Below are 57,671 nucleotides of genomic sequence, written 5' to 3'. Positions count from 1 at the left end.
GCCTAAGGAGTATAGATCGCTTTGCTCGGTGTAGTGGACATCCTGTTTATAAGACCATTGAATCAAGTTCTCAGGGGCAATGTAAAAAGGCGTTCCCTTGATTTTATTGGCTGCCTCACCTTTATTTTGGGAAAGATCGTAATCGACTAGACGTACTTCAAATTTTCCGCCATCAAAAAGCATATTATCAGGTTTAATATCGACGTGAATAATACCCGTCTTATGGAGCTGCTCTAAGGAATCGAGTGAACTGAGCATTAGCTTGGTTTTAATTTCAGGTGTGAGCGGTGTACCATCCGGCATCTCTAATTTATCAACGAGTGTATCATACATCGCCCCGTCGAACTTCTTCTGAGTGAATTTAACATGGTTAGTCGCCGTTCCGTCTTTCTTCATTTTGATTTGTAAATCTGTTGCTTTAGAGATTAGGATTTTCTTTTTAACTTTTCCTTCTCCTTCTTCAGCCATTTTTTTCAGCCCGCTCATCATTTTTCTTTCTGCAGACATTTGCTCTTTGACTGTAGGGCCTTTGACATAAGCTCCTGCATTCAATCTCCCTGTATCATAATGAAGGGTCTTAAAAACTTTCTTAGCAGCTCCTCTTGCAATAAAGTCCATTTGGATATCCACACGGCCTAATTTCTCTTCTTTATCCCTTCCTTTAGGATAGATTTCTATGCTTACCGGGAAAGTCATACCTTCAAGGGTAACTTCTTTCTTAATCCAAAAGCCGCTTTTGTCCGCTTCCTCCATCCACTTGTCTTTATTTAATTCGATTTCAGTGGCCAACTCGCGCATTTGGTCTTCATTCAAGGGGATATTAATACGTTTTTTATCAACTCCTTCACTAGTGACATAATTGATATGTATAGGGGTCTTGATTTCTACCTTTTTAAACAGCTCCACTTTTTCGTTGATCGTTTTTTGCTGTTCTTGGAGTTTTTGTGCTATTGCTGCTCTAGGAGAAGCTCGATGTGGATGGGAAACCGCTTTTTCTTCGTGTACTGCTTTTATTTCTTCTAGGGGTTCTTTATTTTTACGCGGTGCCTCCATTTCTAGGTTTCTATAGAATTGGGCTTGCAGCTGCTCTAGTTGCACTTCGTTAGCAAGCTTAAACAGGGCATCCTGTGCTTTTTTATTTTTCAGTGATCCTTGCGCTCCCGGTAGTCCGTGTATTGCAATCGTATCGACTTTTACATAGACCTGCTTAGCTCTCTGTGTTAGGGGGTCTACTATAGTGAGTTTTCTTAAAGGTTTAAAAATATCTTTAAAGCCTTTCTTCTCTTTAACTTCCCCTGTAAACAAGATATTATTCTCGGCATCCACTACTGTTAATATCTTCTTATTATTGCTATTTTTATTAATGTGACCTTCGAGCTTTACATCCTTATTAGGCGATTTAGAAGGACCTAAAGGACCTATATGATGTGAAGAATGTGAGTCATGGCCTGGGTCTAAAACAGTCATAACATATCTCCTTGATTTCCAAGGTATTTATTGCAATTACTATGCCAATTAATTACAAATTTAATTATATAGATTAAATTATCTAAACTAATATAAATTTAAATTAGTAGAGTAAATAATAATAAAAGGTATTACTATGACACCTTTAAGTTATTCACGTCAGGATTTAGTCACTGCATTTAATGTAGGGACTGTAAACTCTAAAAACTTTAATGAATTAATTAAAGATGAGAAGTTTTGCAGCCACGAGGAATTGTATTCTGTTGCAAAAGAAATTATTCAGGATGGAAGCAACTTAAATTCAATGGTACGAGCTTATGCCGTCCTAACTTCTAAAAATATCACGAGTTTGCCCAGTTTATTTCACTTAAGAGAACAGTACTCTCTATACAGCGCCATAAGCAAATGTGAAAATGTATTCAGCATGCAGTTTGAAGAATTCTATCCTCTGCATAAAGCAATTTCGCCGAATAATGATGTCGAAGTAAAAGAAGACGAACCTGTTTTTCTAACACAATACCACTCAATAGAAAAAAAAATCGGTGAACTGCCTGAAAATGAAAAATCACAATTACTAAGCGACTTTGATCAGGTAAAAAAACACCTCATGCATGATGATGTTCCATCCGCAAAGGCGGCATGGGATAAAGTCTTAAGTGATTGCCTGTATTATGATCAGACCGGAAATTTGAAATCCCCCCAAGATGCAGAAACCTTCCTTTTAACGGGATACTATCCAAAGGTGGCTCCCCTTAATGAGAATGATTTTGAGGAACTTATTGTTGAAGAACCTCCTGTGCGCTCATCCGCAGCAATTGAACCAGTTGATATCCCCGTCGAAAGTAGTTCCCTTGTTATAGCTGCGACAGGCGTCGTCAACCTCAAGCAAATCAACACCACATTACAACAAAATGCAGAGAGTGTGGAAACAATCTATGGTGCTGCCTTAAGAACTGATAGTCAAGAACTTCAAGAATTTAGTGCTAATATTGTAAAATGCCCTCAACTTAAGAAAATCATCTTAGAATTTAAGACCCTTAACGAAGAGCAAGCGGAAATTCTGAGTTCTTCATTCAAATCTCTGCAAAATCTAAACACCTTATCTTTAACGGAAGTTAAAGATGAAAAGGCCTTAAAGGTAATTATTGAGCATTTAAAAGAGATCCCAAATCTAAAAGAACTTTCTCTTAACGACTGTAATATAGACAATATAACTGCGGAGACTCTGAGTTCTTCATTCAAATCTCTACACAATCTAAATACCTTATCTTTAGCAGGAGTTAAAGATGTAAAGGTCTTAAGGGTAATTGTTGAACATGTTGAGGAGCTGCCCAATCTTAAACAGTTTTCTCTACAGGATTGTAATATAGATACGGATTTACAATCGTTATTGAAGCTGAAGAAATTTATGATGTTTATGGGCCTAAAGAACACGGACTTAGAATGAAGGAAAATTAGAGCACCTTCGAAATGTCACCTAATTCAATTTAGGGAGTAGAGTTTTTAAAAAATCGAGGTCTTTTCGATCTTTTAAAGGCGCAAAGCAGTCTTCTCGCGGATATAGCAATACGCGCGTCTTTTCTGAAAAAGGCAGGACATCAAAAATAAAATATTCAGATTTATAGCCTAATTCATCATTCGCTTGAGGAATGGATTTTCTTGCTTGGTGCAAAGGCATTAGACTTAAGGCTTTCATGTCATATAGCTTTTGAATGAAATCTAATCGGAAGCAATACATCCCCAAGTTGGCGCAGGCATGTAAAAGTTTGCCGTGAGCATTCAAGGCTATCCGTTCCTCATCATCCATTTCCATATATTCGACAATGCCTGGACGGCCATTCAATTCGACAATGACTCCTACTTTCTCTGCGGTATCTCCCCTTAATCCGGCCTTTAGGGTCACATCTTGCCCCCCTTGAGATTGATAGGCGAGTAGGAGGGGATCAAAGGGATCGGAAAGTAGATTATCTACCTGTACGAACGTAACCTGTTCTACACCAAGGCTTTTCCATTTTTTCGCTAACCCTTGCGCTGCAAAGGCATTTAAACTCACTCCATTGCCTGCTGGTGCTTCAATTGTGTTGCCTTCCGCATCCAGCATCGCAGTGCCTTCCAAACTTAAAACGGGCAGCTCATCTTGGATAAAAAAGTCTATTTGATCGGGATCCAACTCGAAATATTGGTGTGACTTGAAATAATCTACTGTCTCTTGATGATTTCCCTGGGAGGTCATGATCGCGACGGGTAATTTCCGTCCGGATTGAAAGGAGGAACGATGAATTTTTTTGGAAAGCATAGAAAAGAGGGTGACTCCCGAAGAAATCTCAAAGCACCCTTTCGGTCCGTTATAGCCCAAACGCGTTCCCTGCCCCCCGGCAACAATCAAACACCCGGCCTTTCCTTGCTTTAGAAGTTCTGCACCCTCTTGAGCCAGGGAAAGGTTTTGGACGTAGTCATATTGCTTTAAAGGTTTGATATCCGCTTTTTCCATCTCAGCACTTATGTTGGCGCACACTTAATATTGCATCATACACTTCGTCTGTTTCTATACGCTTCATACACCTAAAGTCAATAGGACAAACTCGCTTATAACAAGGAGAACACTCCACTCTTTTATGGATGACAACTTTCGGCCCATCGCCATAAGGTCCTGTCTTCACATCGCTAGTCGAACCAAAAAGTGCGACCAATGGTGTGCCCAAAGCAGCAGCAATGTGCATAGGCCCGCTATCATTTGTCAGGAACGCCTCACATAATGCGATCAAAGCCAGCAGCTCGCGTAGAGTTGTCTTACCGGCGAGATTCAGTACTCTTTCAGGGAAGCCTTCGCAAATACTTTCCACTAAAGGGGAGCCCGATGCGTCTCCAAAAAAGACAACAAACATCCTAGGATCACTTAAAAGCTTCTCTGTCAAAGCTTTAAACCTATCTGGGAGCCAGCACTTCGCCGTTCCGTACGCAGCCCCGGGATTAATGCCTACTAAGCAATGTTTCTGAGGATTCCAGCCGCAACGAACCAATAAGTCTCTTGCGTGGGATCTTTCCTCTTCATTGACATAAAGATGCGGCGCAGTCGTAGAATGGGGAATTCCCAATGGCTGGAGCAAATCTTTATATGTATCCACAAGATGTTGTGTTTCAACATTCTTTGGAAATGGGATCGCTTTTGATAATAGGTAAGACCTGAAATTTCCCTCAAACCCGATACGTTGTTTGACCTTGCCGCGTAAAAACCACCAAGCGGATGAAAATGAGTTAGTTAGCAATATCCCTAAGTCATATTTCTCTAAGCGGATAGGCTCAATAATATCATTATGCTGCTTGCGATGAATCCACCCATTAGGTTTTTTAAAACTGAAGATCGCATCTATATTAGGGTCCTGTAATAAAAGACCCCCAATAGAATTTTGACACATCGCAGTGATTTTAGCGTGTGGAAATCGAGTGCGCAAATCCTGCAATATAGGAGTAGCCATGACGCAATCCCCTAGCCAATTTGGCATCCGTACTATAATTCTTTGAATTGATTGAAACTCTGACATCCTTATCCCTCTAGAAATCCCAAAAGTATCAGTATACGCCACCTAAGACAGAAAATCAATGGCTGGTTTTTGTTGCACATCTAATGCAACAAACACTATGATCCCTAAAAAAAACAAGCTTTCGGCATACGATCATGGAAAAAAGAGATCACCCAGAGAACATCCCGTCGACACAATACGATGAGCAAACCGCCATCGGTACTCTTGATGCGGACAAACTTAAAAAGATCATTCTTGTACTTAAAAAGAAACAGGAAGCCGCTCTGGAATCCTTGGATGAGTTCCGCCAGGAAAATACCATCCTTAAAGGACAGCAAAACCTCCTCAAACAATTATTAGAACAAGCCCACCGCGATCACGAGAAAACACGCTCCGAATTCGACAAAGTCCGTGTCTCTCTCACCGATCCACAGCATGATCCCGAAGCCACTTTAAAGCTTGAACAAAGCCTCATAGATCTACGCAGCGCACAAAATGCGCTAAGAACGACACAACGCGATCTCGATGCGGCGAAAGAGATGATCGATGCAGAACGCGCCAGCGCTGAAATGCAAAAAAGCCGCCTCGAAAAACTCGCTCTAGCCATCAAAGAACGCGACAAACGCATTGCGGAACTTCAGCAATTTGAAAATAGTTACCGCCGCGCACTAGACCATAAGCAGCTGCTCGACAGTGCTTTGGAAGAAGAAGTGTACGCCAAGAATACCATTGCCGAAGAAAATGAACGCCTCCTTAGCGAAATAAATGAAGGCCGCCAACACTCCGAACAACTCCAAAGAGTAATCCAGCACCTGCGCGAAAGACAAGAAGAAGCCACTCTCGAAAGCAAGCAGCTCGAAGAAGAATACCTACGCGCGCAGGAGATGGTCAAATCGCTTGAGAATCAGCTCGAAGTAGCTCATGTCGCCTTAAAGCAATCCCAGCAAGAAAACGAAGATTCCAAACAACGCAAACAGCAAGCAGAACATGAACTCCATCAGCTTCAAGAACAATTCAAACAGCTGAAAACCCGCACTATCATCGTTCAGCAAGAACTACAAAAGAAAGATTCTTCCCTCCTCTCCTCCAATCAAATTATCGATCAATTCAAATTCGACAAGCAGAACCTGCAAAAAGAACTCGGTGAATTGCGCCAAAAGGCAGAAACTCTCAGCACTGACCTGCAGGCAACCCAATCGTCACTTTCTGCTATCCAACGCCTAGCAGAAGACCAGCACCAGACTATCCACTACCTGAACGAGCAAAACGACGCCCAGCTACGCCACAATACCTCGCTGGAGCAAGCTCTCACCGAAACACGCGAAACGATAGAGCTCCATCAAAAGAGCTTGCAAGATGCCCACGAATGGCGCCAGCTAGCGGAAACGAAAATCGAAGCTTACGAAACCGAATCCACGCACTATGCCGCAACCCACCAACAGCTAAGCCTGCGCACACAAGAATACGAAGCACAATTAGAAACACTGCAATCGCAAGTGGGCGTCTTGAGCGAAGAACTGGCCCTCATGCAAGCGCAACTGTCCCACCTCAAAGAGACAGAAGAACAATTTTATTCCCTCGACGAAAGATACGTAGCCCTCACTGAACAATTCCTTACGGCCCTCTCCAGCATCAAACATCTGGAAAAAAGAGAAGAACAATACCAAGAGGCCATTCTTTCCCGAGAACATAAACTCACCGTCCTGCACCAAGATAACGAAATCTCTAAATCCCGCTTCTCACAACTGGAAGAATCCCTCCGCCAAAGCGAAAATGTGCATGTCGAAAAGGAAAACGCTCTTAAGCTTTCGCACCATCACCTCGCTAAAAAGGTCAAGGAATGCACTCTCCTGGCCGAGAAAAATAAGGAACTCGACAAAGCACTCCACGACCTGCAGCACACCCTCTCTAAAACATGCTCCCAAGTCGACGACCTAAACATTAAGCTGGAAGAACATCGCCTTGCCGCGCGCCGACAAGAAGATCAATACCTGGAGTCACGCCGCCAAGCCGAAGAATACTCCCGCAATTGGGAAAAAAAATATTTCGATATGTTCGAACAATCTCAAAATGGTGAACGCAAACTACAAAACATGCACAACCGCCTCCAAGAGACCGAACGCCAGCTGGAGAAATATTACCAACTGGAAGCCCTCCTAAAAAATCTTGGTATCGGATCCCCCCTCACAACATCCCCATCTTTCAATGACCCTGCCCCACAAAAAAGCTATACAGCCGATCCTGTAGAAGCCCCAGCGCCTCGCTTCGATACTCCCGCAGAAACACCTGCCGTCAATCCGCTCCCACTGAAACAGGAATCTATCTTTGAAAACCCAAACAATAACTATAAACGAAAAGAACACCTCTTCGATTAAGAAAAAAAGGATTTGCGGTATCGACCCGGGTACCGCTATCACGGGTTACGGAATCATTGACTGCGAAGGGCGCTCTCCCCTTGCCGTTGATTACGGCTGTATTCGCATCCCTGCCACCATACCCCTGCCAGATCGTTACCTGGCATTATTCGTCAACCTCGGTGAACTTCTAGATTCCTTCATGCCGGATGAAGTCGCTCTTGAAACACAGTATGTCAGCAAAGTGAATCCCCAAAGCGCCCTGAAAGTAGGAATGGCCCGCGGTGTTGCCATCATCGCAGCACGTACCCGCAATATCCCCATCTTCGAATATGCACCTACTGTCGCTAAACGAGCCGTCACCGGACACGGCAATGCCAGCAAAATGCAAGTCCAAGGAATGGTGCAAAGACTTTTACGCCTTGCAAAACTCCCTACTCCGTTTGACGCTGCCGACGCTCTTTCTATAGCCCTATGCCATAATAACCAAACCAAATTAAGACTATGATCGCCTATATCCACGGTATCCTTACCCTCGCTACCCCCTATCAAGTTATCATCGAAGCCGCCGGCGTCGGATATAAAATCTTCATCACCCCCTTAACATACGGAAGCCTCCCTCATATCAAAAATGAATGCACCCTTCATACCGTACATGTTATCAGGGAGCAATCCAACTCGCTCTACGGCTTCTTACAGCCCCACACCTGCGAACTTTTTGAAACGCTTCTTAGCGTCACAGGCATAGGACCTAAACTCGCACTAGGTATCCTCGGTCATATGTCCGACAACGAACTCTCTCAAGCCATAGCAAATGAAGATATCTCAGCGCTCAGCAAAATTCCGGGCATCGGCAAGAAAACAGCTCAAAGACTCCTCATAGAAATAAGAGACAAACTCCCTGCCCATAACTCATCTGTTACACCTTCTTCTGTCCTGCCTCCTACATCAAAACATGCGGTCTCTGCCCTGATGAACCTTGGCTACTCACAGCCTAATGCCCTCAAAGCTGTTCAAAAAACGCTACAATCCCTCCCTGATGACCCTGATCTCTCCCTGCTTATTGCACATTCCCTTAAAAACATCTAAACACAGACTCAAAGAAAATAGTTGAAAGTATAAAAAATTATAGCTAGTTTCACTCTCTAAATCTTAAAGAGATTGTCATGAGATTTAATTGGCTATTTTTATCCCTACTTCTATTTATCTCTGCCGCTTGTGAGAAAAAAAAGGAAGCCGCTCCTCCACAGAGAGCGGTACCCGTCTCCACTATTAAGCTCGAGACAAAAACCATTCCGGCCGACTTCGAATATGTGGGTGTCGCCCAAAGCTCCCATCTTGTAGAGGTTAGGGCACGTGTGGAAGGCTACCTTGACGAAATTGCCTACAAGGAAGGCCACCTTGTCAATAAAGATGACCTCCTCTTCCAACTAGACCCCCGGCCCTTCCAAGCTTCCCTAGATACTGCCCGTGCCGAACTCGAAAGAACGAAAGCCGTCCTATGGGATGCCTCACGCTCTGTCGAACGCCTTAAACCTCTCTATGAGAAAAACGCTGCCAGCCAAAGAGACCTCGACAATGCAGTCTCGCAAGAACTCTCCGCTAAAGCTGATGTAGAATCCAACAAAGCTAAAGTGGTCCAAGCTGAATTGAACCTGAGCTTTACCACTATACGTTCCCCCATCGTCGGCCTCTCCAACAGATCCATCTACCGCGAAGGTACTCTTATCACACCCGGAACTACTGGTTTAATGACCACAATTGCGGTGGTAGACCCAATATGGGTGAATTTCAACGTCTCCAGCGGCGACATCCTAAAAAACCGTGATGAAATAAAAAAAGGTCTCCTCGAATATCCTAAAGATCTTAATTTCACAGTCGAAGCTATCCTCGCAGACGGACAAAAATTCCCTTATATCGGTACGGTAGACTTTGCAGATCCTGTCCTGCAGCAAAGTACCGGAACAATGCTTGTTAGAGCTATTTTTAAGAATCCCGACGCACTCCTCCGTCCAGGACAATTCGTCCGGGCTAGAGCAATGGGCGCTATCCGTCCCAATGCCTTACTCGTCCCGCAACAAGCTGTACAGCAAGGAAAGAAAGGGATGTATGTCTATGTCGTCAATAAGGAAAGCAAAGCCGACCTCCGCCCTATCGTAGCCGGCGGCTGGTACCAAAACGACTGGATTGTTAACTCAGGACTTAAAGTAGGGGAAGAAATCGTCGTGGACGGCGTCAATAAAATCCTGCCGGGTGCACTTGTCCAAGTGAATAATCAACCGAAAAAAAAGGCTGAAACCTCTAAGGCTGAAGCTCCTAAAACTGAACCGATCAAAACGGAGCCTCCTAAGAAAACTCGTCCTGCAGCTCCTCCTGAGAAATTGAATAAAGGCAAATGACCCTATGATTTCGAGATTCTTTATTGATAGACCGATCTTTGCCGCGGTTATCTCCATTGTCATCGTTCTAGTAGGCTTAGTAGCCCTCTATTTTCTGCCTATCGAGCAATATCCGAATATTACCCCACCCCAAATCCAGGTCACTGCAAGCTATAACGGTGCTGATGCATCTACAGTAGCAGACCTCGTAGCCGCCCCTCTTGAAGAGCAGATTAACGGGGTGGAAGACATGATATACATGTACTCAGAAAACTCTTCCAACGGTCTAATGTCTTTAAACGTATACTTCAACATCGGTGCAAACGCCGATATGGCCCAAGTTAACGTTCAAAACAGAGTCAGCCAAGCCCTACCCCAGCTCCCGGCAGAGGTCCAAAAATCGGGCGTCATTGTCCAAAAAACCACGCCCAACATTTTGCTCATCGTAGCTGTAGACTCCCCTGATGATATCTATGACGATATTTTCATCAGCAACTACGCCACTATTAACGTCATGGACGACCTAATGCGTGTCAAAGGGGTCAGCAATGCCAGCAACATCGGCGCCCGTGATTACTCTATGCGTATTTGGCTCCGTCCCGACAAATTGGCAGAACTTAGCCTAACTGCCAGCGATGTCGTCAGAGCTGTCCAGGAACAAAATGCCCAGTTCGGCGTCGGACAAATCGGACAAGCCCCTAACGCTAACCCTGTCATCATGAATATCCCTATCTCGACTAAAGGCCGTCTGAAGGAGCCTGCAGAATTCGAGAATATCATCCTTAGAGCCTATGAAGATGGCTCAATGGTTCAGATCAAAGATGTAGGCAGAGTCGAGCTTGGCGCCCAAGACTATAGCGTCGACGGTAGACTGAACAATAAAACCACAACGCTTATCGCTGTCTACCAAGAATATGGCGCCAACGCTATCGACGTAGCTGATGCTATTCGCAAAAAAATGGATGAGCTATCCCAGCGTTTTCCCGAAGGCCTTAGATATACTATCCCTTACGACACCACAGAATTCATCAAAATGTCGATTAAGGAAGTCTCCCAAACAGTTTTTGAAGCCGCTTTCTTAGTCGTTCTGGTCGTACTGATCTTCCTGCAAAAACTGCGCGCCACACTTATCCCCGTCCTTGCAATGGCCGTCTCCCTGATCGGCACTTTCGCCGGGATGTATGCCTTCGGCTTCTCCCTCAATACCCTTACCCTTTTCGGCCTGGTCCTTGCCGTCGGTATCGTCGTCGATGATGCAATCGTCGTGATCGAAAACGTAGAAAGGAACATGCGCGAATATAAACTTAAACCTAAAGAAGCCGCCCGCCGTGCCATGGACGAAGTGACAGGTCCCATCATCGCTATCGTATTCGTCCTTTGCGCCGTGTTCATTCCTGTAGCATTCCTTGGCGGGATCGCCGGCCAGCTATACCGCCAGTTCGCAGTAACAATTGCCATCTCGGTAGTATTCTCCGGTATCGTCGCGCTGACATTAAGCCCCTCTGTCGCAGCTTTGATCCTTAAAGAAGAACACAAAGACACATGGTTCAGCCGTAAATTCAATTCCGGATTCCAAAAATTCACCGACTTCTACATGCTCGGTTCTGCATGGTTTGTACGTAATGCTGTGGCCGGTATCGTCTTCTTCTGCCTCCTTTTAGCTCTGACGGGATACCTTTTCCAAACTATCCCTACCAGCTTCGTCCCGCAAGAAGACCAAGGCTACCTTATGGTCGTTTCGATGATGCCTGACGGATCAAGTCTGGACCGCACCAAGGAAGTAGATGACACCATTACCCAAATGAGCCTTAAAGAAGCGGGCGTCGACTACGTCGTTTCTTTCTCAGGTTTCAGTTTAATCGAAGGTCTAAATAGAACCACTATCGGCTCAAATTTCGTTGTGTTAAAAGACTGGAGCCAACGCACAACCCCTGATCTCTATGCCAGCGGTATTCTCAAAACTCTGCAAGCAAAGTTTGCTCAAATCAAGGAATCGATCGTCCTCGTCTTCAACCCGCCTGCTATCCAAGGGCTGGGCACTGTCGGCGGCTTCGAATTCTGGATAGAAAACCGCGGCGACGGCGACATCAGCCATTTAGAACAAGTCACACGGGAATTCATCGCCAAAGCTAACGAAAGGCCGGAACTGCAAGGCCTCAATACTTCCCTCCAAGCAGACAATATGCAGCTATACATCAATTTAGACCGCTACAAAACGCGCTCTATGGGTGTCGCTATCTCCGAGGTCTTCCAGACGCTGCAAGTTCTCCTAGGCTCCCTATACATCAATAACTTCAATAAGTTCGGCCGCACTTTCCAAGTTGTTGCTCAAGCAGAGCCTAAATATCGCGCTAAATTATCCGACATCGGCGAAGTCTATGTCAAAACAGATAAAGGCGACATGGTTCCTTTAAATTCTCTGGTCGAAGTGGAATACCGCACCGGACCTACCCTCGTCAGCCGTTTCAACGGATTCAATGCTGCGCGTATTTTAGGGAATTCAGCCCCAGGATACACTTCGGGACAAGCCATGCTTGCAATGGAAGAGATGGCAAAAGAATTTCTACCTCTAGATATGTCCTACTCTTGGGCCGGTGAATCATACCAGGAAAAGGCGACTTCAGGAAGCTCCACTACAGTTCTCCTCGGCGGCATGGTCATGGTATTCCTCATTCTATCCGCTCTATATGAACGATGGGCCCTTCCTGTCGCCATTATCTTAGCAATTCCTCTCGGCATCTTAGGCGCCCTTATCGCCATCTGGATCCGCGGCCTATCCAACGACGTCTATTTCCAAGTCGGCCTCGTCACTCTGATAGCTCTTACTGCAAAGAATGCTATCCTTATCGTAGAATTTGCCGTCAGCAGACAAGAGGAAGGGGGCCTTACATCTGCAGAAGCAGCTGTAGACGCTGCGCGACTCCGCTTCCGCGCTATCCTTATGACCTCGCTGACCTTTATCTTCGGCGTCCTCCCCCTCGTCATCAGCAAAGGCGCCGGCGCCGCCAGCCGACACTCTGTCGGTACAGGTGTTATGGGCGGTATGATCTCCGCTACTATCTTCGTCGTCCTTCTTGTTCCCCTTTTCTACAGCCTAGTCAACTGGCGACACAAGAAGGTTGAAAAGAAAGAGGAACCCACCGTTACACCTCAAGTCAGCGAGGGCGTATGATGTTGCCTAGGTTTATCCTCACCTTCCTCCTCATCTTCGCCATGCAGTCTTGCACATTGCACCACTCCTACCAACGCCCCGCAATCGATATCCCCTGCGCCTGGCGCATCGTCGATAATGAACTCACCACAGAAATCAACCTCCGCTGGTGGGAAGAATTCAACGATCCAGTTTTAAACTGCTACATCTACGAAGCGCTCTATTACAACTGGGACCTTAAAACAGCTATCGCTAGGGTACGCGAATACTACGACCAACTTCGTATCGTCAGCTCAGAACTTTTTCCGCAAATCACCGGCTCAGGACAAATCTACCGCAACGAACTCTCCGTCGCCGCAGGACAAGTCTTTCCCGGCTCCGGATTGTCCCGCATCAATAACTTCTACGCCCTCGCTTTCAACGCTTCCTACGAACTGGATGTCTGGGGTCGTGTCCGCAGCGCCACCGAAGCTGCTCTCGCCGACTATTTCGCACAAATCGAAAACCGCCGCACCGTTGTCCTCACTCTCGTTACATCTGTCGCATCCGCCTACTTCCTTCTCAGCCAATACGACAAACAACTCGCCATCGCTATGCAAACGCTGGAATCGAGAATTAAATCGTATGAACTGGCCGTCGTCCGCTTCGAAGAAGGCCTAACCTCTGAACTGGAAGTGAAACAAGCTGCTTCTGAAGTGGAAACCGCCCGTACTCAAGTCAAACAGCTTGAAATTTCTGTACCACAGCAGGAAAACCTTCTCAGTATCCTCATCGGACGTAATCCCCAACCTCTTGAACGCGGGCTGAAACTAGATGAATTTAAGATGCCGCCACAAGTTCCTGAAGGTCTTCCATCGGATATTCTTGACCAAAGACCCGACATACGGAAAGCCGAGCAAAATATGGTGGCCGCCAACGCCCGCACCGGCGAAGCTCGTGCCCTCCTATTTCCTCAAATTAGCCTGACAGGGAACTACGGAAACGAAAGCATTACCCTAAAAGATCTCTTCACCGGGCCCGCACGCACCTGGCAATACGGCGCATCTTTCATGCAAACTCTCTTCGATGCCGGCAAAACCTTAGCCCGTATCGACCAAACAAAAACTCTCCTCTACGAGGTTTACACTCAATACCACTTAGCGATCCAAAATGCCTTCCGCGAAGTCGACGATGCACTCATTGCCCACAAGAAAACTATCGAACTCGTCGAAGTGCAAAAACAACGTGTTAAAGTCCTACGTGAATACTTAGAACTCGCCACACTCCAATACCAGAACGGACAAACCGACTACCTCAATGTGCTCGACGCCGAACGCAACCTCTTCAACGCCCAGCTTGACTTCGCTCAAGCCCAAAGCGACTCGTTCATCTCCGTCGTCAACCTCTACAAAGCTCTCGGCGGCGGATGGGTTCTAGATGCTGACGACACTGCGCTCACGCCACAGACAAACCCTCCGTGCGAAACACAAGCAGAAGCCGCCAGGGGACTCTGTCCCCTGGACCCCTGACAAAGGATTGCATCCTTTGTAATCCGCGACCATAAGATAGCAATACCTTATCCTAGTATAGGAACGCTGTGACTTGTCCTTACTGTAAGGACTTGTCGCTGCTTTCATAGCCCTCGACAGTCGAGGGCTATGTATATTGCCTATACTAGGAAACGTTTCTATTGAAAAGATCGAATAATAGATTAAACTCTATTTCGTAGGATGAAGGATAGTAAGATTATCCAGATAAGGCTGAAGTGGCTTCGGTATATTGATGGAACCATCTTCATTCTGATTATTCTCGAGAATAGCTACCATAAGGCGCGATGTCGCAAGGCCCGATCCGTTGAGCGTATGTACAAAATCCAGTTTGCCATCGCTTTTTCTATAGCGTGTTTGTGAACGGCGTGCTTGATAGTCCGTACAGTTGGAAATAGATGATACTTCGTAATAACGATTCTGCCCGGGCAGCCATACCTCGATATCTACTGTTTTAGCAGCTCCAAAGGACATATCTCCTGTCACAAGCAGTGTACTGCGATAGTGGATATTTAAGTTTTCTAGGATCTTCTCTGCATGACGCATCATCTCGTCAAAGGTCTTATTGCTGTCTTCAGGTTTTGTAAAGCAAAACATTTCTACTTTATTGAACTGATGCATACGGATAAGCCCACGCTCTTGTGAGCCTGCAGCGCCCGCTTCACGGCGGAAACAGGGAGTATAGGCAGTATATTTTAAAGGCAGCTCGCTCTCGTTGATGATCTCGTCCAAATGGATCCCATTCAAAGGAACTTCTGAAGTTGGAATAAGATAAAGGTTATAGTCTGGATCATTGATTTTGAACTGCTGCATCTCGAATTTGGGAAGTTGCCCTGCACCGTATTCGATTTCAGGCTTTACCAAAAGCGGTGGCATCCACATCATGAAGCCATTGGCAATTTGCTGGCTTAACATATAGTTGATAAGCGCCCACTCCAATCTTGCACCCCAATTGCGGTAAACAGGCCATCCAGAACCGGCTAGCTTAGCCCCTGCCTTAAAATCGAACAAGTGGAGTTTCTCATTAAGTTCGACATGGTTTTTAAAGGGAAAGGTAAACTCAGGCTTTTCCCCATAAGTTTTTATCACCACGTTATCAGCAGGTGACTGTGACACCTTAACGTCATCCATCGGAATGTTCGGCAAAGATGCGAGTTCGTTATTATAAGCTTTTTCTAACTCGTCGATTTTGGGTTCTAAAACGCTAATCTCAGTGCCTAAAGAGGATACTTCATTCATTAATGGGGTTGTATCTTCCCCTTTGCGTTTCATAAGTCCAATCTTTTTGGATTGCTCATTAAGGCTTGCTTTGAGTGCTTCAATCTTTGTTTTAAGGGTTCTTAATTCCTCATCCAAAGTAAGAAGGCTACCTAGCGAGATGGAGGGATCTTTGGTCTTTAGTTTTTGTTCTATTGCAGCGTGATCTTTTCGTAACAAACGTATATCTAGCATAATTAGCCCATAGATTTTAGAAGATTAATAACAAAGATATCCCTCAATCAGTTAATTATCAATGACAACAATCGAGACAAGCAAAACTTTCAGCTTTCGCTTTCAAGCGTGGATGCGTATCAATCCAGTGCTTCATCGTTGTGTCTTTATCTAGCTGATCCTCAAGATAATGGCTGACTGTCTCGTGCAGGTATTCCGGCCCTTTTATAGCGGCTTTATTAGCCAATAATTCGTTGTTGATCCACTGGGAAGCATCCGATAAATCTTGTGCTATGTAGTCGCAAAGGTTGTAAATAAAAGGATGCATATAGTCTTCTACAAACTGTCCCAATATATGCACATCTTTACGGTGGTAATATGTTTCATTAGGTACCCACGCCACGACAGGGACACGGTTCATTTTGGCAAACATCATTTCCGCCCCTACTCCCAGACCTCTTTTACCACGCCCATCGACAAGCACAAGTTGGCTGGAATAGACTTGAAACAGGTCTCTACCAAAGACTGATTTTTGCAGTCCAAGGTTGTCAAGCCTATCTGCAGGATTAAGAAATACAACTTCTTCCACATTCAGATGCTGCCTCAAGAACGCTAAATCATTTTCTGACCAATCAAGTTCTTTGTCATTATCATGCCCTTTTTTGATCGTTCCAGCCATATAGATAAATAGTGTTTTGTGCATAATATTCTCCTACTTGATTTGGATTTCGAACATCTTAACTTCAACAAAATAATATGGCAACAACGGCTTGTTCCGATTTTGGAGCTTGGTTTAAAGAGGGCTATAACTATGCCCATACATATCTTAAAGAAGGAAGAGATCAATGCAGAAAATATTCTTTGCTTACTCAGCAAGCGTGCGTTTTTGGGCTTAATTGTGTATTCCTTGCCTGCAAATCTCTAAGCAATGTTCCGCCAAAATTAACTAAAGCAACTCTTGTTTCTCTGGATATTGTAGGGCTATGCGCCTTCCCCACCTATTTTGATCAAATTAAAAAATCCTCTTTAGATACTGTCTCCAGTATTCGTACACGTCAACTAAAACTAACTCTGATTTCGTTGGGCAGAGTGGTCGAAACATTTAGTAACATTGGACTGACCTGCGGCAGCTTTGCCGCTGCCATGGCCGGTTATACCGGTGACGAAGAAGGTCAACAACTAGCCTACAACAATATGATTATTTGGGGAGAAATTTCACTAGCCCTGACCTACACACTCGACCTTGCTTATATCTATATCAACCGTCAAGCTTTACGCGAAATTCCCCTAATCTCCGAGGAGGAACGGTTCTCCATCTTGAGATCTATGGACGACCGGAGAAAGCCTATTGATTTATCCTGCCACCTACGCTGCTGCATGGACAAAGATACCCTACGCAAGCTTCTTAAAGCTGTTAAAAGGTTGGAAGATGAACAGGCGGAGTTAACTCTTCTACTCATGGATGTTGTACGCAAAAATGTCATCACTGAATCTCGCTATGACGACTGTGGTCAGTTCATCTTAAATACCGCAGGCCTTGGCTGTATGGTGATCTACAAATATCTCACTCCAAACAACTTAGAAGCTGCTGCCCTCAGTACTTTCCTTTCGGGCTGCTGGCTCGTCGTCGCTATCGTCAAAACCTCCAAACAGATAGGTCAACGCGACGATATCGAACAATCACAACTCTCTAACATACAACGACAAATAGAAATGACATCACCGCCTCAATGACATAAAACATACTCAAAATCAAAGACTTAATTGAAATTGCAGAAGTCATAGAAAATTTAGCCCCAATTCAGTATAGTCTGTGCTTTGCAGTCCCGGAGGTTACTTTGCGTCTTAAGAAAATTACCATTTTTGGCTTCAAATCATTCGCCGATAAAACATCGCTAGAATTTCATCCAGGCATCACCGGTATCGTAGGACCTAACGGCTGCGGTAAATCCAACGTTTCTGACGCTTTCCGCTGGGTTCTAGGTGAACAGTCCGCCAAATCCCTCCGCGGCCATAAAATGCAAGACATCATCTTCGCAGGAACCTCCCATCGTCGTCCTTTACACCTTGCCGAAGTCTCTATCACTCTCACAGAAATCAATGGCGCCCTTCCCATCGAATTCGAAGAAATCACGATCACACGCCGTCTTCACCGCAATGGCGACTCCGAATACCTTCTCAATGGCACTCAAGTGCGTCTCAAAGACCTACAAGCACTATTCTTCGACTCAGGCATCGGGAAAGAAGCCTTCTCCATTTTTGAACAAGGCAAAATCGACCAAGTCATCCACTACACACCCCTTGAAAGACGCACCATCTTTGAAGAAGCCGCCGGCATCGTCCGCTTCCTCCACCGCAAAAGGGAAGCCCTCCGTAAACTGGAACAAACCGACCTTAACCTCTCCCGTGTCGAAGATATCCTTAGAGAGGTGTCTCAACGCATCGCCGTTTTGGAACAACAAGCTGCCAGCGCCATTGCCTATAAGGAACGGAAAGCCCTCTTTGAACTGCTCGAAAAACAACTGATGACAACAAAATGGGCCACAGGAAAACAACGCCTCCAACAGCTTGCTTCTGAGGAAACATCCCTATCAGAAAGACTGGAAAAACTCACTGCTGAAATCTCCTCCGCACGCCAAGAACTTCACCAAGCCCGTATTAAAGCCCACGACTGCGAACAAGCTTGGAAGGAACGCTCTGCCGAGATGTACGCCAAACGGAACGAACGCGACCTCTTCCTACGCGACCGCAGCCATATGGCCAAACGGCGTGAAGAACTCCAACACCAAATTGCCCGCTGGGGACAAGACCTGCAGGCGCTAGCTGTCCAAAATGAAAAAAATACCGAAGAACAAGGTGAACAAAATGATGCGCATGGCGAACTGCGCTCCAGCCTGACAGAGCTCCGCAGCACCCTCGATGAAGCACAAGTCCGCTTCGACGAAAAATCCCAAGAACTGGAAGACACCCGCCGCAGCCAAGACGAATCTCAAAAGAGCCGCTTAGCCCTAACTCAAAGCCACAGCTCTAAACAAGCCGAATGGAAACAACTCCAAGCTCGTATCGAAGCCTTAAATGAACGCCTCCCCCCACTCGAAGATAAAGTCTCCAACCTAGAGCAACAGAAAAAGGAAACTCAAGATAAACAGAAAATCCGTGCCGATGAACTAAAAAAGCTTTCTGACACTATCGACACCTACAAAGGACAACTCGACACCCTCGACAACCTCTACAATGAAATTAAAGACTCCCTAGCTACCGGCCAGGCCGACGGTGAAACACTTGTCAAAGAAAGCGCAACACTCCAAACCCGCCTGCACACTTTGCAAGAACTGCGCTCCGCCCTCGACAGCTTCTCCCCAGGATGCAAACGTCTTCTGGAAGATAGCGCACAACCCAAGAATACTCTCTACGGTAAAATCACCCCCCTCTACGAGCTTATCTCCCCTCCACCGGGACAAGAGAGAGCCGCCGCCGCCGCTCTGCAGCCTTACGGACAAACTCTTGTCGTCGCCACAAAAGAAGACCTTAACCTTACCCTCGCCTACATAAAAAAACACCAACTGACCGATGTAACCCTCTTCTGCGCTGAAGACGCCCCACACAGTAACCTCACCCACCATTTTTTGGACAACCTTAAAATCGTCAATACCCTCGATGAAGCCCTCTCCCTCCATACTCCCGCCTGGTCCAACGAAGGTGCTCTCATCGACCACAAACGCGTCCTCTTCTACGAACCGCGCCGCGAAGGCAACTCTTTCATGCGCGAAGCCGAAATCACCTCCCTGCAAGAGCAGATCGACTCCCTTGAACACCGCAAAATCCAACACAGCCAACAACAGCGCCTCCACCAAGAAAGGCTCTCCGAAACACAAATCAAACGCACCTCCCTCGACAAGGAAATGCGCACCACCGAAATGAAACTCGTCGAAGTCAACTACGCACTCCTCAGACACCAAGCCGACGCCAAACGTATCGAAGATGAATTCAATATCCTAAAAGCCGAACAAAATAAAACTCGCGAAGCTATTGTCGAAAGCTCACTACGCTGCGAAGACCTAGCTTCTTCCGTCGCTTCACTAGAAAAGCAACTTAAACTCTCTGAAACTACCTCCCAACATCAATCCACTCTCCTCGATGAACTCTTCCTCATCGTAAAAAAAGAACAAGCCAACTTTGAAAACGCACGCAAATGCTGGCAAGAAGCCTACGCCAAAGAAAGGCAACAACAACACTCTCTCGAAGTCCTCTCCCTAAAAAAACACGAGATCAGCCAAAACATAAAAAAACTTCACCTCGAAATCTCTCAAGCCAAAGAAGCTCTAGACTCCCTCTGCGAAAATAATACCGACACCACCGACCAGATTGAAACTGTGCAAAAACTCGTCCTCAAACTGGAAACCTCTTGCCAAACTCTAGAAAAAAATACTGCTGACGCTAAACAAGAAGCCGAAAATCTCGAGAAAAAACTGCTCTCGAATGAACAAAACCTGAAATCTATTGAAAACGATAAACACAAACTCCAAGTCCAAGCCTCCCAACTCTCCACCCTGCAAGAAACTCTCACCTCCGCCTACAAAGAAAAATATAACGACGAATTCACTCCCAACTCCCCTCTCCTCGAGGATATTCCTCAAACAGAAAAACAACTCAAAACGCTCAAACAAGAACTAGACTCCACTCAGAATATCAACATGCTAGCCATCGAGGAATGCTCCCAAGATAAACAACGCAGCGACTTCCTCTCCTCTCAAATCAATGACCTAAAACTCTCTAAAAATGAACTTGCTAAAGTCATCCAAGAACTCGACTCCCAATCCCGCAAACTCTTCGAAGAAACTTTCAACGCCATACGCACCAACTTCCAAAAAAACTTCGCCATCCTATTCAATGGCGGCGAAGCCGACCTCCAATTCGTCGACAACGATGACCTACTCGAAGCCGGTATCGAAATCTCCGCTAAACCCCCAGGCAAACAAATGCGCTCCATCAGCCTCCTCTCCGGCGGCGAAAAATGCCTCACAGCCATGGCCCTACTCTTCGCCATCTTCGAAGTCAAACCCTCACCTTACTGCATCCTAGACGAAATCGACGCCCCCCTAGACGACTCCAACGTCGAACGCTTCCTCAACGTCGTCAAACAATTCATCGACCGCTGCCAGTTCATCATCATCACTCACAACAAACGCACCATGGCCATCGCCGATCGCCTCTACGGCGTCTCCATGCAAGAAAAAGGCGTCTCTAAACTACTCTCCATGGAGTTCTCTAACACCTACGCCGTCAACGCATAGCAGGCAGGGGGCGCTGCCCCCTGCACCCCCGCCAAAAGACTGCGTCCTTTGGAATCCGCGAGTAGCTATCGCTGGCTCATAGTTCTTTTTCACAACAAATAATTCAGAAATATTATTGCAGAGTTATCCAAATTTTTAATTTTTAATTTTTAATTTTTAATTTTTAATTTTTAATTTTTAATTTTTAATTTTTAATTTTTAATTAAATCTCTAATTTAACCTCTATTAATATCCCACAAATTAATTAATGGTCACAAAGTTCCAAGCCTAACAACTCAACGCGCGGATTCCAAAGGACGCAGTCTTTTGGCGGGGGTGCAGGGGGCAGCGCCCCCTGCTAGAAGATGGTGATGTGGAGGGATTGGGAGAGTGTGAGGTGTGGGATGAGGTTAAGGTCAGCGAGGGAGCGGAGGAGAGCGATGGAGCCGGCGATGATGGAAGCTAGGGCTAGGAGTTGGTTGTAGTATTTCTTTCCGAAGGAAAGGAGTTTGTGGGCGTGCATAGCGAGGAGGAGTGAGGGAGTGGTGAGGAGGGAGAAGGCGGCGCCGTTGATGAAGCCGGTGAGGGTGTCGCCGGAGAGGGCGCAGGCGGAGAAGACGAGGAGGGATTGTCCGCAGGGGAGGAGAACTGTGGAGAGTCCGAAGGAGAAAGAGTATTTGGGAGAGTCTTTGAGGATGAGGGGTGCTATGTATTTTCCTAGGTTGGGTCCGGGGATATGGAGTGAGAAGTTAAAAAGTTTGAGGATGCCGTAGGAGATGAAGGCGATGCCGAAGAGGAGGGATAGGAGGGCGCCTAGGTTGTATTGGTTAAGGAAGATAGTCAGGACGCTGCCTAGTGAGGCGGCGAGTGTGGCGATGAGAGTGAAGGAGGTGATGCGCCCTGCGAAGTACCAGTTTCTGTAGTTGTGTTTACCGATCATCATAACGAGAGGGCCGCACATGCCGATGCAGTGGAGGTTTCCTAGAATATATATAGGGAGCATAGAGAGAAGGAGGGTCATTTCATTGCAGCTTCGTTGGAGGCATTTTCGCGGAGTTGTTGCATTTGGGCCATATCGATGGGAGTGCGGCCGTGGCGGCGGGAGTAGGAGATGCCCACGACAACGATGAGGATAGTGATGAAAGAAGTGAAGGCGGCGGTGGCGAGGTAGGGGAAAAAGTTATTTTTCATGGAGGTCTCCGGAGTGACAAATATAAATTAAACTTTGTTTATTTTTTTGCAGAGAAAATAAAGTTATCGTATCAAGTGGGGATGATAAAAGAGTAGGTAGTTATGACAACGTCAGGTAGTGGATTAGATTTAGAGTATCAGGCGGAGATGTTGGCCGCAAAAACTAAGCATTATTTGATAACTACGATGGGAAAGTCGTCGGAGGAAGCGAACTCTGATGAAGTTTATCGTGCGTTGTCTTATGCCTTGCGTGAAGAGATAATGATCCGGTGGCTGGCGACGACACGATCGATGGATAAATTTAACGTGCGCAAGCTTTTTTACCTTTCTATGGAGTATTTACCTGGAAGGATCTTCATCAATAACCTTACGAACATCTGTGCCATGGATATTGTCAAGGGTGCGTTAGTGAAGCTAAACCGCAACTTGCAGGACATCATGTTTTGCGAGTCTGACCCGGGATTGGGCAATGGAGGTTTGGGGAGGTTAGCATCCTGTTTCCTAGATTCCTTGGCTACCCATCATTATCCGGCAGTGGCGTATGGATTAAGGTATCAGTATGGATTATTTGAGCAGCAGCTATGGGATGGTTTGCAGATTGAGGCGCCGGATTGCTGGCTAATCAGTGAGAACCCGTGGGAATTCCGTCGGGATTTACGTAAAGTAACCATCAAGTATGGCGGGAAGACCATCTCCACCCAGAATATCCATGGCGATGAGATTATGTCCTTAGAGAATCCTGACGAAGTCTGGGCGATGCCTTATGATTTCCCTATTGTAGGCTACAGTCCCAACAATGATTTTTCCGTTTTGACACTGCGTTTATGGACGACTAAAGATTCGCCCAATAACTTCCACTTACAGAGTTATAATGCGGGGCGTTTGGATCAGGCTACGGAGAATACGGCACTGAACGACGTCCTTTATCCTAGTGACAATCATGAGATAGGTCAGCGGATACGTTTAAAGCAGGAATTCCTGTTAGTTTCAGCTTCTCTGCAGGATATTATCCGTCATTATCTAGCGCATCATGAAAATTTCCGTTCATTCTCCGACAAGGTACGTATTCAGATCAACGACACGCACCCGACACTAGTGATTCCGGAGTTGATCCGCATTTTAACAAAAGATTATGATATTCCCTGGAAGATGGCAGTAGATATAACCCGTACTTGTACGGGTTATACAAATCACACCATCTTGAGCGAAGCATTGGAGCAGTGGGACCAGCAGTTATTTTCCTACCTTTTACCCCGCCAATACCGCATTGTGGAAAGGTTGAACTATGACTTCCTCAGCAACATCAGGCAAGCCTTCCCTAAAGATGAAGAAAAAATCCAGCGTATGTCTATTCTTGAGCAAGGTAAAGTCAGAATGGCCAATCTTGCCATCGTCGGCTCGCATAGCATCAATGGGGTAGCAGCGCTCCATAGCAGCATCTTAAAGACTAAGGTGTTCAAAGATTTCTATGATATCTACCCTGAAAGATTTACCAATGTGACTAACGGGGTGACGCAGCGTCGTTGGTTGCTTTTGTGCAATCCTGAGCTAGCACGGTTTATCACTAATCGCATCGGCAACGAGTGGATAACGAACTTCCCTAAAATTAGGGAGTTGGAGAAATTTGCTGACGACCACGCTTCCTTAGAAGAATTCATCACCATCAAGCATAAGAACAAACAGCGTTTTGTAGACTTCCTGAATGCACGCAATAGGTTGAGGGATAACCGTGGAAGATTTGTGAGCGGTGCCCCCCTAATCGATGTCAACTCGCTCTTTGATGTGCAAATCAAGCGCATACACGAGTATAAACGTCAGCTATTAAATGCACTTCACTTAGTGATGATCTATTTTGAGATGTTGGACAATCCCCACCATAACAGAATAAAGAGGACGGCCATTTTCGCAGGGAAAGCTGCAGCCAGCTATGTGACGGCAAAAGACATCATTCGTTTCATCTACGCAATCGGCCGCAAAGTCAACCGCGATCCTAATATCAATGGCATGCTAAAGGTCGTCTATGTAGAGAATTACAACGTTTCCAAAGCCGAATATATCATCCCTGCAGCAGACTTATCAGAACAGATTTCCACAGCAGGAACGGAAGCCTCCGGCACAGGTAATATGAAGCTATCCATCAATGGCGCTTTAACGATAGGCACACATGACGGGGCGAATATTGAGATGCATGAGGAGGTGGGCGATGAATGGTGGCCGTTCTCCTTTGGAGCAACGACAGAAGAGATAGCAGCTCTGCGTGCAGGAGGACAGTATAATCCACGGGCAATCTACGAGAAAAACCCTAAAATTAAACGCGCTATAGACTCCTTAAGGGATCATACTTTTGCTACAAACGAGCAAGAGCACCAAGACTTCAGCGACCTCTACCACAAGCTGATCGAAGGGCACTATGGCGGGGCACCGGACCGATATTTCATGCTGTATGACTTACAAAGCTACTACGATACGCAAAAGAAAGTAGAAGAGTATTATCAAGATCCTATGAACTGGGCAAAAATTGCTATACACAATATCGCAGGAATGGGTAAATTCTCCACCGATGTCTCTATCGAAAACTATTGCAAAAATATTTGGCAGATAGAACCTTGCAAGATGGATTCCGAGATCCTAGATAGGATCCAATACGAGTACAGAGAACACGATAAATGCCGCATCTACTAGACATGCAAAAACTGATCACATTCCTACAAGGCTCTCCTACCGCTTGGCACGCTGTAGCTAATATGCGTCAGCAGCTGGATAAGCGTGGATTTACGCCTCTGCATGAAAGCGAGACATGGAAACTAAAGCACGGCAAAGGATACTATGTTGTCCGCGACGGGTCCTCGCTGATTGCCTTTGTTATTCCGCGCAAAGCCATCCATTCAGCTAAAGTTGCCGCCTCGCATACTGACAGCCCTGCTTTTAAGCTTAAGCCTAATGCACCCTTTGTCAAGGAAGGCATGCTGATGCTAGGTGTCGATATCTACGGGGGTCCGTTATTAAACTCCTGGCTTAACCGCGATTTAGGCATTGCAGGAAGAATTTTCTCACGTGGTAAAAACAATAGTCTGGTGGAGACTCTAGTCAATATCGCAGACTCGCCTGTCGTCATCCCCCAGCTGGCTATCCACCTTGATCGCGACGTCAATACCCAAGGGCTAGTTTTACATAAACAAAATCATTTGGCTGCTCTAGCAAAACTCGATTGTAAAGATGATAAAGAGGCAGGACTCTATTTAAGTAAGCTCTTAGGAGTGAAGGATATCCTTAGCAGCGACTTATTCTTGTATCCTATAGAGCCCCCCGCATTTGTAGGACCAAAAAAAGAGATGCTCGCCGCTTATCGTATCGACAGTCTATGCAGCGTCCACTCCATTTTAGAGGCTTTTTTAGCGTCTTCAACCCCTGCCGAAAACACGCTTAAGCTTTGCGCCTTTTGGGACAATGAAGAGATAGGCTCTGCAACTGCACAGGGAGCTTCTTCCCCATTCTTCTCTGAAACAGTAGAACGTCTGATTTATGCACTGAATGGTACTCGCGCCGATTACTTACGCATTGTCTCTTCCTCCCTCTGCGTATCGGTAGACTTAGGACATGGCGTCCATCCCAACTATGCTGATAAGCATGAACCCCAGCATAAAGTTAAATTAGGGCAAGGGATCACCCTTAAATACAGCGCACAGCAACGTTATGCTTCCACAGCTGCTACAGCAGGATACATTAAAGCGCTATGCGGAAAAAATAAAATACCTTTTCAGGAATTGGTTGGAAGAGGGGATCTTTCTTCAGGATCAACGATTGGACCCATCCACGCGAATTTAACAGGAATGCCAACAGTTGACATCGGCATTCCACAATTATCCATGCATTCTGCACGCGAACTCATCGCCTGCAGCGACCAAGCTGCAATGACAAAGCTTATCGAGTGCTATTATTCCTAACCTTGCACCTCCGTGCTTCCATTAGGAGTAAACTCAGTGAATGCTCCTTTGATCGCAGTGTTATTTTCCACAAGTTCTTCTTTGGAAGGGCTGCTGTCAAAATAGATTTCAATATCACTTAACAGTTTCTCTCTCGCTGAGGCATCTTTGGGCAAATAACTATTGATGTCTCTTGCAAGGGAATATTCTATATCCCCTATCACAGGGTTTTTAGCTTTATTAGAGGTAGGGTCGATCAAAGTTTCGGGATGTTCAATATGCTCCCGGACCTCCTTACCTCCAATACCCTCGCTAAATGCCTTATTCAGTAAAACTAGAGCCGTGGCTAACATTATCACACGTAAACGTGACACGACATCCTGTTTCTGATCATTGTCAGCCTGTCCGCTCTCACCTGAACGTTGTGTAATGACAGCAATGACAGCTGCTTCAAATCCCTTAGAATTGACGAATGAAGAGATATTCTGCGCGTATTTCTTCGCAAAATCCACATCTTTAGCCTCTTCCGCAGGTTTGCCTTCTGCCTTAGCTGCAGCAACGTTTTGAAATGCGCTTAATATTAATGGTGAAGTAACCATTATAGCACTTAAATATGCCACAGCTGTCAAGGTATTCGCATCAAAGCCCACGACAGGCATCGCATTGTTTGTCGTATTGGAATTTGCATTCACCACCTGATCTGACAATAGTTTGGTGCTTATCTGATCACTGGAAATATTATCCAAATTCACAGGATGCGCTAAGATTGCCCCTGCATTGAGCATAGCTGCAGTGACGACAAACTGTGCATTATTAGCCTGTAAATCGTCTTTTGTCGCCTCTTGATAGGCATTTCCAAAGACTGCTAAATTGGAAGAAAGCAAATTATTCGTGACAGTGTCAGGGATATCCTTATTATTTTGAACAGAGGTGACTAAATCTTGTTTAGCGTTTGGCGGTAGGGAAAGATAAAAAGCCTCGAATTGGGCTAAGCCTTGGTTTTTCTTATAAATATCGGAATCAGAATCTTCTATAGCTTGTTTTTTAGCGTCATATTGAGCTGAACCAATATAATCTAAGTAAGCCTTAGTATTGGATTTTAGGTAGTCTTGATCGCGTTGGGCTAACTCTTTATTCACCTCATTAAATTTTTTCCAGCTATCCGAAATGATGTCATTGATAGCTTTATTGAAATCCATATCCATCGCTTGAAGATTACTAAAATCATACATTCCCGAAGCTTTATGCAGAGAAGACTCATCCATTTGAATATTTTGATTGTTGCCGCTGGAAAAGATATTCATGAAATTGCTCATCAGAGCAAATTTCAATGCATCGCTGCTGGACAAGATCGCTTGTTGAACTTCAGGTTGATCTAATTTAGGGGCGGCTGCTTCCGGGCTACTGCCTTCAGCAACAGCGTCGCTTTGTTCTAAAGTGTCAACGGGGCCTTGCGGAGCGGCCGGGCCGCTGGGGGGAGCCGCCGGAGCTTGTACAGTTCCTGTATTGTCTACGTCAGTGGAGGGATTAAATTGAAAGCTGTCGTCTGGATTGTACTGGCTGCCACCCGCAGAAGTATTTAAATCTGTGGTCATGGTACATCCTTTGTGAAATTATACAGTCGTTACTAAAAATATAGAATGTTTTGAAACACTCTCCTAATTAAATTATACCAAATGTATTTTAAAAAAATAACCATTAATTATAACCTTAAATTAGGTAGTTACGGAGGAAATCCAATGAAAATTCTATTGTCTGTATTCTTTATTGTCATCGCAGCCCAGTCCCCCTTAAAAGCCGCAGTAGGCGATGACGATTGGCGCGCAAGTGTCCGTGTAGAAAACAAAGTACAGCAGCAAAAGCGGGATGCCTGGGATATACAAAATAAAATCATAGAACAGCAAAGGGATGATTGGCGCATCCAAGAGCGACGCTTAGAAGATAGGCGTTGGGAACAAAAGCAATACGATCTTCGCCGAGGGAAATAACAACTAACTAAAAAACATTTTTATTATCCTTTATAGTTTCTTAATACTAATAATTTAAAATATTTTTTACAAAATAAGAAACATATAGGATCTTTATGCCCATGTATTGTGATGGAATCCAGCCGGTGGTTCAAGCTATTTGCTCTCTCCCCAAAAGAGCTGCTGTCCTTGGAAACGCGATTCAAAATCAATTCCAGGCACTGGGCCAAAGCATTCGAGATTACAAAGACCATTCCCTTAACTATGTTTTCCAAAAACTGACTTTAATTCCTACTAAGCTCCATCTAGTTAAAGAAATCTTCCTATGGCAATTCTTTCCCAATAGCCATCTCATCACGGATATGAGAAATGACTGCATTCAGATACGTTATGGTTATGCAGCGAATGCGCTTGAGCGTCTGACAGCCAAAATTGATAACGTGCCTGTCGAAGAAAGACGTGCCTTGCTGGAGTTAATCGCCCCCCTCTTCAAAGAAAAATTCAACACTCTAGAGCGCGAATTCATTTTCAAAAAAATCCTTGAAGTTCCGGTAGAAGAGAAAGAAAACTTCGTGAAATTAGGAGTATGGGCTTTAGAACATTCTGATGCGCCCTACTTGTCTGATTATCATCTTGAGTTAACTGCTGCAGAGACTTTGGAGCTTATAAGGTTACTAAAACCTGGAGTGAAAGCCTTTTTTGCAGAAAATATCATGAATAACGCCTATTTTAACAAATTGAAGTCTCATCAAAGCCGCCATTTCGTCCTAGAAAAGCTTAGTAGGCTCCCCCTAGAAAAGCTGCCTACAATTATAGAGGATATGATAGATAAAGAAGATACTCCTAGAGATATTCTCGTTAAAATCGCTGTTCAAGAAGTTTTAACTACGATTGACGAAGTCAATCATGAAGAATTCGCTCATTCTCTCGGCTTATTATTTTCTAAATATACTTCCTTAGAAGATATAATCAAACGCTCTAAAATGATTGCGGAGATACCTGCAGCGGACCGTTCTGAATTTGCTAACATTTTATCTGCCCAATTTGAGCTCCATAAATTTGATGAAGAAGCTCAAACCCTCTTAATCACAGCTTTTAAGAGTTTACCCCCAGCAAAACTAACTACCCTATTTCAAGATAAAGATAGGCTAATTGATCAAGCACTTTCCCAGGGTAATAGACTTCCCAGTGTGCACTCTAACACATACTTGATTGTCTATACGCAGACTTTCGAAGGTGTAAACGATGAAGATCAAAAAGAATTTATACGTGAATTGCATGAATTTACTAATAAAGGACATGACTGCTACTTTGATTTTTTTACCAAATGTATCGAAAAAAAAGATTCTGCAACACAATATCTTATTATTAAAACCTCCATGCAAGTATTGAAAAGTTTTCCAACTCTGCATTTCAATTTCAACGCGGTTAAAGAGATCCTGGATTTACCCAAAAAAGCTTTAACTTTTGCTCTGTCGGAAGAAGCAAAGTCATTGATTGCAGCGGATACTGAATATTCATCCCATATGAAAACTGTGAAAGCGTGGGCAAAAGCAGAGCCAACAGATATACCCAATGGAACTGTCCATCAAATATTAAACTTAATGAAGGATAATGTTGGGATCAACGAATTAGCTGAGTGGTTAGGATTTCTCCCCGCTTCCCTCCATTATGAGATCCTTCAGGAAGTAAAAGGCTTTGCAGGGAGAAACAAGTTCTCTAACGTCAATCAATTCATTATTTCCATGATGGCAAAACCGCAATTTTCTACCCCCGTAAAGACAAGTATCCTATCCCAATTAAACTCTGCTGACCCAACATCAATTCAAGAAAGAATAAGCTGTGCTTTTTCCCTTTCCTTCTGTAAATGGGCCGACCAAGAAATAATAGATAGAGCTAAGCAAATCACTGGCATTTAAATCTACTCTCCTCCCCCTTAGAAACTCCAAACTTAACACCGCAAGAGGCAGCTATAACGTTGCCTCTTGTTTGTAATATTCCCTTAAATGCTATAGTATCGCTCAAAGCAAATGGAAATATTATGTGCTGCAATCATCCCCACAACTCCCCTGAACATTTTGACGGAAAGACAGCCGTAGGCCATGTCGCAGAAGCCCAGGCGCGGGGAAAACTAGCCAAAAGCGAAAGCCATGCCCTGGAGATACCTGGACACTGGTCTGCATTTACCGATGCCGCACGCGAGACAGCGCTCTTAATGGCGATGCTATTTGAGATCTGCCATCACCTACCTATCTCTTCGACCCTCACAATGGTAATTACAGGTCTTGTTGGCATTAGCTGGCTCATATGGAAAGCCGGCAGAAGCGCCTGGATCGGCTGGTCACGTCTGGAGCGCTTGCATCGTATTGTTGAAGAAGAAAAATGGGAAATAGATAACCATCGCAAACAAGAACGTGAAGAGCTTGGAGCCTTGTATGCAGCTAAAGGGTTTGAAGGTAAACTGCTTGAAGATGTCTTGGACGTCCTTATGGCCGATGGAGACCGCTTATTACGTGTAATGGTCGAAGAAGAGCTTGGACTAACCCTTGAAAATACGGAACATCCCCTGAAGCAAGCTTTAGGTGCTGCCTTAGGTAGCACAGCAGCAATCTTGCTTATTTTCCTTTTTGTAGCAGCATTAGGCAGTTGGGGTGCACTCCTGGCGGCCCTACTCACTGCAGGACTAGCCGCTGCCATAGCAGCAAAATATGAAAAGAACCGCATTATTCCCGCCATCGTATGGAATATAGGCATCGTGGCACTGCCCCTCGCTTGCGTACACTTCCTCTCCAACTACTTCATAGGCCCCTCGTTATGACCTTTAGTGAAAACAGAATCAAACCCATACTATTCGATGAATTCTTTGAGATGGGTATGGCTGAATCACGCAGCCCTTTCCTCACCCCCGCCTCACGCTTATGGTCTCATAATCTACCCCTGAAAGCAGCCCTAATAGCCGGCATCCTCCTATTCATCTCATTTGTCCTATCGTTCTACGAAAACCTAGTTCCCTTTTCACACCTCATCTTAGTTTTCGTCTATTTTCTCGCCGGAGTCCCTGCCTTAATAGAGTCCATAGAGGATCTGGCAGATTTTGAGATTAATATCGACGTCCTCATGACTTTAGCGGCATTCTCCTCCATCTTCATAGGAAATGGCATGGAAGGAGCCTTATTGCTCGTACTCTTCGCCATCTCAGGAGCAATGGAAGAGGCTGTGACCTCTAAAGCTAAGAATGCAATCAGCAGCCTGCACCGCCTCACACCTACGAAAGCTACTGTCGTACAATCCGGCGGCATCCTCATAGACAGATCTCTTTCAGACATTACTGTCGGAACGATTATCCTAGTCAAATCGGGCGAAGTCATCCCTCTAGATGGCGATGTCATCGAAGGCTCATCTTCCGTCAACCTCGTCCATCTTACAGGTGAAAATGTCCCCGTCTTGAAAAAAGTCGGCGATACAGTGGCTGCAGGTGCACGTAACCTAGAAGGAGCTTTAACGGTCAAAGTCACTCACACCAGTGCTGACTCTACCCTTTCACGCATCATCAAGCTTGTCACCCAAGCGCAGGAATCCCGCCCTAGACTCCAAAGATGGTTTGACTCTCTTAGCCGCACCTACGCACTCTCGATCATCGGCCTGTCCGCCCTGTTTGCGTTATCTTTCCCTTATATTTTCAACCTCGAATTCCTTGGCCATGAAGGCTCTGTCTATCGCGCTCTAGCCTTCCTCATTGCAGCCTCCCCGTGTGCCCTTATCTTAGCCATTCCTATCGCATACCTTAGCGCCATCAGCGCTTGCGCCCGTAATGGAATCCTCTTGAAAGGCGGTATCACCTTAGACGCTCTGGCAAGTTGCAAAATCATCGCTTTTGATAAGACTGGCACCTTAACGACGGGCGAATTGCAATACCTGGGCTTGGAAGCTTTCCACGGAGAAGATATCCCTACCGAAAAAGCACTCTCCGTCGCCTATTCATTGGAAAGGAATGCTGTCCACCCTATAGCTAAAGCTATCTTAGACCATAGCCAGAAAAACAACGTCTCTACTGTCGCCATCGAAGAATTCAAAACAATCCCAGGATATGGGCTTCAAGGTACCTATGAAAAACTTCCTGTCTACCTTGGAAACCTAGCCTTCATCCAGGATAAAGTAGATGCCGCCACAGCAAAGGCTTTAGAGGAAAAAGCAGCTTTAATCCAATCTCAAGGCGAGCTGCTCGCTTTCCTTCTGATCGGCAAGAGCATCTTCCTCTTTAGATTCGGCGACGAGCTACGCCCCCACGTGAAGGAAGCCATCGCACCACTCAACAAAGAACGCGACCTTAAACTGCTGATGCTTACCGGCGATCACGCGGCAAATGCTCAGAGAGTAGCCCAGATGGTCGGACTAAAAGAGTATTACGCCGATTTACGGCCCGAAGACAAACTCCTTCATGTCACACAACTTTCAGAGAAAGAAGGCCTTGCCATGATCGGCGACGGCATCAATGACGCTCCGGCCCTCGCCCGCGCTACCGTAGGTATCTGCATGGGAAAAGTTGGCAGCGCTACAGCTGTGGATGCTGCAGACATCATCCTGCTGCAGGATAGCATTGAAAAGCTGGACTGGCTGGTGGGGAAGTCTCGCTTGACAAAGCGTATCGTGACTCAAAATCTCACTATTGCCACTGTAGCGATCCTTGTAGCGAGTATTCCTGCGCTTGCAGGCCTTGTGCCCCTTTGGGCAGCGGTGATCATGCATGAGGGTGGCACTGTATTGGTCGGACTTAACGCGCTACGCCTGCTGCGCTAGCGCAGCACGTTTGTATTGTTTTGATTTAAACCGTAGAGTAGAGAGGGCAGGAAACTTCCTCTCTACTCTACGGTCTTGTATTTCTTCAAATTCTTCACAGCGCATTTCCTAGGAGATCCTTGTAGCAAAACAACCGTATATGCGATAACACACGTAAATAATTTAATTTACAAATACCTCCCATGGAAAACGTCACAAAAGACCTGCCTTCAATCAATAATGACCTCAATGCGACTATCCACAAGGAAAGCGAACGCTTCCAAGAGTTTTACACCTGGCTAGAAAAGAATATGCCGCCCATCCTCTATGAAGAAATCGGGCGCGAATATCTTATCGTTGTCGCCAGAACACTGATGGGATTTCACTTACAGGACTACTTTTCCCTAATCCAGTTTGGCCACTTTGCTATTGTCATGTGCCAGGACAGCACCGATGCAGACTTGAAAATTCTCAAAAACTTTTCTATGTACGGCATTCGAAACTATCAGTCTTACATCTCTAAAGCCCCTCCTCCTGTTCCCGGCATTAAAGCGAATCTTCGTATCGCAGCTGTCTACTTTATTGAGTCCTCTGCTGAAGTCCAAACCAACCCTTATACACCCGAAACTAAGGAGCATCTGCGTTCCTTAGTAAACGTACGCAATTCCAGCATTACTGATGGCGAATTCGAGCAAATATTCAATTCTTTTAGCCTCCGCTTCCTGCGTTCCCTTTCCACCGAAAGGCTAGTCCTTGCCATCGATATGTTCCATCGCGCTACGACACGCGATAGCTGCCAATATGAGGTGCGTTATAATGAAGACTGGCAAGAGAAAAGCTCTGTCTCTATGCAGATAGTCCTAGCCTGGCGCAACTGTCCCAAAAATAATTTCTTATACCGTATGGCCGGTGTTATCCATCGGCACCAACTTGTGATAAAGCGCGTTAATGCCTCCTATGTTAACTCCTTCAGTAAAGATGGCATCCTTGTCATGGCTCTAGGGCTGCACGGCAGCAATGGCAAACCTGCCTGGGAAATTGAGAATATCCATGATTTCTTAAGAGAGTTCGTCACTATCAAATATTTTGAGGATGGCGACCCTGTAGAAAAAATGCTTGTTTCCACAGGGTATGTTAGTGGGAATGAAGGCAACCTAGTTAGGACTATCGTCACCTTTATCCACCAGGCTCTGGTCCACATAGACCAGAATTTATACACCCTAGACAATATTGTAGAAGCTCTATGCCGGCATCCCGAACTTACAGCACATATCTGCGAAGCTTTCAGAAGTAAATTTGATCCGTGGAACACAAATATTGACACCTACCTCAAATTGAAGAAAAGGATCGTCAACGACATCTCTAAGATTGACACAGGACATGAAGATAACGATATCCGCAGAAAAAATGTCCTCACTCAGGGTATCAACTTCGTCAATTTCACACTGAAAACTAATTTTTACCGCACCAATTTCACAGCCCTCAGCTTTAGATTAGACCCCCTCTATCTCGAAGAAATCCCCTTCAACCGCCCTGCCTTTTTCCCGGTTCTTCCCTTCGCCATCATCTTCGTGAAAGGGATGTACACCTTTTCTTTCCATATCCGCTTCAAAGACCTATCGCGCGGCGGCGTCCGGACGATCTATCCCGAGCAGAAAGAACGTATGCTCGTCGAGATCAATAGGGTTTTCACCGAATGCTATAACCTTGCCTATACACAAGACAAAAAGAATAAAGATATCCCCGAAGGTGGTGCCAAAGCCGTTATTTTTGTTAAGCCTTACGAACAGCTGGATTTAGAAACCGATATCCTTGCTAGAGAGCTGGGCGCTTCAGGCCTAAATAAAAAGGATATCGATGCAAAAGTGGACAACTACAGGAAGGAACAAAAATTAGAATATCTCCACCATGCCCAACGCACTTTTGTGGAAGCTCTCATCACTATTGTCAACTGCGAAGCCAATGGAAAACTTAAAGCTAAACATGTATTGGACTTCTGGCAAAAACCGGAATACCTCTATCTAGGTCCTGACGAAAATATGCACGACAGCATGATAGAATGGATAGCCGAATATAGTAAGAAACACAACTACAAGCCCGGCAGCGCTTTTATCTCCGGAAAACCTATTCTAGGGATTAACCACAAAGAATATGGCGTTACCTCTCTCGGTCTGAATGTCTACCTCGAATACGTCCTGAAACAGCTAGGAATAGATCCTTACAAAAATGTTTTCACCGTTAAAATCTCCGGCGGTCCCGACGGCGACGTCGCTGGCAACGAGATATGCAACCTACAACGCTACTACCCTAAAACAGCCAAAATCCTTGCTTTAACCGACGCGTCCGGAACAATTTATGATCCTAAAGGCCTAAACTTAGATATCCTCGTCGACCTTTTCAAACAAGGTAAACCCATCCGCCATTACCCACCCGAAGAATTGCATGAAGAAGGCTTCTTGGTTGATAGGGAAACTAGCCGCTCAAAAAATACATTCTCACAACAAACTCTCTGCTGGAAAAAAATTAATGGGAAAGTCGTAGAGGAATGGCATAGCGGCAACGATATGAACCATCTATGGCGACGTAACGTCCATGTGATCTCCACCGACGTCTTCATACCCGCCGGCGGCCGCCCCAAAACCCTCAACGGTGCGAACGTCTCAGAATTTCTCGACCCTTCCGGAAAACCGACAGCTAAAGCCATCGTCGAAGGCGCCAACTTATACCTGGATGACGATGCCCGCTACTTCCTAGAAGACCTCGGCGTCCTTATCATCAAAGACAGCTCGGCAAATAAAACGGGCGTCATCTGCTCCTCCTTCGAAGTCCTCAGCGGCCTAACCCTAGGCGATAAAGGCTTCCTCGAAAACAAACCCGCCCTCGTAGAGGAAATCCTTCATCGCCTACGCCTCGTCGCCGGTCTCGAAGCTAACCTCCTCCTCACCACCTTCAATGAGAACGGAGGCAGACTCACCGACATTTCTGATGAAATCTCTGCGCGTATCAACCACTTCTTCGACCAAATCCTTGAATACCTCGACTCCATAGACCTACCCTCTAACCCCGAAGACCCCCTCATCCGCTGCTTCCTCAACTACTGTCTACCCCTCCTTCGCACCAAACACCTCCATGCCCTCCTAGAACAAATACCCCCCAACCACAAGAAAGCCATCATCGCCTGCTTCCTCTCCGCCGACACCGTCTACAAACGCGGCCTCTCCTGGCTGCCCTCCATCGTCGACGTCCTCCCCGTCATCCTCCACGAAAACTGCGAACCTGAGCAGGGGGCTTCGCCCCCTGCACCCCCACCCAAGGCCTAGCAGCCTTGGGAATCCGCGATTGGATTGACAAGAGTCTGACTATCTCACCTCTATTTTTCTTTTTTTATTAATAGAAGCATTTTACTTTGCATTTCTGATGTAGAGATTAATTAATGCTTCCGAGCCAAATCTAACGTGTAAATCCCGAAGGGGAGAACGCGGTTTCCAAAGGGCTTTGCCCTTTGGTGGGGGTTCTAGGGGGCAAAGCCCCCTAGAAATCGCCTTTGGCTTGTTTTAGTATGGAGACGGTGCTATTGAGGTCGAGGAGGGATGTTCGGAATTGTTTGATGGTGCGCATGGAGTCTTGTGAGACAAGTTTTAGGAGTTGGATGGAGCCATCGATATCGCGGGCGCTTTGGAGTTGGTTACGCATGGCGGCGTCGACGGCGTTGAATTTTCCTGAGACATATTGGACTTTATCAAATATTTCAGTGAAGTGGAGTTGGACTTGTGAGGCTTTATCAACGCTATTGAGGATTTCGTCAGAGATCAGTTGAACTTGGTCGAGGCTATGGTCCATCATTTCGAGGATTTCTTTGATGACCCTTTCGATGTTGAGGGTAGCGAGGGCGGTTTGTTCGGCGAGGCGTTTTATTTCACTGGCGATGATGGCGAAGCCTTTGCCGACTTGTTTAGCTTTAGCGGCTTCGAGGGCGGTATTGAGGGAGAGCATATTCGTTTCGTCGGCGACGTGGACCATGGTAGAGATGATGGAGGTGACACCGCGGGTACGGTCGTTGAGGTGTGATAGAGTGGAGACTAGGTGGTTGGAAGCGCCTACGAGTTTCTGCATGATGTTTTCGAGATGCTGCAGCTGAATCCTACCTTCTTGAGCTAAGCTGGAAGCCGATTCTGAAGCCTGGCTTATCTCTGTCATTGTTTCTGAGAGTTCTTTAGAAGTCTCAGAAATATCGTAGGCTTTATTTCCAATTTGACGGGTGATTTTCTCTTGTTCTACAACGGTATCCTGTTGTACTTCGGCTGTTTTCAGAATATCATCGGAAGATGTTTTAAGCATCTTCCCGGCGGAATCGATATGTTTGACCATATCGGAGATGAGGGAATAGAGATTATTGAATACGCCTCCGAGCAGGCCTATTTCGTCGGAACTTTCGATGCGGTATCTTACGGAAGAGTCGCCTTCGGTGAATTTCCGGTTAGTTTCCAGCATATGGATGAGGGGCCGGTAGATGTACCAAAGGAAATAGATTCCCATAGCAGCGAAGGTGCAGCTGCAGAAGATGAGGATGGCTAGGAGTTTTCTGCGGTAGCTTAAAAGTTCTGCAGTTCCCAGGTCTATGAGTTCGCGGTGTTGGCGGCTCATTTCCTCCCTAAAAAAAGATTCTTCGGCGATGCCTTCTTTATTTGAAGGGTTGGTATCTTGAGGGAGGTTGGCAAGGATAATTTTGGGGAGGCCGGAATTTTGGACATCTTCTATCAATTCTTTCCAGTATTTGGCATTTTGCGCTGGGGCTGTAGTAGGGTCTAGTAGTTGTTGGAAACGATAATAGTAGAGGCCGTTGTAAGTTCCTGGCGGGGCGTTATTTGTGACGTAGCGCATGAGCATTGCTAGTTGCTGTTCGATGCTTTCATACAGTTGGAGTTTTGTCGCTTTATCGGTGGTGATGGTGCTTTGTGTCCATTGTGAAAAAAGGGATTCCGGGGTACCTACGCCGGGGCGTCTTTGGCTTAATTCTTCGGGATTGGTCCCTAATTCGTCTTTATATTTTTTATCTAGAGCGATGAGCTGGTTGAAAGTGGATTCGATGTACTCTTCTGTGGCAGGTTCGCTCCCTTCATCTAGTTTTTGCAGTTTGATTCCTTCGTAAATTTTCCTTGCTTGGGCATGGTATTCGGCAGAATGTTGTTGAAGGAAGGCGTCTTTAAGTTTTCCATTGAAATCATAGAGAATCCAGGCGAGTAGCAGTATGAACGCTAGGAGAAGGAAAATAAAGGCTAGGATAAATTTTTTCCCTATCGAGGATTGTGATAGGAATTTTTGAAGAAAAATATTACTTATCATTTGTATACATCGTTGGCGCTTAAAGGATTTATTTATCGTAAGAGAAGATTAGAAGCGATCAAAATATTAACTCAGCACTCCAACCTTTCGACTGCTAAATTTTATTGACCCTATTGTTGTCATTTGTTATTCTATAAATAGAAACAGAGGAAAATATGTCAAAGAAAGACCGCGAGCGCCAAGTTTTACTCGGCCTAGTCGATTTTTACATTAAAACAGGAAAGCCCGTAGGTTCCGAAACCTTAAAAGGTGCGGGGTTTGATAACCTTAGTTCTGCGACTATCCGTAATTATTTTTCCTGCCTTGAAAAAGATGGCTTCCTCAAACAACAACACTCCTCCGGTGGGCGCGTTCCTACTTCAGAAGCTTTTCGCCTCTATACTCTCTCTTCTATAGATGAGTACACATCTAATGGCTTCCCTGCTATATCCATCCCCTTCGATGACTCTTCCATCTCCAAAGATTCTACCCACGCCATCGCTTCCCATTTGCAAAAAACCGCCGAGATACTAAGCGGATTTTCCGGCTGTGCCGTTTTCTTGTCCGCTCCCAAGTTCGACCATGACTTTATCTCCGAAATCAAACTTGTCAGTATCGATGCGGAAAGATACCTTTGTGTTATCATCTCCGATTTTGGCATTGTACAAACCGAAGTGCTCCATTCCCCCCGTAAACTTTCCTCTTTCAGTTTGAAACGTTTAGAAAGTTATTTCCAAGCCCGCATCTCCGGACAGCAGCCCAACGTCTCCTTCGAACCTGACGAAGAAACTATTGCCAAGCAATTTTACAATGAACTGATGGTCCGCCACCTGGTGAGCTATACCAACTTCAGCAGCGAATACATTTATACGACCGGTTTTGCCCAGCTGCTCAACAGTCCGGAATATCACGACATTAAAATCATGGCAGCCGGTTTATCCCTTTTTGAAGATGAGCAAAGTTTGCGTCATTTAATCCAACACACATGCCGCCACGGTAAAACCAGCTTTTGGATCGGCGATGACCTAAAAGCTATTGGAGCCCCGGAAGCTCCTTGCAGTGTAATAGCGATGCCTTACTATATCCATAATCAGGTCGTTGGCGCTGTGGGTGTTTTAGGACCTCTCCGCATGCCTTATCGCGACCTGCTATGCACCCTGAATACCTCAGCAGAATATCTTACCCATACGCTGACCCGCACTGTCTATAAATTTAAAATTACTTTCCGCCAGCCAAAGCTCGGCCCTTTATCTCTCAGTGGAAACGAACAAAAACTAATTGTCGGTATACCTAAAATGCTGATTGAAGATAAAAGCGCTGCTGCTAAACCGGCTAAGAGAAAACCTAAGTTACAAGGAGTTTAAAAACATGGATGAAGAGATAAGCATGCCCGAAGACCAACTTCCGGATGAATTTTTAGAAGAAGTTGAAGCTATAGTCGAACCTGTAGCCCAACCTAAGGCTACTTCTGTCGATGAAATTGAACGTTTAAGAAACGAAGCCCGCGAAAATAAGGAAAAGTACCTGCATGCTTTAGCCGAAGGGGAAAATTCTCGTAAACGTTTGCAGAAAGAACGTCAAGAAATGTTGCAGCATGCTATCCAAAACGTCATTGTTGAGTTTATCAACCCTATCGACCAGTTGGAAAATGCCCTCAAATTTGCCGAGCAAGCTTCTCCAGAAGTCAAGAATTGGGTCATTGGATTCAACATGATCCTAGAGCAGTTCAAAGATGTCCTCACACACCACGGCGTATCTACATTTGCGTCCGAAGGACATCCTTTTGACCCTCATTTCCATGAAGCTATCGAAGTAGTTGTTTCGGAAGATCACCCCCCCGGAACAGTCGTTAAAGAACACCTGCGCGGCTATAAGTCCAGCAGCGGCAAAGTCATCCGCCCTGCGCGTGTGCATGTATCAAAAGCTCAAGAAGAAAAAGAAATATCAGAATAATTAATTCCCAGGAGGACCTTATGAGTCAACAAAACAAAAAAGGCAAAATCATAGGCATCGACCTTGGGACAACCAACTCCTGCGTCGCTGTCATGGAAGGCGGCACGCCAAAAGTGATCGCTTCTGCCGAAGGTTCGCGTACTACGCCTTCCGTAGTAGCCTTTAAAGATGGTGGACGTGAACGCTTAGTTGGTATCCCTGCTAAACGTCAAGCTGTGACTAACCCCGAAAACACCATTTACTCCTCAAAACGTTTCATTGGACGCAAATTTGAAGAAGTACAGAGCGAAATTAAAATAGTCCCTTATAAAGTTGTCAAAGGACCTAACGGTGATGCCGTATTCCAAGTCTTTGGCAAAGATTATACCCCTGAAGAGATTGCTGCGCAGATTTTGATCAAGATGAAAGAAACTGCTGAAGCTTATCTAGGTGAGAAAGTGACTGAAGCTGTGATCACTGTTCCTGCGTATTTCAACGACTCGCAGCGCCAGTCAACCAAGGATGCGGGCAAGATTGCCGGTTTGGACGTCAAGCGTATCATCCCTGAACCCACAGCTGCGGCATTAGCTTATGGCTTGGACAAAGACAAAGCCGACAAAAAAATCGCTGTTTTTGACTTAGGCGGCGGTACATTTGATATCTCCATCCTAGAGATCGGAGATGGCGTCTTCGAAGTATTAGCAACTAACGGCGATACACACTTGGGCGGCGACGACTTTGACAATGCTATCCTTGAATGGCTGATCGACTCTTTCAAACAAGAGCACGGCATTGACCTGCATAACGATAGAATGGCGCTGCAGCGTCTGCGCGATGCTGCCGAAAAAGCTAAAATTGAGCTTTCCGGTACTCAGCAGACAGAGATCAACCAGCCATTTATCACAATGGATTCCACAGGTCCAAAGCACTTGGCTTTGACGCTGACACGCAGTAAGCTAGAAAGCTTGACAGCTAACCTTATCGACCGCACGCGCGAACCTTGCTTAAAATGCTTGAAGGACTCCGGTCTGAATGCATCAGATATCAGCGAGATCATCCTTGTGGGCGGTATGTCGCGTATGCCTGCTGTTCAGGAAATCGTGAAGACAATCTTCGGTAAGGAAGGCCATAAAGGCGTTAACCCTGACGAAGTGGTTGCTATCGGAGCTGCTATCCAAGGCGGCGTATTGACCGGTTCAGTTAAAGACGTTCTCCTCTTGGACGTAACACCTTTAACTTTGGGTATTGAAACTTTAGGCGGTGTGTTAACACCTCTCGTCGAAAGAAATACCACTATTCCGACGCAAAAGAAACAAGTCTTCTCCACAGCAGCTGATAACCAGCCCGCGGTAACGATCCGTGTATTGCAAGGTGAGAGAAAGATGGCAAACGACAACAAAGAGATCGGACGTTTTGATTTGAGCGATATCCCCCCCGCTCCACGCGGAACGCCGCAAATTGAAGTTGCTTTCGATATCGATGCAGACGGTATCTTGCATGTTTCCGCTCGCGATATAGCATCCGGCAAAGAACAGAAAATCCGTATCGAAGCACAGTCCGGCTTAAGCGAAGATGATATCAAGCGCATGGTTAGAGACGCTGAAGACCATCAGGAAGAAGACCGTCGCCGTAAAGACGAAGTAGAGGTCCTCAATGAAGCGGACTCCTTAGTCTTCCGCGCTAAAAAAGCCTTGAACGACTATAAAGACAAACTTCCAAAAGAAGTTGTGGATGATGTCGAAGCGCACATCAAAGCTGTAGAAGATGCCTTAGTGACAAAAGATGTCGCTAAAGTACGTACAGCGAAAGATGCGTTGGAACAACATATGCAGCGTATCGGTGAAGCGATGTCGAAAGCATCCGGTGCAGGGCAGCCTGGACCTGGAGCAGGGCCTCAAGGATCTGCAGCACATGAAGGAGGACCACAGTCCCATGGCGGTGGACATCATCAACAACAGCAGCCTGGCAGCGATGATGACATTCAGGATGCTGAAGTAGAGATCATCGACGACGATAAGAAATAAGCTTATCTTAGTATAGGTTTGTGGCGACTTGTCGCCGCATTCCCTGGCTAGCCTTGTCAATGACCAATAAATAAGAGCGGCTTACTAGCCGCTCTTTTCTATTCTAGAGCTTGAAATATTTCTTGTATCATTCCGAATTCACCTTTGAAGCAACTAAATACTTTCGATACGGCGAAACAATCCCGAGCGAAGCTCTTACCCTGAGATGTTTGCGCTATTTTTATCAGCCAAGTTTTAAGCATCTCTGCACGTATTTTCCTCTGTACGGCATCAAAAACACACGTTTCTTTAATGATGGACATTGTAAATTCACTCAAATAGTAGACAACGATAGGCTGATCTTTGGATTCTGTAGTTGAATTTAACATTTCCATGATGAAAGGCATAAATACATCCATGTGCGAATAGTAGGTTTTTAACTCCATCTGATAAGAATCAAATACATGGGGATTTGAGAGAAGGTTAACGATAAACTTAGGGAGAGCAAACTTATTATTTTTTAGATGACCTATATAAGCAGGTTTCTGAGAATACATGAAAAGCAGCTCCATGTATTCTCTGATTACTTTTATCGTTTCAGGAGAAGCAGGTTCACTTTTGATCTTTCTAACGATTAGCTTCATCACCTGTTTTAAGCAATTAGCCGTGATAGAAGTTAAACCTTGCCAATTAACAGCGGTTTGTAGAAGAGGAGTGATAAAATATAAGCGGACATCGTCTTCTAAAATCTTCGTGGTTTTAATCAGCTTTGCAGTCAATTTTAGGTAATATTTGACTAGGCAAAGTTTTGCAGGGTGCGTCAAAAAATGTGTTACTTTTTTGTAATCCTCTAGGGAAAACACAGTATACCTATAAGGCAGCTTGTTTTGGATTGAAAGCATAGTCAACCAATAACGGACATCCTCAGATAGGTAATTTCTCATCAGACCGTCACAAAGAACTGTTTTATAAAACCAGTTCAGGTGCTCTTCAAACAAACTCTCTTCATGCGCTATGGGGCTGTTTATTAATGCTGTAAGCATCTTTCCGGTTGCTGCATCTTCCAAAGGTATTTTGATCATTCCTTCAACCTGAGCATGAATTTCACCTAGGATAAATTTACGCTCATTATAATTCTGGACATTCAAATGCAGTAATTCATTTAGAAAAAGAAGATTGATAGAAAAAGTCCTGCTCCTATTCCAACAAACCCCCTCAATTAATTCAGGAAAGGGTAAAGGGCAATCAAAATTTAAAAATTTAAACTTCTCTTCGAAAGCAGTTAAAACTCTTTCCAACATACGTTTGCATTGCTTTCTGTCCTGGGTTTTCAATAGATTCTTAGCGATGAAATGGATTAGGGTTTTTGCAACCGAAAAGTAGAAAGGAGTGAACTTATCAAGCCTGTCTACTAATATTAGACCTCTCTCCCAATCCGGCAGCTTATTAGAAAGAACATTCAGACGGAGACACTCATGTTGAAGCAATAAAAGATTTTCTTCTATGATCAATCCATTTTTAAAAGCTATATTCATTATTCCCATGAATGAGATATTGCAGAACCTTACCGCTGACCACATCATCTCGAAGAATTGCTGTCTTATATCAGGTGTAAAGGTCTCTTTTGTTGCACCACATTGCGCAGCATGCGTAACGAAAATAACCACATCGTCATTAAAGTCGGCACGAAGAAGTTTTGCAAATTGGTGGGCTAAAGATATGGCTTTTGAAAGAGACATATGGCGTTTTAAATATCCTACTAGAAATCGATAGGCTGTTGACAATGCCGGTGAGAGTTGTTCTTCCTCTTTTAAAACTTCTTTTAAACGTATAATCAGTAGAATGTACCAGTTGATGATATTGTCAGCATTCTCTCCTTCCATTTGTTTTAGGTTCAAAAATGAAAAAGCTGAGGTAAGAACCTCTTGATTATGGCCCGGTGAAAGAGCTTGTCTCATTAAAAACTTGTCTACAGTTGCTAAGTCTCCTGCCCCGCCATGCAATTTAAGTTCATGAATTGAATTCCTCACCGCGAAAAATTGCACAAGATTGTTTGAAGGAGTCTCCACTGCAAAAGTGGAATTATAAAGTAAATAGACCAGAAGATGTTGTTTCCGTGAAATGTCAATGTCAAGTTTGCAGAATTTCGTTGCATATTCTAAATACGTACAGCTCCATTTCAATGGGTATTTAGCTTCGCTAGACGCAAACAGCAGAGCAATAAGACAGTCTGCATAAGTATAGGGTGGAAGCGAAATGTGGGAGGAATTTTCGGCAAAAAGAATCAAACTCCTTAAAGCTTCGATATTTGATTTTTTCTTTGCCAAAGCCCCAAATCCGAAAAGTTGGAGCCAAATTTTCTCATCAGAAATCTCATATAGCTCGATCAACTCAGCCGCATCGCAAAGCATATCTTCGTTCTGAGAATATTCAAGTATAAACCTTTTCACATATTCTTGAGCTGGAAACTGATTTCTAAATACTTCATCGGATTGAAAAGCTATCCCCATCATGCATGCATTCGAACAATCAGTAGAAATACTGGCCCTACTCCAAAGAAAATCAATGATTTCCCTCAGATTTTGGGGATGAAAATCTTCAACAAAAGCAATTATTGTTAAAAATTCAAGCCCCCGATCAGGTGTGGAATAAATTTCCACTGCCTTTGCCGATAAATTAAAAAGAAGGTTGTTCATTAATACCGGGGACAACTCATCAAACGCTTCAATCAAGTCTCTACATATACTGAATGCTTCTTTAACAAATCCATGAACGATTAATTCTTGCGCAATAACAGAGAGAGAGGATACTAAGGCTGAATCGCCAATAAATAAAAAGCTCTGGGGGGTCTGCCATTTCTCATTTATTACGGTGATGAAATCATCAATATCCATTTCATTATCGTGATGTAATTTCGCAATCCTCTGCTTAATAAGTTTCACAAGGATATTCAAAGAATCTTCATCGAATAGTTCCAAGACAAAATTCGGTGAATCAGCACAAAACCAATTCAGTATATTATCTAAAGTTCTTGGTTCAAAGTTCCATGTAATAAACTCTCTCAGCAAAGACCCTGCTAAAAGCTCAACAGTGCTACTTGTAGATTCTGCTACGAAATCCGTACATTCAATGAGGATGTCTAAATATTCTAAGGCGACATCGTTAGAAGGGTTAGTACAAGTTTTTCTTAGGGCTTTAATGCCGGTGAGCTCTTTTAAAATAATGTATTCTTCAAATTTAGCTAAGAGATCTCTGATAGCGTTGTTCTCATTTGAAAGACCCTTAAGTGCATAGTAATAGTGCCTGCATATATCCACAGGGATGCAATTCAATATTTTTCGGTGATGCTCTACCTCAATCGAATTAAAAATATCTCTTAACACCTGAGTAAATAGATCTGAGGAAACATTTTTGGCCCAAAACTGATAGATAAGAATTTCAAATATTGCTGTGACATGATCTTCAGGAAGAATAACGTCCATCTCTGCAAAACGAGCGATAAGTAACATCCCATTGAAAGGATCGCGGACGGCTATGGCAGAAGAAAGGCCTTGCTGGCATTGTCTTTGCTGTTCTTCCCGATCCAATAGTGGTATGAGATAGAGCAGCAATAGGTTTTGTGAAAATTCCTCCAAATCCCAATGAGCATCTAAAAAAGAAGTTATAACCAAGGGCAAAGACTTGTGTGGAGATAATTCTTTCTCCCCGGAATAAATATGAATTAAAGCCCTTACAAGTAAACTTTCTAATTGCCTCATCCTATCGGTATTTTTGATCTCTAAATTGATAAGAATTATCCCTAATAATTCTTGTATTGTGTTTTGAGGAGAGTTCAAGCCTAAGCAAAGGCTTAATATTTCCAATAGAAGCTGTTCAGAGTATGCTATGAAAAGATGGTTTTTATTTTCATAAATGAAAGGAAAAATCTCTTTTATAAGACGTAATTGATGTTCTGCATCCAGTCTCGTAAGCAATATTTGAACATAGTGAATGACTGCTCGAGCGCTAGTGTCATCTAAGCTATCTCGTTCTAAGGCCAAGGTAAATAGGTAGTTTACAAACTTTAGGGTTTGTTCAAAAGGAAGCTCCGGTCCACACAGAGGTTCATTTCTTTTCAGTGCTTGTGTAATTGCTGAAGCCTGGTCCTGGAAAGTTAAAACTGCTTTGGCAATATGCACTGGCATAGACTGTGGCAAATAGAAAAGTGCGGATAGTGGAGATTCAAAAAAAGGCCTGCAAGAAAGATGTGACTGAGGTGATAATATTGTGCTAATTTCCATTTCTAAAATTGAATACAATCCCATCTCATATAAGCTCACAAATACATTTCTAAGCTGCTCCTTTGATTCCTCTATTCCATTGCTATTTGAAATTGTCCTAAGTACCGGCATGATGCATAATTCAGAGATTTCATAGCTGACCTTAGAACGTAAGGTAGAATCTGTGTCTCTTTTAATAAGGGCTGAAAGGACATCCAAAAAGTGTTTTGTTATTGCTAAATAATTTTTCCATAAAATCGATGTATCAATCTCCGGATGAGTGATACTTAATTTCAAACTCAATATTTTAGTGAAATAACCTGCAAGAGTAGTGAAAAGACTCAGAATCCCCTTTGCATCTATTTCCTGCACAGAATTCACATGATCGCTAAATTTTTCGAAAACATTCAAATGTACGTCAAGTGCTCTTAAACAACTAAATTCAGTAAAACCCTTTCCAAAAACATGTCCCTGTGGAGTTAAGTGTTCGATGAAAGAGGAAAGAAGCTCTAAAGAATGGAAAGAAGATATAATTTTCTTATAGAAAGAACAAAGTTTATCAGGGTTTTTTCCATATAAATCCAGGATATAGACCCCGTGAAAAAGTGTGTCAAAGAAGATAGGAGCTTCAGTCGTATATCTAAGACATATCACATCTGCAAGATAGTTTATTCCTTGATCAACAGGATCCTCTTCTATAGTCTCTAGCTTATTTTTATTCCAGGCGAAGCGATCAAATACAAGATGGAAGGCTGATAAAGCTTTTTTGAGTTCATCAGGAGAATATAACTTAAATCCTGAGAGCGAGTTGATAAAGGATGAAATATTTCTTAAACTGAATTTTTCGTGTAGTTTAACTAATTTGATAATATAAATTTCTATGGCATGCTTTAGCCAGCTGTTGTCAGAAGCAGATATGCTGCTAATTCTAGCAAGGTGAAAGCAAAAAACCTCTTGTATACATTCAATAGACTTATCCCTATCATCGTCTGAATTTTCAGGGAGATTCAATTTCTCATATAACTTTTCTAATACTTCTTCGAAGAGAATATGCTCCCATAAGGAGTTTTCAAATGAAGTATACAATAGGGCATATAAAGTACAGAAAGATGCCGAGGGCTGTTTCAATTCACATACATTGACCAACCACCCTAATCCCCTTCTAACATAGCAATCGGCTAATTCAGGATGATGCAGTAGAGCATTAGATGAACAGGATAAGGCGGTGATCTTCTCTTCAAATGTATAAGTGCTATTTTCACTAGCACTTTGCAATAGGTCAAAAATAAGACTCTGAGCATTTTCATTAGGAAGTAACCCTTCTTTAAAACATCGATTTAGTATTTGGATCAGAGGTACGAAGTTTTCCGCTTTCTTTGTGCAGTGATTTATGAGAGCCAAAACTTTTGTCTGCTCATCTCTTATGATCAAGCTAAGACTTTCCCAAATTGGCACACAACGATGAAGTATCAAGAAGGTTTCCTGAGATAACATCTCCGACTGTTCAAAACGTAGAAGCCATCTCAAAGCAGGCAATTGATAGGTCGAGTCTGCTATCACAAAACGATTTAATGCCTGTAAAAGACGGTAAAGGGAACTTTGGAAATTTTCGGGCCACTTGTTTATAGATGAAAGTAATTGTGCACATTTGTGGGGAAGCGGCCCTACATTATCATCGTTGAGATGGGAACATAGGGTAGCAAATAGGCTGTTTGAAAAATCTTGGCTGCCCAATTCCAGGGCAGGATGAAACAAATCCTCGATGTAATTAATGATTGTTGTTTTATTCGTTTGAATTATTACATAGAGGTTCCAGAGCCTTGTTAAATACAAATTGAAATCTGTAGGATTTCTGAAGGCATGTTCAATCAATATTAAACGTAAATTTTTAGAAAGTGATTCATTAAAAGAAAGTTCTATGGCTTCAGGATGGATCTGTAAAAATTTCTCAAAGTTATCCTTGCTTTGGAAGAAAATATATTCAAGCGCAGGAGCATAAGCCGCTAGGATTTTATCCTCATTTAAATCTAAAGGGAATTTCTTTGAGAACGTTATGAAACCTTCTACAAACCCCTGGATTTTTTTTCTCTCGATGAGCTTACACCATAGTTTTGTCCAGTGTTGAAGGGAAACATGCTCAGCAAATGCTGGCATTTGCTTACTTAACAAATCAAAATTCTCTTTTGTAAAGTTTTCTAGACAATGATCTACCCATTTCTTGAAGTTCTGCGAATCACTTTTCAGTTCAAATAACGCCTGTATTTCGCCTACTTTGCCGGCATTAAGTGCTGCGTCAAAATTTTCTTGGATGATTAACTCGAGATGAGGGTGATTAAACCAACTTTTTAAAAGCGTCAAGAGCCTGATAGTATGGCTATATTGGCTGCTGTCAAATAGTCCGATGACTTCAAACAAATCCTGTTTGAACTTATTCGAAGCTGCAAAACCTGGCGCTATACTTAGAGCAATAACAAGATCCAAAAATAGGAAAGCTTGGGAAAAGTGCTTTCTATGCCATGAAAAGTAAAATACCTCTAATAGAAACTCTACATTCGAGGATGATTTCAAATAGTCGGGGGCTTTCTCGGCCACCTCATTGAGTTGAAGAGGCTTGTGACATTCCTCCAAAGCCTTTTCAAAGCTATCAACCACCATAAACGAGTACGGACTTCTTTCTAGATCCACATTCAACTGTTTCAAGTTTGCCGGAAAAGAAAAAATATTTCCCTTTAGCATATGCACACACTTTAAATAGGAAAAAAAGGCTTTCCGTCTACGTCCATTTATTAGTTGGTTTTTCAGCGCTGCGGCGAAAGGGACAAAATGGTTCGGAGATAGCTTTTTGAGATTTACCTCTCTGATATGCTTAAGATTTTCACCCACAATGACTGACGTAGCTAATCCAATTTGTTTTTCCTCTTTGTTGGCTGAAGCAGCAACTCCTTTTAAAATACTCAGAACGACTCTTTCACAATGTTCTTTTGAAACTTTATTCTTATGCGCAGCATTAAGCCAACGAGTTGCACATTTAAGCCAACAGTTCATACCTAATTGAGCAGGGGCATTTTCTGCAGATATCCACTGTAATGCATACAACAGGTACACAGAAGCCTTAGGCAGGTTCGCCCATCTACGCGCTAGTTTAAAAGCCAGCTGAGAAATCACAGGACTAAAGTCTTTCAGGGGGGTGAGCTTTATAAGCAAGCTTGCGGCAATATCCCAATGGTTTTTCAAGAGTACCTTAAGTACTATTTCCTTTTTGGGCACATCCAAATGAAGCTTTAAAGGTTTATTTTCTAATTGTGTGTGTGTTAGGAAAGCCTGCAGAAAGTTTGCGCATAATTCGCTTTTAAATTGGGGCGCTTTTCCAAATGCCTCGCAGATTGTCTGTATTTTAACAAAAGTATAATTAATAACCGGATCTGGGATTTCAGGATGATTTCTCAGCCATAATACAGCGATCTCAGCACAAAAATGAGCTTGAGCAATGTGGTCTGAGCTCCATGTCTTAACCTTTGTTTCTTTGAAAAACGTTTTATCTAAGCTATCCCAAACCCAATCGATAGCCTTCTCTTTTATTTTCCCATCTAATTCTACTATCAGCGTAAGCAGCACCCTTTGTAAAAATACATTTTCCGAGTGCAATGTTTGTACAATGGCTTCTTTTAAATACCTCTCATAGCAGGCAGAGGAAGTAGGATTCATCAAGATTCCAGCTAGCTTGGATAAACCCTTTATGGCGGAAATTAGATCCCCTGCAGTTAGGTAGTTTTCAATACAGAATAGCCTAAAGTCTATGAGAGTTTTTTCAACTTCTAGAGGGGGAGAATTTCCTTCTGAAATGCTCTTCTTTAATTTTTTCCCTTCCTGGATCTTTTGAGGAATGTTGCTTGAAAGCAATTCAAAGATAATAGGATGTAGCAGTTCGCTACAATAGGCGGCCCAGAGTTTTTCATCTTTTAATAAGGCGATATCAAAACTGTTTATGACCGCCAACTTATCAATACTAGGAACAAGAAGTGCATTCTTGGCTAGTTTTAGAAGCACCGGTAAGCCTATAGTATAACTTTTGCGATGTGAAAAAACCTCGTGTAAGAGTTCCGGTTTTTGATCTACAAATGAGAGAAGCTGTAAATCATCTAAATAAGATGAAAAAAAGGGAAAATCTGTAGAAGCTGTGGTGAGAGGAAGTTTCTCGATAGACAATGAAACTAGTTTTTTTACCAATTCTGTCTTCTCAGGGTCTTTCGAGGTTAATTTTAAAAATCGTACGGCTTCTTCCGGTGCTGTTTGTACCAGGATATTGAACACTTCTTCAATTTCATCTTCGCTTGCGAATGAGATAGCTTTGGAATGGAATTCTGAGTTATCTGCTGCAGCAAGGGCTGATCCCCATTTTGCATTTTTACAAAAAGCCTCCACTTCCTTCTCCCAGGCAGGAAGTGCATTCATGCACAATAGTTTCTCCATTAAGCATCGAATAAATGTATCTTTACTAAGCCAAGGGAACGCCTTTTCTATAAAAAATTTCCCTGCTGAAGTATTTTCATGCAGAGCAAAAACGGCTGTAATAGCAAATGCTATTTGGCAAAGAAAAAGATTTTCAGAAGAAAGAAAAGTTTCAAGCTGAGTCCGTAAGAGGGCGAATTCTTCAGGTTTAAGGGGCGCATACTTGCTTAAGGATGACTTACCGCGTCCTGAATAATTCTCAGCATCAAAATGTCCTATGAATAACTGTGATAGTGCATTAAACTTGCTTAGGTCATTGTCCTGCTTGCACTTGATGTATAGTGCCTCTATCGTTTGGATAGACTTCTCTAATTCTAGCGGAATATGCAGGTAAGTATTATTACACAGCAAATAGCGCACTGTAGGCTTCTTCTCCACTTCCGTATATACCACATTTGCCCCTGCTCCCGTCTTCTGATGGCAAGGCATCCCTAAATGAAGTACTCCTAATACTCCCAATACAGCCTTCAAATGTACTGCAGATACTTCACTGTCAATTCTTCCCAAACAAATATCTTTCGCAATTCCATACAAATGCTCTTTCGATTTGATAAAAGTTTTTTTCCAAACCTGTAAAAATGGTTCTGTCAGCTCTTCAGGCGATTCAGATTCTAATTTTAATAACATTCCCACTTTAGCAAATAGAGGCGAGCTATTATGCGAACTTGAAATATTCCCAATGAGATAGATCACTGTTTCAGCAGGATAGGGCATATTCCATAAGCACGTTTTCCAGAAGGACTGGAATACCTTCAGATGCTTGGAAAAAACCGTGGCATTAGGGCAGATACTTTCCTGTACTAGATTTGAACTGTATACCAGAGCACCGCGATAGTCTTTCTCTTCAGGAGACTTGGTATGAGTAATTTTTAATGATTTGTGGATAAGGGCTTGGGCAGGGTGGGCGCCTCCTTCACAGATAATTTTTATTTGTAACTTGTCAGCCGCTTTAGTGACAGAACTACCGACAACCCTTATTTGTATGTTCGAATAGGAAAATAAACAAAATTGGCCACGCTTATCCTTATTGACCTGGTCTACACCCTCAAAGGCAATGTGTGTATAGTCAGAGCCTTTTCCTCTGACATCTAGCTTGAAATCCTCTTTGATTTTCTTCTTTAATAGCGCGTAATTCATTGCATAGAGCGATCTTCTTTCCTCAGGAGTTTCATGGATATAGATAGCATCAACAACAAGACGTACCTTCTCATCCCATTGTTCCGTCGAAGAGATGCTTCGACCGTCAAAATCGGAAGGCTTAAGATCTAATTGTTCGAGAATTTTGGGAACACATAATGCCTGAGCACCGCCGTCTTTTAAGATGAGAACACGATTATCAGGACCCAGAAGTTCGATGACGGTGCTGCCCGCCACGGCGAATTCAGTTATCGGGGTAGCCCGAGCTTCAGCATTGAGATACTGCGATTCCCAAATTTCAGCATTGGTCGTTGTTCCACTGCCTTTTTTTATCGGGGTTAATAGTTTTTTCTGCAGGGCTTGGGTAATGTAAGCAATATCTAAGATATCTTGATCGAATTTTTTTACCGGACCGATAAGCCAATATTCCTCATCGACACAGCCTGAATTACGAGCAAAAGCCCTTAGTTCATCTTCCTCAGTCTCTCCACAAACAATGAATACTTGTTCCGGTTCTGGAGTGTCGGGAAGTTCCTCTATGCGAAGAGGGGTAGGTAATGCTTCGATAGCACTTAAAGACACAGGATTTTGAAATCTAGGCGAAGACATTTATTTTTTTTAATGACAATTAAAATGCAATCTATCTTAAACTAGACTTAAATTAATTCACAAATTAGAAGAATTTGCGATATCCCAATGAATATATTGGGCATAGAGCGCAAAAACAAAAAATAAAATATTTTTAATACATATTCTAATTTGCTTTACGAAACCCCAATAGTTTATGAATAAAGTCAGTGTTTTCACTCAAGGAACTGCTTAGTAAAGGATTTTCAAATATATAGTTTATTGTTTTCTTTCCCATAGGCAGATTCATGATCGTTTCGCACCAGTGAATCAGTAGCGATTGTCGAATGGAATATTCCTCCGAATGGGTGTCAAAATTATCTCGCTGCTTTTGAATAATCAGTTTTGTAAAGCTCTGTATAAAACAAAAATCTGTAAGTTTAGCAAATAAATTAATGAAAGTGTTTAATCCTCTATAATACTTTAGAAAATCCTTCATAAGGAGATAACTTACATCGAATTTATTAAAAAAATTGATGACAAGTCTTCCTAAAGCCTTCTCACTTTCAACATTCCTTTCCTTGCTATTCTTAAAATGAAGTTGCAAAGCTTCCGAAATGCTAATAACTAGAGGGTAATTTAATGGATCCTTCGGATTTATATATCTATTAGCACTATCCACGACTGTTTCTAGGACTATAATGTTATCTTCCAGATCGCATGCTGCATTGACTAATGGAAGAAGTACGTTATTGACAACTTCAGACTCTACAATCGAATTTACACGTGGCATAAGCACATTAATAAAGCGGCAGGCAATTTCCAATCTGAAGGTATTCTTAACCTGTACTTGATCTTTCATAAGGGCATAAAAATCTTCCGCTTCCATTACATTAGGCAAATTGTCACTACCATTGATGATGGAAGAGATTATTGCTATGTACTCCGCTTGTTTAGGAGCAGCTTCCCATATTCCTCTACTCTCATCCTTGTTCATCACTTCCATCGCTAATGAGAAATGATATGTTAGTTCATGTTGATTCTGAGATAAAGGTGCTAAAATATAGGCTTGAAATGCTTTTCCAACTATTTCAGCCTCTAACGGATAAGTTTTTGCTAGCCTTGAAATAATTTCATGTCCCCAATCTAAGAGCATATTAGTTTGTAAATGTGTCTTCTCAGTTTGGTTTATCAAAATATCTAAGAGCATTAAATTCAAAGCTAAGCTTCTATTGGCATTCCAACAATAACTCTCAATACATTGAGGGAAGGGATCATTCGAAGATGCGACCTTACTACGCGTTTTATGGGCAAAGATATCTATGACTTTCCTAAATAATTTCTCTGCCTCAGCTTTTTTACCCGTAGAGATATAATGCAGTACTAAGGGCTGTATAAAGGCCCGAGCTATTCTTGGGGCATCTTTTCTTCCCTCTATCCCATCAAAAATTTTGCCTAAAGCATTCGTCCAAAGGAGCTCAAAATTAGGGTCCGAGCAAAAAGGAGAGACATGACATTTCAATACGAGCTCAAGGATCAAAATCATTCCATTTTCATACTCTTCCTTTGCTATGAGTCCTTTATCTTTTGCTTTACCCCACACCTTACATACAACTAAAGGAGCCCCCGTTTGCGACAAAGCTTGGAAAATACTTTCTTTCGCTTCATTGAACCTTTTCAACTCATTCATCAATAGAGAGCTTTGGACATATTCCAGAGTAAAATCAAACAATTCCACAGCTTCATAATATAACTTGTCGTATCCAAATCCCGCCAAGCTTACAACATATGTGAAAAACAGCGGGGTTATCTGCGTACTCTTCATCAAAATTGCATTGATTTGCTTTGTTACTTTGAGAAACTCTTTTGTGACAGTATTTCCTTGTTTTACAATATCCAACGCACGCTTAAGCAAAAGTGCATACATCTGTAAAAATATTTTAGGGTCCTGATCTTGGAGATGCCTTTGGACTAATCTAAGTGCTTTAACGATAGTTTCCATATCATTGGCCTGAATAATCTGCCGCAAGTACATCCCGTCATAGCGGCTGAATGCCGGATTATTCAACAAAATGTTCAGTAGACGATTTAAAGTCTCAGCATTGTATGCCTTAAGGTAACTACCATTCTCTAAAACTTCTGCTTTAATCTCTGAGGAGTGCGCAGCTAACTTGTCTAGATTCTCCTCAGTTATTTCTAGCGGCAACTCAAGGTGAATTTTGCTTTTATTAAAAACTGTCAGAAGTGCCGAAAATAATCTAGCTTGCAGTGATAGGTTGTCTGCAAACTTTCTTTCCATACTAATCCTTTGGATAAGCTGTATTACATTCGAATCTATATTCTCTACATTACATTTTTGAATGATCAAGAGGATCTCATTCCATATAGAGGCGTCAAATATTTTATATAGTTCTACAATTTCAAAAATAAGAGTAATATCTTTGAGTGAATCAGGTCGCAAGTACTTCTGAAGTAGTGATTTAACAGGAAATATATCTGCGATCCACTTCATTTCATCCAGTTCTTTCACAAAAGATAATGATTCCTCTAAAGAAGTGAAGTTTTGTACTTTTTTGAAATAGGCTTTAGCTTGCTTTTCTGGATGGGTTTTTTCTATTAAGTCCACTAAAGTACACAGCGTAAACCATTCTTTGTGTTTTAAAGAGAGGTGAAAAATAAAATCTACTTTCTTGTGGATATCAGAAGGAAGATTTTCGAAATTGGTTTCCTGATAAGCCGACAGATATTTATCAAGCCACATAAAAGTGTCTGGAACTAAGCCCTGTTTATAGAATGCTTCGGCCATTTCATAATAGAATTCAATGCCGAAGATAAGGGTTTTGATATCACATAAATCCTGTAAAAATATCTCGTCCAAGATATCTTTAAATTCCTTAAGGCGCGTAGTTTTTTTATCTTTGAAAACTGTTTTTAGATAGGTAAGGAGAGAGCGTTTTATAAGATCTTTCACCTTATCATCTAAACTATCCAAGGTCTCTTTGGTGCAAAAGCCAAGGGTTAACAATAACAGGGAATTGTCACGAATAGTTTGCGAAGTGTTATTCCACAAAAGCACAAAGATTTCTTTGTACACTTGCAACTCATCAGAATCAAGCTCTCTTTCCTTGCGTTTGTTTTTTTGTTCAGTAATCATTCCTAGAGTATCTACTAGAGTGTCCATATACTCTTTGCTTAGGGCTTTTTTTAACGCCCTCTTTTCAATGTCACTCTTTATCGTTCTTAAGAGCATTTTTTCAAGGATATCATTTGCAACATTTCCATTCTCACCATCCCGCATTGCTCTCAATCTTAAGAGGGTTAAGATCTCAAGAGATAGTGAATATCTTTGAAAAATATTTTGGTAAACAGGATGGGTAAGCAAATATACTAATTGCGTACTAAAAAGAATCTCTGTGCTGCCTGCAAATATTGGGGATCGCAAAAGCATTGTGAATACTGTATCGACGCTCTTCTTATCTGCATCCCCAAAATCATCTTTTAAGATATTTATGAAAATTAATGCATACTCGTACTGTTCATTGAGCAACGCACCCTGCACGCACAATCTAATGACACGATTTCTTTCCGAAAGATCATCCATAAGGAAAAGAAATGAAGTTATCCAACTCAAATAGGCTTCTTGTTGAGTTTTGACCTGGTGTTCAACAAAAGCAGTAATAGTCTTGCAAAGTGTTTCCTTGACAAATTCATTACCGAAAATAACGCCTTTATTTTTAATGCAAAAGGCAACTTTTTCATTGCGGATAGGCTCTTTCAACCAGAATTCAAAACCATCCATAAGTTTAATTAGAGTAGAACAGAAGCCCTTCTCTTCTTCCAGGATCAATATCTCCATTGCATTCAAAATTGTCTCATGGACAGCTTCAATATCTTGTTTAAAATATCCCTTGTTGGAGAGTGTTGTCAGATGAACAAGATGGGATTTACGTTCATTTAACGTAAGAGATTGTTTTACAATAGCTAACAGAAGGTCTTTATGCCTTTGTCTAAGTTCATCAGGAATGTCATTGCAATCATTGCTTTGATTAACCTCTAAGACTATTCTCGATATATAATCTAAGCAAAGTAACATTGATTCCTTGCTTTCGCTTCTATCACAATAATCAAAAGCTTCTCGTAATGCCGTTTCAGCTGAATAGACTTTAAGGAAATGTATGATTGCATAGTCTCTTGCCTCATTCGATAGAAAAGGGAAAATATCCAAGGGATGCTGAATAATGGAACCCTGAATATACACACCACAGAGCCAGTTTCTATTAATCCCACCGCATCTTTCAGCAATAGCTGTGACTTCTACACATATTGTCAAAAGCTTCTTAGATAATTCCATATCCTCCCTAAGGAACTGCGAACGACTAATGGGCTTCACACAAAGATGATAGATATTATTTAGAATAAATTGTATCAACTCAGATTGCTTATCATTAAAGCTTGTTGAATTCATCAAACAGAATTTCATAGTATCTAAAGTCATACTCGCAAAATTATGAAATAATTCTCTGTTGCTCGTATCGTTGCTATTAAGAACGAAAAAATCTTTCTTTATTAAACGATGAAAAGCCTGGAATGCGGATATTAATTGTTCATAGCTAATCTGCAGAGAGGTGAAATGACTAGAGTTAACATTTAAAAATTTTCGGAGGCAGATGAAATGAAGTCCAAGGGCTTTAGATTTATTCCCAGAACTCCACCGTTCCCCCAGTACATGCTGGTTATTGTTGATATAATTTAAGACCAGGAGAATCTCATCTACAGAGGAGCCAAACAAATATAAATGCTCCAATAAAGATATCTGTTCATCCGCATTGTCTTTAAGAATATCTTTTACATTGGAATATCTCTTAATAATACCGAACAAAACTCCAAATGGGACAGGATCAGCGTGCGCTGCTTTTATAAAAAGATATTTTATGCCGCTAAGAATTTGTTTATTATCGTATTTCTTAAGGATAAAACTGGAATC

General features: G+C 43.3%; 31 protein-coding genes (2 of these 31 only partly in view). 19 read left to right on the top strand and 12 right to left on the bottom strand.

From position 1 onward, the window contains the following. A protein-coding gene (locus WC222_04145; protein ID MFA6915564.1) for a hypothetical protein crosses the window boundary here: on the bottom strand, positions 1 to 1,467 show its 5' portion. Its footprint begins 231 nt before the window's first position; the window shows 1,467 of its 1,698 coding nt (coding positions 1-1,467); its start codon is at positions 1,465 to 1,467; the stop codon falls past the left edge of the window. A gap of 136 nt (positions 1,468 to 1,603) precedes the next feature. Here WC222_04145 and WC222_04140 point away from each other — a divergent pair, with 136 nt between their 5' ends. Then, complete coding sequence (locus tag WC222_04140) at positions 1,604 to 2,914, top strand: hypothetical protein (GenBank protein ID MFA6915563.1); 1,311 nt, start codon at positions 1,604 to 1,606, stop codon at positions 2,912 to 2,914. A 30-nt stretch (positions 2,915 to 2,944) separates the two neighbouring features. Here WC222_04140 and WC222_04135 read toward each other — a convergent pair whose 3' ends face one another. Beyond that, positions 2,945 to 3,958 carry a UTP--glucose-1-phosphate uridylyltransferase gene (locus WC222_04135; GenBank protein MFA6915562.1) on the bottom strand — a complete coding sequence of 338 codons (1,014 nt, stop codon included), beginning with the start codon at positions 3,956 to 3,958 and terminating at the stop codon, positions 2,945 to 2,947. A gap of 1 nt (position 3,959) precedes the next feature. Further along, positions 3,960 to 5,009, bottom strand: coding sequence for a lipopolysaccharide heptosyltransferase II (waaF, locus tag WC222_04130; protein ID MFA6915561.1), 1,050 nt, complete (start codon positions 5,007 to 5,009; stop codon positions 3,960 to 3,962). Positions 5,010 to 5,143: 134 nt separating this feature from the next. Here waaF and WC222_04125 point away from each other — a divergent pair, with 134 nt between their 5' ends. The 6 genes from WC222_04125 to WC222_04100 all read left to right on the top strand — a co-directional run bounded on the left by WC222_04125 (position 5,144) and on the right by WC222_04100 (position 14,379). Continuing rightward, positions 5,144 to 7,363 (top strand): hypothetical protein, encoded by a 2,220-nt coding sequence (locus tag WC222_04125; protein MFA6915560.1) that lies wholly within the window; start codon positions 5,144 to 5,146, stop codon positions 7,361 to 7,363. After that, positions 7,314 to 7,850, top strand: coding sequence for a crossover junction endodeoxyribonuclease RuvC (gene ruvC, locus WC222_04120; protein ID MFA6915559.1), 537 nt, complete (start codon positions 7,314 to 7,316; stop codon positions 7,848 to 7,850). The genes WC222_04125 and ruvC overlap by 50 nt, the downstream gene beginning before the upstream one ends. Next, positions 7,847 to 8,431 carry a Holliday junction branch migration protein RuvA gene (ruvA, locus tag WC222_04115; protein ID MFA6915558.1) on the top strand — a complete coding sequence of 195 codons (585 nt, stop codon included), beginning with the start codon at positions 7,847 to 7,849 and terminating at the stop codon, positions 8,429 to 8,431. The genes ruvC and ruvA overlap by 4 nt, the downstream gene beginning before the upstream one ends. A gap of 77 nt (positions 8,432 to 8,508) precedes the next feature. Further along, positions 8,509 to 9,741, top strand: a complete 1,233-nt coding sequence (locus tag WC222_04110) for an efflux RND transporter periplasmic adaptor subunit (GenBank protein ID MFA6915557.1) — start codon at positions 8,509 to 8,511, stop codon at positions 9,739 to 9,741. A gap of 4 nt (positions 9,742 to 9,745) precedes the next feature. After that, positions 9,746 to 12,892: a multidrug efflux RND transporter permease subunit gene (locus WC222_04105; GenBank protein ID MFA6915556.1), complete on the top strand. Its 3,147-nt coding sequence runs from the start codon at positions 9,746 to 9,748 to the stop codon at positions 12,890 to 12,892. Then, on the top strand, positions 12,889 to 14,379 hold the full coding sequence (locus WC222_04100) for an efflux transporter outer membrane subunit (GenBank protein ID MFA6915555.1): 1,491 nt from the start codon (positions 12,889 to 12,891) through the stop codon (positions 14,377 to 14,379). The genes WC222_04105 and WC222_04100 overlap by 4 nt, the downstream gene beginning before the upstream one ends. A gap of 189 nt (positions 14,380 to 14,568) precedes the next feature. On the opposite strand, the gene serS is transcribed toward WC222_04100, so the two are convergent. Both serS and WC222_04090 read right to left on the bottom strand, forming a co-directional pair. Beyond that, positions 14,569 to 15,849, bottom strand: a complete 1,281-nt coding sequence (gene serS / locus WC222_04095) for a serine--tRNA ligase (GenBank protein ID MFA6915554.1) — start codon at positions 15,847 to 15,849, stop codon at positions 14,569 to 14,571. Positions 15,850 to 15,907: 58 nt separating this feature from the next. Beyond that, entirely contained in the window at positions 15,908 to 16,531 is a 624-nt protein-coding gene (locus WC222_04090; GenBank protein ID MFA6915553.1) for a hypothetical protein, read from the bottom strand. Between the two features lie 53 nt (positions 16,532 to 16,584). On the opposite strand from WC222_04090, the gene WC222_04085 reads away from it, so the two are divergent. Then, positions 16,585 to 17,562 carry a hypothetical protein gene (locus WC222_04085; protein MFA6915552.1) on the top strand — a complete coding sequence of 326 codons (978 nt, stop codon included), beginning with the start codon at positions 16,585 to 16,587 and terminating at the stop codon, positions 17,560 to 17,562. A gap of 104 nt (positions 17,563 to 17,666) precedes the next feature. After that, on the top strand, positions 17,667 to 21,122 hold the full coding sequence (smc, locus tag WC222_04080) for a chromosome segregation protein SMC (GenBank protein MFA6915551.1): 3,456 nt from the start codon (positions 17,667 to 17,669) through the stop codon (positions 21,120 to 21,122). 337 nt (positions 21,123 to 21,459) lie between these two features. On the opposite strand, the gene WC222_04075 is transcribed toward smc, so the two are convergent. Next, positions 21,460 to 22,122, bottom strand: coding sequence for a sulfite exporter TauE/SafE family protein (locus WC222_04075; GenBank protein ID MFA6915550.1), 663 nt, complete (start codon positions 22,120 to 22,122; stop codon positions 21,460 to 21,462). Continuing rightward, a complete protein-coding gene (locus tag WC222_04070; GenBank protein ID MFA6915549.1) occupies positions 22,119 to 22,292 on the bottom strand; it encodes a hypothetical protein in 174 nt (57 codons plus the stop codon). Before WC222_04070 ends, WC222_04075 begins: the two co-directional genes overlap by 4 nt. A gap of 102 nt (positions 22,293 to 22,394) precedes the next feature. Here WC222_04070 and WC222_04065 point away from each other — a divergent pair, with 102 nt between their 5' ends. Together WC222_04065 and WC222_04060 are read left to right on the top strand one after the other, a co-directional pair. Then, positions 22,395 to 24,974 carry a glycogen/starch/alpha-glucan phosphorylase gene (locus tag WC222_04065; protein ID MFA6915548.1) on the top strand — a complete coding sequence of 860 codons (2,580 nt, stop codon included), beginning with the start codon at positions 22,395 to 22,397 and terminating at the stop codon, positions 24,972 to 24,974. Further along, on the top strand, positions 24,959 to 26,236 hold the full coding sequence (locus tag WC222_04060) for a M18 family aminopeptidase (protein MFA6915547.1): 1,278 nt from the start codon (positions 24,959 to 24,961) through the stop codon (positions 26,234 to 26,236). Before WC222_04065 ends, WC222_04060 begins: the two co-directional genes overlap by 16 nt. Here WC222_04060 and WC222_04055 read toward each other — a convergent pair. Further along, positions 26,233 to 27,810: a hypothetical protein gene (locus tag WC222_04055; protein ID MFA6915546.1), complete on the bottom strand. Its 1,578-nt coding sequence runs from the start codon at positions 27,808 to 27,810 to the stop codon at positions 26,233 to 26,235. The genes WC222_04060 and WC222_04055 overlap by 4 nt on opposite strands. Before the next feature lie 144 nt (positions 27,811 to 27,954). Between WC222_04055 and WC222_04050 the strand changes: the two genes are divergently transcribed. The 4 genes from WC222_04050 to WC222_04035 all read left to right on the top strand — a co-directional run bounded on the left by WC222_04050 (position 27,955) and on the right by WC222_04035 (position 32,979). Further along, entirely contained in the window at positions 27,955 to 28,203 is a 249-nt protein-coding gene (locus WC222_04050; GenBank protein ID MFA6915545.1) for a hypothetical protein, read from the top strand. A 95-nt stretch (positions 28,204 to 28,298) separates the two neighbouring features. Further along, positions 28,299 to 30,101, top strand: coding sequence for a hypothetical protein (locus WC222_04045; GenBank protein MFA6915544.1), 1,803 nt, complete (start codon positions 28,299 to 28,301; stop codon positions 30,099 to 30,101). 122 nt (positions 30,102 to 30,223) lie between these two features. After that, a complete protein-coding gene (locus WC222_04040; GenBank protein ID MFA6915543.1) occupies positions 30,224 to 31,000 on the top strand; it encodes a VIT1/CCC1 transporter family protein in 777 nt (258 codons plus the stop codon). Next, complete coding sequence (locus WC222_04035) at positions 30,997 to 32,979, top strand: heavy metal translocating P-type ATPase (GenBank protein ID MFA6915542.1); 1,983 nt, start codon at positions 30,997 to 30,999, stop codon at positions 32,977 to 32,979. Before WC222_04040 ends, WC222_04035 begins: the two co-directional genes overlap by 4 nt. On the opposite strand, the gene WC222_04030 is transcribed toward WC222_04035, so the two are convergent. After that, positions 32,962 to 33,084 carry a hypothetical protein gene (locus WC222_04030; protein MFA6915541.1) on the bottom strand — a complete coding sequence of 41 codons (123 nt, stop codon included), beginning with the start codon at positions 33,082 to 33,084 and terminating at the stop codon, positions 32,962 to 32,964. The genes WC222_04035 and WC222_04030 overlap by 18 nt on opposite strands. A 77-nt stretch (positions 33,085 to 33,161) precedes the next feature. On the opposite strand from WC222_04030, the gene WC222_04025 reads away from it, so the two are divergent. After that, the gene (locus tag WC222_04025; GenBank protein MFA6915540.1) at positions 33,162 to 36,278 is read left to right on the top strand and encodes an NAD-glutamate dehydrogenase domain-containing protein; all 3,117 of its coding nucleotides are present in this window, start codon (positions 33,162 to 33,164) and stop codon (positions 36,276 to 36,278) included. Positions 36,279 to 36,489: 211 nt separating this feature from the next. On the opposite strand, the gene WC222_04020 is transcribed toward WC222_04025, so the two are convergent. Continuing rightward, positions 36,490 to 38,301 carry a methyl-accepting chemotaxis protein gene (locus WC222_04020; GenBank protein MFA6915539.1) on the bottom strand — a complete coding sequence of 604 codons (1,812 nt, stop codon included), beginning with the start codon at positions 38,299 to 38,301 and terminating at the stop codon, positions 36,490 to 36,492. A gap of 155 nt (positions 38,302 to 38,456) precedes the next feature. On the opposite strand from WC222_04020, the gene hrcA reads away from it, so the two are divergent. The 3 genes from hrcA to dnaK are packed head-to-tail and all read left to right on the top strand — an operon-like array spanning position 38,457 to position 42,236. After that, positions 38,457 to 39,644, top strand: a complete 1,188-nt coding sequence (gene hrcA / locus WC222_04015; protein MFA6915538.1) for a heat-inducible transcriptional repressor HrcA — start codon at positions 38,457 to 38,459, stop codon at positions 39,642 to 39,644. 4 nt (positions 39,645 to 39,648) lie between these two features. Continuing rightward, entirely contained in the window at positions 39,649 to 40,233 is a 585-nt protein-coding gene (locus WC222_04010; GenBank protein ID MFA6915537.1) for a nucleotide exchange factor GrpE, read from the top strand. Between the two features lie 20 nt (positions 40,234 to 40,253). Beyond that, on the top strand, positions 40,254 to 42,236 hold the full coding sequence (dnaK, locus tag WC222_04005; GenBank protein MFA6915536.1) for a molecular chaperone DnaK: 1,983 nt from the start codon (positions 40,254 to 40,256) through the stop codon (positions 42,234 to 42,236). A 98-nt stretch (positions 42,237 to 42,334) separates the two neighbouring features. Here dnaK and WC222_04000 read toward each other — a convergent pair whose 3' ends face one another. Continuing rightward, on the bottom strand, positions 42,335 to 52,729 hold the full coding sequence (locus WC222_04000; protein ID MFA6915535.1) for a hypothetical protein: 10,395 nt from the start codon (positions 52,727 to 52,729) through the stop codon (positions 42,335 to 42,337). Between the two features lie 145 nt (positions 52,730 to 52,874). Beyond that, positions 52,875 to 57,671 carry the end of a hypothetical protein gene (locus tag WC222_03995; protein ID MFA6915534.1) on the bottom strand. 5,454 nt of this gene lie beyond the right edge of the window, so the window shows 4,797 of its 10,251 coding nt (coding positions 5,455-10,251); its start codon lies off the right edge, out of view; the stop codon is at positions 52,875 to 52,877.

The organism is Parachlamydiales bacterium, assembly GCA_041671045.1.
Classification (GTDB): domain Bacteria; phylum Chlamydiota; class Chlamydiia; order Chlamydiales; family JABDDJ01; genus JABDDJ01.
This window is presented reverse-complemented; position numbering and strand designations above follow the sequence as displayed.

Bases quoted from the DNA above. Each gene is read 5' to 3' on its own strand.
- WC222_04035 (MFA6915542.1), top strand. From the start codon at position 30,997: ATGACCTTTAGTGAAAACAGAATCAAACCCATACTATTCGATGAATTC.
- WC222_04070 (MFA6915549.1), bottom strand. From the start codon at position 22,292: ATGAAAAATAACTTTTTCCCCTACCTCGCCACCGCCGCCTTCACTTCT.
- WC222_04075 (MFA6915550.1), bottom strand. From the start codon at position 22,122: ATGACCCTCCTTCTCTCTATGCTCCCTATATATATTCTAGGAAACCTC.
- WC222_04100 (MFA6915555.1), top strand. From the start codon at position 12,889: ATGATGTTGCCTAGGTTTATCCTCACCTTCCTCCTCATCTTCGCCATG.
- WC222_04090 (MFA6915553.1), bottom strand. From the start codon at position 16,531: ATGCACAAAACACTATTTATCTATATGGCTGGAACGATCAAAAAAGGG.
- WC222_04020 (MFA6915539.1), bottom strand. From the start codon at position 38,301: ATGATAAGTAATATTTTTCTTCAAAAATTCCTATCACAATCCTCGATA.
- WC222_04060 (MFA6915547.1), top strand. From the start codon at position 24,959: ATGCCGCATCTACTAGACATGCAAAAACTGATCACATTCCTACAAGGC.
- ruvA (MFA6915558.1), top strand. From the start codon at position 7,847: ATGATCGCCTATATCCACGGTATCCTTACCCTCGCTACCCCCTATCAA.
- WC222_04040 (MFA6915543.1), top strand. From the start codon at position 30,224: ATGTGCTGCAATCATCCCCACAACTCCCCTGAACATTTTGACGGAAAG.
- WC222_04135 (MFA6915562.1), bottom strand. From the start codon at position 3,958: ATGGAAAAAGCGGATATCAAACCTTTAAAGCAATATGACTACGTCCAA.
- waaF (MFA6915561.1), bottom strand. From the start codon at position 5,009: ATGTCAGAGTTTCAATCAATTCAAAGAATTATAGTACGGATGCCAAAT.
- WC222_04125 (MFA6915560.1), top strand. From the start codon at position 5,144: ATGGAAAAAAGAGATCACCCAGAGAACATCCCGTCGACACAATACGAT.
- serS (MFA6915554.1), bottom strand. From the start codon at position 15,849: ATGCTAGATATACGTTTGTTACGAAAAGATCACGCTGCAATAGAACAA.
- WC222_04000 (MFA6915535.1), bottom strand. From the start codon at position 52,729: ATGTCTTCGCCTAGATTTCAAAATCCTGTGTCTTTAAGTGCTATCGAA.
- dnaK (MFA6915536.1), top strand. From the start codon at position 40,254: ATGAGTCAACAAAACAAAAAAGGCAAAATCATAGGCATCGACCTTGGG.
- WC222_04030 (MFA6915541.1), bottom strand. From the start codon at position 33,084: ATGCGCTGTGAAGAATTTGAAGAAATACAAGACCGTAGAGTAGAGAGG.
- WC222_04050 (MFA6915545.1), top strand. From the start codon at position 27,955: ATGAAAATTCTATTGTCTGTATTCTTTATTGTCATCGCAGCCCAGTCC.
- WC222_04025 (MFA6915540.1), top strand. From the start codon at position 33,162: ATGGAAAACGTCACAAAAGACCTGCCTTCAATCAATAATGACCTCAAT.
- WC222_04055 (MFA6915546.1), bottom strand. From the start codon at position 27,810: ATGACCACAGATTTAAATACTTCTGCGGGTGGCAGCCAGTACAATCCA.
- WC222_04105 (MFA6915556.1), top strand. From the start codon at position 9,746: ATGATTTCGAGATTCTTTATTGATAGACCGATCTTTGCCGCGGTTATC.
- WC222_04110 (MFA6915557.1), top strand. From the start codon at position 8,509: ATGAGATTTAATTGGCTATTTTTATCCCTACTTCTATTTATCTCTGCC.
- WC222_04140 (MFA6915563.1), top strand. From the start codon at position 1,604: ATGACACCTTTAAGTTATTCACGTCAGGATTTAGTCACTGCATTTAAT.
- hrcA (MFA6915538.1), top strand. From the start codon at position 38,457: ATGTCAAAGAAAGACCGCGAGCGCCAAGTTTTACTCGGCCTAGTCGAT.
- WC222_04085 (MFA6915552.1), top strand. From the start codon at position 16,585: ATGGCAACAACGGCTTGTTCCGATTTTGGAGCTTGGTTTAAAGAGGGC.
- WC222_04065 (MFA6915548.1), top strand. From the start codon at position 22,395: ATGACAACGTCAGGTAGTGGATTAGATTTAGAGTATCAGGCGGAGATG.
- WC222_04045 (MFA6915544.1), top strand. From the start codon at position 28,299: ATGCCCATGTATTGTGATGGAATCCAGCCGGTGGTTCAAGCTATTTGC.
- WC222_04010 (MFA6915537.1), top strand. From the start codon at position 39,649: ATGGATGAAGAGATAAGCATGCCCGAAGACCAACTTCCGGATGAATTT.